The sequence below is a fragment of the Collinsella aerofaciens genome, from assembly GCF_015558785.1.
GTDB lineage: Bacteria > Actinomycetota > Coriobacteriia > Coriobacteriales > Coriobacteriaceae > Collinsella > Collinsella aerofaciens_P.
This window is the reverse complement of sequence record NZ_JADMOP010000009.1, coordinates 1-57671: the sequence shown is the minus strand read 5'-3', so window position 1 is coordinate 57671 and position 57671 is coordinate 1. Positions and strand designations below refer to the sequence as shown.

Here is a 57671-nt window from a genome sequence, read left to right as displayed (position 1 = left end):
AGCTGCGGACAGACGTTTTGTTTTACCTGAAACAAGCAGGGCGGACGCCGGTCTACAGCGCCCGCCCCTGTGGCTCAGATATTGAATAACGCGGCTAAAGCGCGAGCACGGGCTCTAGGCGCATGCCGCGTATGGCATTACGCGTCCAGAGCGGAAAGGTCGATGCCCAGGGCTTCGGCCATTTCGTCGTTCTTGACGACGACCAAGTCCTTGCTCGAGAGGTGCTTGATAGGCATGTCCTCGGGCTTGGCCTCGCCCTTCAGGATCTTAACGGCCATCTCGCCCGCGGCGTAGCCCAGGTCCTCATAGCTGATGGAGAGGGTAAACAGGCCGCCGGCCTTGCACATGCCCTCCTCGCCGGTCACAAAGGGAAGCTTGTTCTCTTTGCAGATCTGACCGACCAGCGAAGCGCCCGCGGCGATGGTGTTGTCAGTGGGGGAGTAGAGCGCGTCGACCTTGCCCACGGCAGATTCGACGACGGACTGGATCTCGTTAGAGCTCGAGACAGTGTAATCAGTGTACTCAAGGCCCAGCTTGTCGAGTTCCTTCTTGGCTGCCTTGATCTGGACGTCGGAGTTGGACTCGGCGGTGCAGTAGAGCAGGCCGACCTTCTTTACGTCGGGCAGGACCTTCTGCATCATCTCGAGCTGCTCGGCGACCGGGGTGAGGTCGGAGGCGCCCGTGACGTTGGTGCCGGGCTTGTCGTTGTCCTGGACCAGGCCGGAGGCGGCGTAGTCGGTGATGGCGCAGCCCACGATGGGGATATCGGCCGTGGCGCCGGCGGCAGCCTGCGCGGCGGGCGTGGCGATGGCGTAGATCAAGTCGACGTTGTCGCCCACAAACTTGTCGGCGATGGACTTGCACGTGGACTGGTCGTTCTGGGCGTTCTTCTTTTCGATCTTGACCTTAAGTCCGCTCTTCTTGATGGCCTTGACAAAGCCGTTATTGGCGGCATCGAGTGCGGAGTGCTCGGTGAGCTGCAGAACGCCGATGGTGTAGTCGGAACCGGCGGCAGCAGAGCCGGAACCAGAGTTGCCGCCGCATCCGGCGAGCGGGGCGAGCGCGAGCAGGCCGGCGGAGACCAGAAGGCTCCTGCGGCTGATGGTGATGTCCTTCATATCATTACCCCCAGTATAAAAATGGCTGGAAACACTGCACTGGGACAAAGTGCAAGTGGAACTATAGTAGCGCTGATGTCCATTTTTACAACAGCCTGGCGGGTTTTTTAATACAGAATCGGATGGGCGGTACGGGTAGTCGAATGGGCGGCGGAGGGTCTTATGCGGCGGAGGAGGCGTCGTCCTCGTCTAGGGCGGCGAAGAGCTTCTTGCCGTCGAGCAGGCGCGTGCTGACGTTTCTCATACGGGCGATCTCGACGGTGCGCAGCGTATCGTCGGTGCCTCGGGCGTCGTAGACCGTTCCCAGCAGATACGAGATGCCATCGCGCTGCCTGATGGCAAAGGGACGGAGTGTCATCCGTGCTGCTTCGGTTTCGCCGCGTGTCGTGACGCTCGAAATATCAAAACTCACCGTGGTTCCGTGGTCGATGGCCTGCTCGACGAGCTCGCACGTGTCGATGCGCTTGATGGGCGTGCGTGTTGCCTTGGTAGCCTTGCTGCCTGCGCTTGGAGCGGGTTCGGGTGTATCGAGGTAGCCGCGAACGTCGGCGCTCGCCATGGCAACTAAGTGCTGCGCCATGCTCTTGCGGATAGCGATAGGCGTGGAGCGGTTGCGCATGACCATACCGTGGAGCCGGATGATCTCTTCATCGGTGAGCGGGCGGGTAAGAAGTTTGTAGCCCACGCCGCGTTTGTACTCAATTTCGTATCCGGCATGGCGAAGCGCGGAGATGGCGGTGTAGATGCTGCGCCGCGCCGCCGAGATGGGCATGCGGGCGGGGTCGTCGGGATGGGAGAGGCGCCGGATCAGCTCATCGGAAAGTATGGCCTTGTCTTCGCCGGTGTTTTCGCTCAAGAGCTGCAGGATGCGAACGGCGCGATAGGCTGCCATCGAGGCGGCGCCTCTCGTCGTGGTGTCGTAGGTTTCAACAGCGGCTTCGGTCATCGTGCCCACGTCCTTTCCGTTTTGGGTGGCGACGGTATGGAGCCTAGGACGCGGGGCTTTCCCAGGGGCGCAGGGCGCTCTGGGCGGTCGGTAGTCGTCGGCAAACGGCGGGTTGAGTTTTCAACAGCCCTACTCAACTGACCAAAAACTTGCCAAAAGCTTGACGGATGCTGTTGAAAAAAGCGTCTCTCGACCGATGTCGAGAGACGCTTGTGCGATGAGCGTTGGCGTGTGGCGACGCGAGCTAGCGTCCGACGATTAGAAGTCGGCGTTGCCCACGGTGCGCGGGTGCGGCAGGACGTCGCGGATGTTGCCCACGCCGGTCAGATACATGACCAAGCGCTCGAAGCCCAGACCGTAGCCGGCGTGCTTGCAGGAACCGTAGCGGCGCAGGTCAAGGTAGTACTTGTACTGCTCGGGATTCATGCCCAGGTCCTTGATGCGGGCCTCGAGCAGATCCAGGCGCTCCTCGCGCTGGGAGCCGCCGATAATCTCGCCGATACCGGGAACCAGGCAGTCGGCGGCGGCGACGGTCTTGCCGTCCTCGTTCATGCGCATGTAGAATGCCTTGATCTCGGCCGGGTAGTCGGTCACGAAGGTCGGGCGCTTAAAGTGCTCCTCGGTCAGGAAGCGTTCGTGCTCGGTTTGCAGGTCGATGCCCCAGCTCACGGGGTAGTCGAACTTGTGGCCGTCGGCGACTGCCTGCTCCAGGATCTCGACGGCCTCGGTGTAGGTAACGCGGGCAAAGTCGGAGTTGGCGACATGGTCCAGGCGCTCGAGCAGACCCTTGTCCACAAACTTGTTGAGCATATTGAGCTCGTCGGGGCAGGTGGCCATAACGTCCTTAAGGACGTACTTGAGCATGGCCTCGGCGTTGTCCATGTAGTCGTTGAGGTCGGCGAAGGCCATCTCGGGCTCGATCATCCAAAACTCGGCGGCGTGGCGCGTGGTGTTGGAGTTTTCGGCGCGGAAGGTGGGGCCAAAGGTGTACACGTCGCCAAAGGCCATGGCAAAGTTCTCGGCATTGAGCTGGCCGGACACGGTGAGGCTTGCATGCTTGCCAAAGAAGTCCTGGCTCCAGTCGACCTCGCCGGACTCGGTGAGGGGCGGATTTTTGGGGTCGAGCGTGGTCACGCGGAACATCTCGCCGGCGCCCTCGCAGTCACTCGTGGTGATGATGGGGGTGTTGACGTAGACAAAGCCCTGCTCCTGGAAGAAGCGGTGGATGGCGGCAGCCGCGACAGAGCGGATGCGGAACACGGCGCGGAACAGGTTGGTGCGCGGGCGCAGGTGCTGCTGGGTGCGCAGGAACTCGACGGTTGCGCGCTTCTTCTGCAGCGGGTAATCCGGGGCGCTGACGCCCTCGACCTCGATGGAGGTGGCAGAAAGCTCGAAAGGCTGGGGCGCATCGGGGGTCAGCTTGACGGTGCCGGTGCAAATGAGTGCGGCCGAGACGTTTTGATGGGCGATCTCGTCGTAGTTGTCGAGTGCCTCGCGGTTCATGACGACCTGCAGGTCGCGGAAGCAGCTGCCGTCGTTGAGCGTAACGAAGCCAAAGTTCTTCATGTCGCGGACGGACTTGACCCAGCCGGCGACGGTGACGGTCTGGCCGCCGAGCGGCTCGGCATCGGCATAGAGCTGCGCGATTTTGGTGCGGTTCACGTATCCTCCCATAACGGTTGAATGATAGTTATCCATACAGTTCGATATTCTAGCAGCTCGGCTCATTTGGGCTATACAGATAAGGCATTGGCGGGATGGTTTTTCAAACGAAAAGCGCCCGCGGCCAAATGGTCGTGGGCGCTTGACGAGGTGCCTTTTGGCTGTGTGGCGTGGGGCCTGGCTACTTGGTCTTGGCAACCAGCAGCGGGTCGCCAAGCTTGACGAGCGGGTTGCCGCCGATAAGCGTTCCAGACTCGCCGACATGGTCGATGCTCTTAAGACGATCGAGCTCGGAGACGATGACGGTCACGATGTCCTCGTGACCAGCGGCCTTAATGGCCTCGCGGTCGAAGCTGATGAGCGGCTGGCCTGCCTTGACCACATCGCCCATCTCGACAAAGCGGGCAAAACCCTTGCCGTTCATTTCCACGGTGCCCAGGCCAACATGGATGAACACGCGCAGACCGTCCTCGGTGATCATGCCGATGGAGTGGTTGGTGACAGTGGTGGCACCGATGCGGCCGTTGGCGGGCGCATAGATGGTGCCGGTAATGGGCTCGATGCCATAGCCCTGGCCAAGCATGCCCGAGGCGATCGTCTCGTCGGGAACCTCGTTCAGGTTGACGAGCACGCCGTTGACGGGGGCATAGATGACGCCTTCGCGGGTAGCGAAGCTTGCTGCGGGCGGAACGGACGCCTCGCCGGTCGAGGTGAAGGTGGACTTAAGCGAATCGAGCAGACCCATAGTTGCCTCCAACTTAAATAGGCGCATATCGCGCGTTTGGTTTGCCGGAAACGTTTCACATGTGTTTCGCGGCTTAGTCAACGCCCCTATTCTACGCTGCTCAACGATACCTCTGAACTGGGATTATGTGATATATCAGTTGAAGGGAAACTTATTGCCGGAGTGTTTCTGCGCCACGGGTTCAAGTGGGGTACGCTTGAAGGCGAAAAACAAGGGCGCATAATTTGCGCGAAGGGAGCACATATGATTGTCGAGAACCATGCGCTGTGGGGCGAGGAGCCGACCGAGGATTATCCGGCGACGTTTACGTATTTGGGTGCCGAGCCGTTGCCCGATAAACCGAATGGCCGCCGCCCCGCGGTGATTATCTGTGGCGGAGGTGCGTTTACGCATATCGCTCCGCATGAGCAGGATCCTGTGGCGTTTGCGTTTTTGGATCACGGTTACCAGGCCTTTGTGCTCAACTATGTCACGAGTTCTACGGGTGACGTGAGCTTTCCGCATCCCCAGGCAGATCTTGCCAAGATGGTCGCCACGGTGCGCGCCAACGCCGACGAGTGGCATGTCGATCCTAAGCGCGTGTGCGTCGTGGGCTTTTCTGCTGGCGGCATGATTTGCGCCTCGCTGGCAACACAGTGGAAGACCGGCCCCTTTGCGGCACTTGCCGGGGCGCGTCCGGACGACATTCGTCCCGATGCCGTGGTGCTGGGCTATCCATTGCTCGACTTTGCCTATGTGCGCGACATGCAGACGCGCGATCCGCGCATTGACTTGCGTGTGCCCAAGACGGGTGGCAAGACGGGGCGCGATTTGCTCAACGACTACCTGTCGATGGTGACGGGCGGCGAGGCAACTGACGAGCATCTGGCCGACATCTGCCCCACCACGCATGTTTCGCGTCAGATGCCACCGACCTTTGTGTGGGGCGTGTCCGACGACAAGACGGCGCCGATCGCGCAGGTCTACCCGTTTGCGCAGCGCATGGCCGAGGAGGGCGTTGCATGCGAGATGCACGTCTTCGACCAGGGTGGTCATGGCCTTTCGCTCGGCAACGCCAACACCGCGGTTGACAACGAGGACAAGCAGGTTTCCGTCCGTCCCTGGATCCGCCTGGCCTTCCGCTTCCTCGAGCGCCATCTGTAAGAGTCCCGGCATCCAAGCTCTTCAATAACTTGCGGTGAAATAGTTCCTATCTGGGGCATCAACCAGCCCATCCAGGAACTATTCCACCGCAACTTCGTTTTTGATGCCCCGTCCGGAAACTGCGCCCCAGTTTTGCCTTTCAAGGTGGGACGCAGTTTCCCATAGGGCCTCGACTGGGAAAGCGCGTCCCGTTTCGAGCGGGGATTCCGGGATGCATTTTCCGTAAGAGGCCTGTTTGGGAAACCATATCCCGTTTCGAGCCGGAATTCTGGGATGTAGTTTTCCCGAGAGGCCTCATCGGGAAACTATGGCCCTGAACTCTCCTGCCTGTCCCCATTGCGCCAATTTGCTGATTGAACATCGTTGTGTGTTCGCGCTATCATGCATGGTTAAATTGGTTAGCCGTGGCAAACGGTTAGCCAAGGTGAACATAAATGCAACGCCCTGTGGGCGCCGGGGGAGGAACACGGACGTGAAGCTCGATACGCTCGAGATTGGAAAGGACGCCGTTGTCGCATCGGTGGCATCGGACGACCAGGCACTCCGACAGCATATTTTGGACATGGGCCTAACGCCGGGCACCGAAGTCACCATGATGAAGTACGCCCCCATGGGCGACCCGCTCGAGATTTGTCTGCGTGGCTACGAGTTGACGCTGCGCAAGGATGATGCCGCACGCATTGAGCTCGTGGATGTGCACGACACCGATACCGGTCCGCGCGCCAACGCCGCAATCGGAACGACGGAGCATCCGGCACTCGGCGAGGGGATGTATTCGCCCCGTGCGGCAAAAACGGCCGTGCCCGAGGGCGCACCGCTGCATTTTGCCCTCGCCGGCAACCAAAACTGCGGTAAGACCACGCTGTTCAACCAGCTTACGGGCTCCAACCAGCACGTCGGTAACTTTCCTGGCGTGACGGTCGACCGCAAGGACGGCACCATCCGTAACCATCCCGAGGCAAGCGTTACCGATCTGCCCGGCATTTACTCCCTGTCGCCGTACACGGGCGAAGAGATCGTCAGCCGCCAATTCATCTTGGACGAAAACCCCGACGCCATCATCGACATCATCGACGCCACCAACATCGAACGTAACCTGTACCTGACGCTGCAGCTTATGGAGCTCGACCGCCCCATGGTCATCGCGCTCAACATGATGGACGAGGTGACGGCCAACGGCGGCGCCGTGGACGTCAATCTGCTCGAGAGCCTGTTGGGCGTGCCTGTTGTTCCCATTAGCGCTGCCCGCAACGAGGGTATCGGCGAGCTGGTGGATCATGCCTTGCACGTGGCGCGGTTCCGCGAGCGCCCCGGTCGCCTGGACTTCTGTGCGCCCGATGGATCGGACGGCGGCGCACTGCATCGCTGCATCCACGGCATTGCCAACCTGATCGAGGACCATGCCGTGACGGCGCACATCCCGGTGCGCTTTGCGGCGACCAAGCTGGTTGAGGGCGACGAGCTGGTGACCGAGGCGCTTCACCTGGATCGCAACGAGCTCGACGCTATCGAGCACATCATTACCCAGATGGAGGGCGAGGCCGGCACCGACCGCCTGTCCGCGCTGGCCGATATGCGCTTTAGCTTTATCGGCGACGTGTGCGGGCGCTGCGTCGTCAAACCGCACGAAAGCCGCGAGCACGTGCGCTCCGTCAAGATCGACCGCATCCTGACGGGTCGCTACACGGCCATTCCGGCGTTCCTGGTGATCATGGGCCTCGTCTTTTGGCTGACGTTTGGCGTGATCGGCGCGGCGTTGCAGGGACTCATGGAGGACGGTATCGCTGCTATCATCGCCTCGGCCGATGCGGGCCTCAAGGCGTTCGGCACCAACGACGTGGTGCGCTCGCTGGCTGTCGACGGCGTGCTTACGGGCGTGGGCAGTGTGCTGACCTTCCTGCCGATTATCGTCGTGCTCTTCTTGTTCCTCTCCATTCTGGAAGACTCGGGCTACATGGCGCGCGTCGCCTTTGTCATGGATAAGGTGCTGCGTCGTTTTGGCCTGTCGGGCCGCAGCTTTGTACCCATGCTCGTCGGGTTTGGCTGCACCGTGCCGGCTATCATGTCGACCCGTACGCTCCCATCCGAGCACGACCGCAAGATGACGGTCATGCTCACGCCGTTCATGAGCTGCTCGGCCAAGTTGCCGGTCTATGGTCTGCTGTGCGGGGCGTTTTTCCCACAGGCGACGGTTCCCGCCATGGTCTCGCTCTATCTGATCGGCATTGCGGTTGGCTGTATCGCGGCTTTGGTACTCAACCGCACGGCATTTAAGGGCGACCCGGTGCCGTTTATCATGGAGCTGCCCAATTACCGTCTGCCGAGCGTCAAGACGACGGTGATGCTGGCATGGGATAAGGCCAAAGACTTTATTACCAAGGCCTTTACCATTATCTTTGCCGCTACCGTGGTCATCTGGTTCCTTCAGACGTTCGACATCCGCTTTAATGTGGTCGCCGATCAGTCGCAGAGTCTGCTTGCGGGTCTCGGCAGCATCATTGCGCCGGCGCTGACGCCGCTTGGGTTTGGCGACTGGCGTGCATCCACGGCGCTCGTCACCGGACTTATCGCCAAGGAGAGTGTCATCTCGACCCTCACGGTGCTTTTGGGCGCGACCTCGCCCGCGGCACTGTCGACCATGTTTTCGCCGTTCACTGCCTATGTGTTCCTGGTCTTTACGCTGCTGTACCCGCCCTGTGTGGCAGCCATCGGCGCCGTCAAGAGCGAGCTGGGCGCGCGCTACGCCGTTGCCGTGTTCGCGTTTCAAGTGACGGTCGCCTGGATCGTGGCGTTTGTCGTGCATTCGGCGGGCATATTGCTGGGGCTGGCTTAGGGGCGCGTTGATGCTCCGCGCTTTTGGGCGAGCAACAATTAAACAAATATGAGCCAAAATACCGGTAATTGTCGGCCTGCGGGGACTGTCCTACGCTGCAGGTTGCCGTTCGCTGCCTATTTGCTGCCGTTTGCGGATTCGTAAATACTTGCAATCGTCGGTCGATTTAACCGCATTACGCGATGCCGATGCACATTTTTTGTGCCCCTTTCTACAATCACTTTGTGTCTATTGCCGAGCATGTCTTCCGTTTCGCCTGTGTGGGGACGTGGGGTGCAATAGTCGTTTGTAGAGGCTCATTGAGGAGGGAATTGATGAAAGAATAATTCCAATCGTTCGGAAAGGCAATGCTCGTTCCGATTACGCTCATTGCCATTTCCGGTCTCTTTTTGGGTATCGGTAGCGTTTTTACGACCGAACTGACCCTTGTGTCCCTTGGCGTTAATTGGGACTGGTATGCCGCTTCGCCGCTCTTTACGTTCTTCTCGGTATTTAAGGGTCTCGGCGAGGTAATCATTGGAAACCTCGGTGTTTTGTTTGCTGTCGGCTGCGCCTTCTCCTTGTCTCGCAAAGAGAAGGGCTGGGCTGCCTTTTCTGCCCTTGTCTGCTATCTCACCATGCTCAAGACGGTTGAGATTCTGCTTGGAGCAGCTGGCTTGGCTGCCGACAATACAACGGTGGAAGCTCTTCAGAAGGTCGGCCTTACGTCCATTCAGGCGAGTGAGCAGTCCGCACTCTACACTACCTCGCTCGGCTTTTTTGGCTACAGCTCTGGTGTCTTTGGCGGCATTATCGTGGGCTGCCTGGTCGCCTGGATCACCGGCCGCTTTTACAAGACCAAGCTTCCAACGGCGCTGGCGTTTTTTGCGGGCAGTCGAACGGTCCCCATTGTATCGCTGATCGCCGGTGGCATCCTGGGCGGCATTATGTACTTCGTCTGGCCCGTCATCGGTGGATGCTTCTCGGGTATTGCGACGTTCGTGAAAGGCTCCGGTCTGGTCGGTACGTTTGTCTATCGCTGGGTGCTCGAGAGCCTTGTGCCGTTTGGCTTGCATCCGTTGCTCGAGACGCCCATGTATTGGACTGAGCTTGGCGGCTCCATGGTCGTCGATGGAACGCGCGTGGTGGGCAATAGCGCCATTCAGCTTGCACAGCTCGCTTCTCCCAGCAGTGACAAGCTCTTGGTTAGGGCCTTCATGGCTGGCTATGGCATTAACGATTACGCGTTGTTCCCGGGCATCGCCCTTGCTATGTGGTCTTGTGCCAAGCCCCAGAACCGCAAGAAGGTTGCTGGTCTTTTAATCCCCGCAGTGATTTCGACTGTTTTCTTTGGCGTTACGGAGCCTATTCTCTTTACGTTCCTGTTTGCCGCCCCCTGGCTCTACTTTGGCGTTTACGCTCCGCTTTCCGGACTGGGTGAAGTTCTCTCGGAGGCAATGGGCGTTTCGGTGTACCAGGGAAATATCAAGGACCTGATCCCATTCTTATTCCGCCCCGAGAAGCTTAATCTGCTTCCATACCTTATCCTGCTCCCCGCCTTTTTCCTGGCAGCTTTCTTCCTCTTCCGGTTCTTTATTACTAAGTTCGATATCAAGACGCCCGGTCGAGACGATGGTGACGATATTGAGTTGATCAACAGCAGAGCCGAGTTCGAGGCAGAGGCCGCTGAGGCAAAGGGCGAGTCTGATAGCACTCCCGAGAAGGCAGTCCAGGGCCGTGCGGCCAAGGACAGCGCGCTTGCTGTTGGCATTGTCGAAGCGCTTGGTGGAGCCGACAACATTGATGATCTTGATAACTGCATCTCACGTCTTCGCGTGATTGTCAAGGATGGTTCTAAGGTTGCAGACGACGAGGTGTTCACCAAGAATCTTGAAGCTATGGGCGTTATCCGCCTGAGCGACAAGGCAATCCAGGTCATTTACGGTCCTCGTGTCGGCGAAGTCGCTTCTGAGGTGCACGAAGTTCTCGGTGACGAGTAAAACGCGCAAGTGGCTTTCAATTGCATAGCGCAATTCCAGGGCTTGGCTTCCTATCGCATGATTTAGGGGGCCAGGCCTTCTTGTTTTAGATTGTCAAGGCAGATACTCAATAGTTCTTCGAATGCGAGAATACAACTTCCGGTAAAGCAGTTAGGCTTAACGTTCTTAAGATCCATTGGGTGATCGTCATGTATCGTAAAGATCGCGTCTGCCGTCTTGGCGAGCTCGCTGTCTTCGTTGCCGGTAAACGCGAGGGTCGTAATGCCCGCGTCGTGGCATGCCCTTGCGGTTTCCAGGATGGCTTCTGTCTGGCCCGATTTGGATATGAGCATCATGCAGCTGAGCGTATTTCGGTTGGATTCGACAAACTGATCGGTCTCTAGGAAGTCCTGTATGACGGCCAAAAAGCCAAGTCCAACGAGCTTAGTCGCCATGTACTGCGCAACGATGCGTGAGAAGCCCTCTCCGTTTACTCCGATCATTCTGTTGCGATGCAGTGCGGCGATGAATACGTCTACATCTCCGGTGTGACATACGAAGTGGACGCTACTGTCTTTGAGTGATTGATTCATTTCGCGGGAGACATGCTGAAGGTGCTTGAGATCGTACATCATTTCGCGGTAGCCACGGTAGCCGAGCTTTTTCGAAAGCCTGATGACTGTCGTCATGCTGGTAAAGCATGCCATGGCGACGGGTTTTATGCCAATATCATCGAGGGTGTCGATATTGTTGAGTAGGTATTCGAGTACGCTTTGCTCGGTTTCGGATAGCTTTGCGGCTGAGTAGAGCTTGGAAATCTGCTTTTTATCAACCATCGGTGCTTCCTTCCCGCCGGACGTGTGTGGCCGCTTCCGTTGCGTAAATAATAACTCCTTGGGGAATTCCTTTCCCGCCTTGCAACCGGGGCGGGAAGCGGCCCTCCATGCTGGATACAATATCCAAACACAGGCGAACCATGCAATATTGAATGTGCTAATTGGGGGTTTCGATATGAAACTTACGGTCATAGGTGGCGGTGGCGTCCGCTCCATGTTTTTGGCAAAGAGCATAGCCCAGCAGGCGTCATCGCTTGGAATCGACGAACTTGTGTTTATGGACAATGATCCCGAGAAGCTGCGCATCTACGGTGGCCTTGCCGCCCATGTCTCGGGCATGCTTTGCCCCACGCTTAATTTTTCACTGACGGGCGATGCAGTCGAGGCCGTTAAGGACGCCGATTACGTGATCACGACGATTCGCGTCGGTGGGGACCATATGCGCGTTCGCGATGAGCGCATTGCTCTTTCGCATGGGGTTCTTGGCCAAGAGACGACTGGCGCAGCCGGCGTGTCTTTTGCCATGCGCTCCGTCCCTGCGCTTGCTTCGTATTGCGAGTTAATCAAGAAGTACGCAAAGCCGGACGTCAAGGTGTTTAACTTTACTAATCCCGCTGGCGTCGTATCTCAGGCCCTACGCGATATGGGCTATGATTTTACTTATGGCATTTGCGATGCTCCCTCGGGCATGTTGCATCAGTTTGCCGAGTATAAAGGCGTTGATCCCGCATCGGTTCAGGGCGAGTGCTATGGACTCAACCACCTCTCGTTCTTCCGCAATGTGACGGTTGACGGCGAGGACATCATGTCCGACTTGATCCACGACGACGGGGCATATGCTCATACAGATCTTAGGTTCTTCGAGAAGGACCTCGTCCTAAATCGCGGATGCGTGCCAAATGAGTACCTATACTATTTCTACTATCGCGAGCGCGCCGTTGCCAACGTTCTCTCTTCGCCCCAGACGCGCGGTGAACTAATCGAAGAAATTAATCGAGAAATGACGAGCGAGCTTGCATCTATCGATATTGAGAACGACTTCGAAAAAGGCCTCGCGTGCTTTGAGAAGTGGTACGGAATGCGCGAAAACAACTACATGGCGGCCGAGACGGGTATTCATCGCGACAAGCCGTGGACGTTTGACGTGTACGGCAAAGATGCTGGCGGATACGCAGGTGTCGCGCTCCGCTTCATGGATATTGCTCGCTCTGGCAAGACGCAGCAGATGATCCTGTGCACCCCCAACAATGGCGCCATCCCCGGCCTTCTCGATACAGATGTCATTGAGTCAACGTGCGATATCTCCACCGATGGCTGCGTGCCGCATCGCGTCGAAGCCGATTCTGTGCCCGCGGGAAACCTCGAATTGATTCGTCGCGTCAAATACTACGAGCGCACCGTGGCGCGTGGCATCGTTAACCGATCGAAGCGCGACATTGTCGAGAGCCTCGCGATGCACCCGCTCGTTAATTCGTACTCCTTGGCGAAAGATATCGCCGCGCAGTACTTTGAGCTTAACCGCGACTACATCGACGGCTGGACAGACTAGTCTGGACGTTAAAACTAGAAATTATGGATGGGCGGACCGGCGTTTATATTGGCGCCCGTTCGCCCTGCTTAGTAAGAAAACGGGTATAGAGTGAACTTGCGAGAGAACTTCAATGTCTTTCTGGAATCGGGCGATCGGGCGAAGGAATGCCGGAGTGGCTGCACGATGGCGTTATATATCCCCTTGTTTGTTATGAGCGCGCTTCAAATTGGTGTATCAAACGTTGCAACTGAGCTCGCCTATATCAATCCGTCCATTACGCTTATTTGCACTGTGGTCGCGGCCTTTTTAAACCTGCTTCTATCGAATGTGGCTTTTTCATTATTTGCCGTCGACCGGTCCAAAGAGACGGTGCAACCTGCTCGAACCCCTCCGGTTTATCTCTTGGCCTCGACGGTTCCCCTCCAGATTTCTGGGGCGCTGCTAATTTATTTGGTTCACTTGATTTTATCGGCAATTGTAGTCTTTGCCTCGCTTGCGAGCAGTCAGCTCGGGGTGTTGTGCTCGCTTGTGGTGGCAGTAATCGTGACGCTTCTTTCCGCGTCGTTCGTATTCGTGTTAATTGAAGATGCGGACGTGGAGCAGAGGGGACTACGAGGCATTCGGTTTGCACCACGCTACATCATGCGTTCGGTCACGGTGCTTCGTTCCTCCTGGAGAGAAATCGCGCGTCCCGCAACGCTGCTGGTGGCATGGAACCTGGTTGCAAGTTGCGCTATCCAGGTTCTTGTTGGATGGGTAGTTTCGAGTGCGGCGCTGCCGTCGGCACTTTCAGTGACGGCGCTTGTGCATGAGGGACTTTATTATGGGGCGTTTGCTTATATGCTGCTTTTGCTAGTTCATTGTGCGGTTGCGAGTTGGCTCGAAATTGACGTGCTCATGGGGGTGTCCTTGTGCGTATCCGAGCAGGATCGATAGCCCGAAGATGAAGCCGCGTTTTCGACATTGAGTTCCTGCGTACCTTGCTTTCTAAGCAGAATTGGCGCGCCGTTTGTTAACAATCGTTTTCCAAGAATTCTTTTGTTGCTCATTTTATAGACTTCTCATTGCTATAATCGCCCACCGCTCAAGATAATCGGAGAGGTTTTCCTATATGGCTCAAACAAAGCAAGACGGCATCACGCTCAGGCAGTGGCTCCCGCTCATCGGGCTCACCTGCTGCGCGTTCGTGTTCAACACGTCGGAGTTCATGCCCATCGGCCTGCTGACCGACATCGCTGCATCGTTTTCGCTCACCGAGGCCCAAGCTGGCATCATGATCTCGGTCTATGCCTGGGGCGTCATGCTGCTGTCGTTGCCGCTCATGGTGTTTGCCTCGCGCTTCGAGTTCAAGCGGATGCTGCTGGGCGTGCTGGCCGTGTTCTCGCTCGGTCAGTTCCTGTCCGCTGTGGCGCCGACCTATCCCATCCTGGTCTGCGCGCGCCTGGTGGTCGCTTGCGCACATGCCGTGTTCTGGTCAGTCGCCTCGATTATGGCCTCGCGCCTGGTCGACACTCGCCACGGCGCGCTCGCCATCAGCATGATCGCCACGGGCTCGTCCATCGCGCAGATCTTTGGCCTGCCTCTCGGTCGCGCCATTGGCTTGGCCGTGGGCTGGCGCATGACGTTTGCCGTGGTCGGGGGCCTCTCAGCCATCGCGGTCGTCTACCAGGCAGCGGTGTTCCCGGCCATGCCGGCGGGTGAGCGCTTTACCGTCAAACAGCTGCCCGAGCTGCTCAAGAACCCGCTCCTCATCGCGCTCTACGCAGTCACGGTCTTCATGGCGACCGGCTATTACGCAAGCTACAGCTATATCGAGCCCTTCCTGGCGCAGGTCGCGCACGTCGATGCGGGCGCCATCACCATGACGCTGACGGCGTTTGGCTGTTCCGGCTTGGTGGGCAGCTGGCTGTTCAGCCGCCTGTTCGACGGGCACCGTTTTCCGTTCCTTGCTATTACGCTCTCCGGCGTGCCGGTGGCCCTGCTGCTCATGGGGCCGGCCGCATCGTCGCTCGTGACAGTGCTTGCCGTCTGCGCACTGTGGGGCTGCTGCGCCACGGCCTTCAATGTGGCGTTCCAGGCCGAGCTCATCAAGCACACGCCGGCAGATTCGTCAGCCGTCGCCATGTCGATCTTCTCGGGCCTGTTTAACCTCGGTATTGGCACGGGCACCGCAATCGGCGGCGCCGTGGTTTCGGGTCCCGGTATCGCTTGGATCGGCTTCGCGGGCGGGGCGATTGCCGTCGTGGGCGTTATCCTCGCCATCACGGTGATGTTCCCAGCCATCCGCCGCGCCAAGCCCGTCGCCTAGCCACGTCCCCTCATCAGTTGCGGTGGAATAGTTCCTGTTTAAGGCCTTTGAAGGCTCAAGCAGGAACTATTCCACCGCAACTTATTTTGGGGGAGGGGATGCACGGCAGGCATACAATGGATGTCGTTGTGTTGAGCTTACCGGGAGGTTGCTATGTGGGCATACGAGACGACGTTCTATCAGATCTATCCGCTGGGCTTTTGTGGAGCTCCGCGCGAAAACGCCGCCCCCGTTGCCGAGGATGAGCTCGCCCAGGCCGCCGATGCCACAGCTAGCCCCGATGCGCCCATCATGAAGATTGCCAAATGGGCCGACTACCTGCAGGAACTCGGCGTTGGCACTGTGCTCATCAACCCGCCGCTCGAGTCCGATAGCCACGGCTACGATACGCGCAGCCTGCGCCATATCGACCGCCGCCTGGGTGGGGATGTCGACTTTGCCGCCGTGTGCGACACACTGCATGCCCACGGTATCCGCGTGGTGCTCGATGCCGTCTTCAACCACGTCGGCCGCGGTTTTTGGGCCTTCCGCGATGTGCAGGAGCGCAAGTGGGATTCGCCGTACAAGGATTGGTTCCACATCAGCTTTGACGGTGACTCGTGCTACGGCGACGGCTTTTGGTATGAGGGCTGGGAGGGCCATTTTGAGCTTGTGAAGCTCAACCTGCAAAACCCCGCCGTGGTCAATTACCTGCTTGAGTCCGTGCGTCGCTGGGCCGAGGTCTTTGGCGTCGACGGCCTGCGCTTGGACGTTGCCTATATGCTCGACCGCGACTTCATGCGCCGCCTGCACGCTTTTACCCGTGAGCTCAAGCCCGACTTTGTGCTGATTGGCGAGACGCTCCACGGCGACTACAACCAAATCGTCAACGACGAGATGCTCGACTCCTGCACCAACTACGAGTGCTACAAGGGCCTGTACTCCAGCTTTAACTCGGTCAACATGTTCGAGATCGCCCATTCGCTGCATCGCCAGTTTGGCGGCGACCCCTGGTGCGTCTACCGCGGCAAACACCTGCTGTCGTTTGTCGACAACCACGACGTGCCGCGCCTGGCAAGCATCCTCACCGACAAGTCGTGCCTGCGTCCCGCCTATGGCATGCTCTTTGGCATGCCGGGCATTCCGTGCGTCTACTATGGCAGCGAGTGGGGAATTGCTGGTGAAAAGGGCGGCCCCGATGGCGACTGGGCGCTGCGCCCTGCGCTCGATGAGCCTGCGCCCAACGAGCTGACGGCCTTCATCACGCAGCTGGCGCACCTGCGCTCGGCAAACGACGCGGCGGCCCGTGCTCTCAACTACGGTGCCTATCGCAATGTGGTGATCCAGAACAAGCAGCTGCTGTTCGAGCGCGCCTGCGACGACGCGACGGTGCTCGTGGCGGTGAACGCCGTGGACGAGCCTTACACCTTTGGCGCCGGCGAGCTCAACGGCTCCTTTGTCGATTTGCTTGCCGACGGCGTGCCCACGGTCGAGCTGGCGGGCTCCCTTGAGCTTGCGCCCTACGAGGTGCGCTATCTGTTGAGGGCCTAGGCCATGGCAGCGTCTGACGAGGGCTATCAACATATTGAGCATGGGTTTGAGCCCGTGTTCGACCAGCACTCGCGCGTTTTGGTGCTCGGATCGTTTCCCTCGGTGCTGTCGCGCGCTAATGCCTTTTATTACGGCAACCCTCAGAATCGCTTTTGGCGTGTGATGGCCACGTGCCTCGGTATGCCTGTGCCGCCCAACGAGGGCGATCCTTTGGCAAGCGGTGAGCCCGCGACGCTCGATGCCTCCATTGCCGCCAAGCGGGCCATGCTGCTGAACGGCGGCGTGGCCCTGTGGGATGCAATCGAGAGCTGCGACATTAAGGGCTCGAGCGACGCGAGCATCCGCAACGTTGTGCCGGCACATATCGAGCGCATTACCGGCGCAGCTCCCATTGAGCAGGTGATATGCAACGGTGGTACAGCTGGCCGGCTCTACAAGCGCTATCTACAAGAGCGCACCGGGCTGCCGGCCATCGTTCTGCCGTCGACAAGTCCCGCCAATGCGGCGTGGCGTCTGGAACGCCTTGTCGAGCGCTGGAGTGAAGCCGTTGATTGGCAGGCTTTTTCGATTTAGCAGTTTGAGTGCTCGGCAAGATGCCTCATAACGGCGTGCCAGATCGGCGCGGGCACGGCTGGCTCGGCGCAAACCATGCCGTCGGCGTCGACGTTGGCGGCATTGCCGCCGCCAAGTCGCTGTGCATGCTCGACGGAGCAGCCCATGCGCACAGCGCCCACAAGCTTATCTATCGCTTCCGAAAATGGTCGGCGCAAGAGGCCCATGCGTGGGGAATGGCGAAGCGCTGCGATGCCGCTGCCGGCGCAGATGGCAACGCCGCCACACCACAATTGGTCATGGCGCTCACATGCCTTGTGCAGGCGAACGGCGGTCCCACGCGCCTGCTCAGCGCCCCGTTGTGCGGCTCGAATCACGGCATAGACACGCGCTCCCGTACTGCCAAAGCGCTCAAGCGCCTGCTCGATAGCTGTCAACGTCTCATCGTCAGCCACATCTTCAATGGCCAGCACGATGCCATCGGCAACGCTGCCGGCGTCATTTGCCTTCAAGTCGACTGGGCGGGGGAGCGCGGTGCCAGAAAGCTGAGCATAGGCGGCGATGGCATCCTGCAAGTCCCAGAGCAAAAACTCAAGATCGGCGCTCTTGGGAATACTGATATACGCAATGGTTTGTAGTGTTTTTGGTACGTCGCCACGCGCGATTGTCTCCATGCCATCTCCTTTCCGGCTCGTTTCCGTTTAGGTTACACCGTCTGGTGGCGCCCCGCCGCGCTATCCTAGTGCAACCCTTACGAAAGGAACGCCATGCGTCTGCCCATGAATACCTCGCTTGCCATGCTCAAGCCCTCCGGTATCCGCCGGATTAACGCGCTCGCCGCCCAGCACCCGGGGTGCATCGCGCTTGCGCTTGGCGAGCCCGATTTTCCCACGCCCGATGTGATTAGTGCCGAGGTGATCGCCGCACTGGACCGCGGTGACACGCACTATCCGCCCAACAACGGTCGCCCCGCCTTGCGTGAGGCGTTATCTGCCTACATGGGGGACGCGGGCCTTACGTTTTCGGCCGACGAGGTCATCCTAACCGACGGCGCGACCGAGGCCCTGTCGGCAACATTCATGGCTATGCTCAACCCCGGCGACGAGGTCATCATCCCCACGCCGGCCTTTGGCCTGTACGAGAGCATCGTCGTGGCCAATCACGCCAAAGCGGTCTTTTTGGATACGGAGCCTGCGCAATTTCAGATTGATGAGGAGGCGCTTCGTGCCTGCGTGACGCCGGCGACCAAGGCCATCGTCATCTGCTCGCCCAACAATCCCACGGGTTGCATCCTCAACGCGGCGTCGCTCGACGCCGTGGCGCGCGTGGCGGAGGAGGCGGGCATCTACGTGGTCTGCGACGACGTATACAACCGCCTGGTCTATGTGGATGGCTACGAGCGCTTTGCCCAGCGTCACCCGGAGCTGCGTGAGCAGACGGTCGTCATCGAGAGCTTCTCCAAGCCCTGGGCTATGACCGGCTGGCGCTTGGGCTGGCTTGCAGCGGCAGGGCCCGTCATCGCCGAGATCGCCAAGGCTCACCAATACCTAGTATCGAGCGCCGTCTCCTTCGAGATGGACGCCGCGGCCCGAGCCCTGACCGTCAACCCAACCCCCATGCTCGAAGTCTACCGAGCCCGTCGCGAGCGCGTACTCACAGCCCTAGACGCCATGGGCCTCGACGTAGTAGAGCCCGCAGGAGCCTTCTATACTTTCCCGAGCATCAAAAAGTTCGGCCTAACCAGCGAAGACTTCTGCATCAAAGCCATCAAAGAAGCAAACGTAGCCCTAGTCCCGGGCGACTGTTTCGGCACCGAAGGCCACATCCGCCTCAGCTACTGCGTAAGCGATGAAAACCTGGACGAAGGTCTCCGCCGCCTGTCCAACTTCGTTTCAACCCTGTAGCCATCAGGGACGCAACACATCAGCCCACCGACCCAAGCATTATGAGTGGGGCGCGCCGGCCAACGGCAACCCTGGCCTTCGGCGACGCGTGCCGGATGGTGGAATTGTGTGCAGCCAGGGTTTCCATTGACCGACGCCGGGGTCCCCGCCATAATACTTTCGGTTCACGCACGAATCCGCTGCCAGAGACAGCCGGTGCAAACGGGCATCGCCCGCGAGCTTAATGGGACATCCCGCCAGCCGAGGTGGTCGAGTAGATATGTCTTCTCGCCCCCGTCGCTCATGCAGCGCGGGGGCTTTCTTTTTGGACATGCCCCCGTCACGTCCTTGTGGCGGACCGTGCCCGGAAAGAATTCGAGGAGGTGTAATTCATGCCCCAGCAGTACAAAATCGACAAGGTTGCAGAGATCGAGTCCCGTATCGCCGAGAACGCCGGTCTGTTCGTCGTCAACTACAACGGTCTGACGGTTAAGCAGGCTCAGGAGCTGCGTCATCAGCTTCGCGAGTGCGGCGCCGAGATGAAGGTCTACAAGAACAACCTGGTCAAGATCGCCCTCAAGAACCAGGAGCAGCCCGAGCTCGACGAGATTCTCGCCGGTCCCGTCGCTTATGTGTTCTACGAGTCCGAGCCGGTCGAGGCCGCTAAGGCCCTTAAGGACTTCTCCGCTAAGTCCAAGGGCGTCCTTGAGATCAAGGGCGGTATCTCCGACGGCAAGGCCGTTTCCGCTGATGATGTTAAGGCTATCGCCGAGCTGCCCACCAAGGATCAGCTTCTCGGCCAGATCGCCGGTCTCATCTCCGGTTTCGCTCGCGACATCGCTGTCTGCGTCAACGGCGTTTCCTCTGGTCTCGCTCGTTCGATCCAGCAGGTCTCCGAGCAGAAGGCAGCCTAGTTGCTGTTTTCACCCGCGGCGGCAACGCCGCACCCCTGGCGCGTTCGCGTCGTGTTTTAACTGATCTCCGTGCACAGACACGGAAACCGAAAGGACTTAGAAATGGCTAAGCTTACCACCGATGAGATCATCGATGCTCTTAAGGAAATGACCCTTCTCGAGGCTTCCGAGCTCGTCAAGGCTATCGAGGACACCTTCGGCGTTTCCGCCGCTGCTCCTGCCGCTGTTGTCGCCGCTCCCGCTGCTGGCGCTGCTGAGGCCGAGGAGAAGACCGAGTTTGACGTCGTGCTCGAGGGCTTCGGCGACAACAAGATCCAGGTCATCAAGGCCGTCCGTGAGCTCACCAACCTTGGCCTGAAGGAGGCCAAGGAGGTCGTCGAGGGCGCTCCCAAGGCTGTTCTCGAGGGTGCCAAGAAGGAGGACGCCGAGGCTGCCAAGGAGAAGCTCGAGGCTGCTGGCGCTGCTGTCACCCTCAAGTAATCAGGCTTTCTCGCCAGATTTCTTTAAAGACGGGGTTCGCATTGCGAGCCCCGTCTTTTTTGTTTTTCGGTCCCTCGGCATCGGTTGCCCAAACTGCCATATTTTGTGATTTGCGTCGTATCGGGCGCCCTGCCGTTGGGCAATAAAATTGCACCATTCGAGCAATAATTTGCGTTGACCTGCTGAAGAATTGTCTCTGCCTTGTAGCGACATATAGTTCCAGCGGTAAGATGCTTAGGTATCGCAATTTGGTCTGCGGCTGTGTGCCGCACGCATGGGGCGCTTTTGCGCCTGCGAAAGGATCTTTGAATAACATGAAGGCAATCATCCCCGCCGCCGGTCTTGGCACGCGTTTTCTGCCTGGCACCAAGTGCACGCCCAAAGAGATGCTGCCGGTGCTCGACAAGCCCGTCATTCAGTACGTCGTCGAGGAGGCGCTCGACCCCGAGGAAGTCGACGATGCCATCATCGTTACTTCTCCCGGTAAGCCCGAGCTACTGAACTACTTCCAGCCCGATCGCTCGCTCGAGAACCTGCTGCGCGAGCGCGGCAAGAACGCCTATGCCGATGCCGTCGCCCACGCTGGCGGTATGCCGGTCGACTTCCGTTATCAGTACGAGCCCAAGGGCCTCGGCCATGCTATTCGCTCTGCTGCCGACGCCGTGGCAGGGGAGAACTTCCTGGTTCTTCTGGGCGACTACGTTGTGCCTAACCGCGACATCTGCGACAAGATGCTCGCCGTTTCCAAGGAGTACGGTGGCGCTTCGGTTATCGCCGTCGCTGCTTGCTCACCCGAGGAAGCCAGCCGCTACGGCGTTATCGCCGGCGAGCGCGTCGGTTCGCTCGAGGGTGCCGAGGACGTTGCCGATGCAGAGCCGGGCGCTGTCTGGCGCATCGGCGGCCTGGTTGAGAAGCCCGCTCCCGAGGCGGCTCCGTCCAACCTGTACATCGTCGGTCGCTACCTGCTGAGCCCGCTGGTCATGGGCCTGCTGGCCGATCAGCAGGCCGGTAAGGGCGGCGAGATCCAGCTGACCGACGCCATGGCCCGCTCGCTCGATCGCGAGGCTATGTACGCTGTCGTTATCGACCCGCTGTCGGGCTACGACACCGGCACCCCGTCTGGCTGGATGGCCACCAACGCCCTCATGGCCGCAAGCGATCCTCGCTTTGCCAGCGCCTTCTGGGACGCCATCGACGAGCGCGGCGGATTGATGCGCAAGTAAGCCTTCGGGCATCGACATTTACGGGCGCGGACCTCGGTTCGCGCCCGTTTTTTATAAGAGCTGCGATTGCCGGCTCTCTGTTCACAGAAAATATATGAACAGATGTTCGATACATATACATCTACCTGCGTGTTTTCTGTCGAAAAACTTTGCTACTCCAAAAACTCAATCGCGTCAAGGCTTTTCTTGCCCAACGGTCGGTACCTGATAAACTATTAGGTTGCGATAACTGGCGAAGCTATGCCTCGCCAACCCACCGAGCATTTCCGTGAAGGAGGAAAAACCTGGTGACCTACGCATACACTGCCACTGAGCGCAAGCGCGTCAGCTTCGGGAAAATCCCGGAGGCCATGGAGCTCCCCAACCTTATCTCTGTTCAAAGGGAATCCTTTGAGCGTTTTAAGGACGAGGGCCTTCGTGAGGCGTTCAAGGAATCCAGCCCCATCCAGAGCCAGAACCATGTTCTCGAGGTTACCTTCGGCGAGCATCAGTTCGGCGACCCCGCGCACACCGTCGAGGAGTGCCGCGAGAAGGATATGACCTATCAGGCCCCGCTTCTGACCGACGTTCGTCTCACCAACAAGGAGACCGGCGAGATCAAGGAGCAGCTCGTCTTCATGGGCGACTTCCCCATGATGACCGATCAGGGCACCTTCATCATCAACGGTACCGAGCGTATCGTCGTCTCGCAGCTCGTCCGCTCCCCGGGCGTGTACTACAGCTCCGAGATGGATTCGGGCAAGCAGATTTACAAGGCCCAGATCATCCCGTCCCGCGGTGCCTGGCTTGAGTTTGAGGTCGACAAGCGCGACCAGCTCATGGTTTCCATCGACCGTAAGCGTAAGCAGAGCGCCACGATGTTCCTGCGCGCCCTTGGCATCGCCGTCACCAATGACGACATCATCGAGCTGCTCGGCAACTCCGATGTGATTAAGCACACCCTGGAGCGCGACACCGCTCTCACTCGCGAGGACGCCCTTATCGAGATCTACCGTCGCCTGCGCCCGGGCGAGCCTCCCACCGTGGACGCTTCCCGCAGCCTGCTCGAGGGCCTGCTCTTTAACCCGCAGCGCTACGACTTGGCCCGCGTCGGTCGTTACAAGGTCAACAAGAAGCTCAACCTCACCACCGAGGAAGAGGTCACAGTGCTCACCGACGAGGATATCGTCGCGACGCTGCGCTACCTGCTGTCCCTCGCTGCCGGCGAGCAGGGCTTCAAGGTTGACGACATCGACCACTTTGGCAACCGCCGCATCCGCACCGTCGGCGAGCTCGTCGCCAACCAGTTCCGTATCGGCATGAGCCGTATGGAGCGCGTTGTCCGTGAGCGCATGAGCTCCCAGGACATCGACGAGATCACCCCGCAGTCGCTCATCAACATCCGCCCGATCGTGGCCTCCATCAAGGAGTTCTTCGGTTCCTCGCAGCTCTCGCAGTTCATGGACCAGGCGAACCCCCTGACCGGTCTGACCCACAAGCGCCGTCTGTCCGCACTCGGCCCTGGCGGTCTTGCCGGCCACAAGTCCGGCTCCAGCCGCCGCACCAACGTGCCGACGGCCGTCCGCGACGTTCACAACTCGCACTACAGCCGCATGTGCCCGATCGAGACCCCCGAAGGCCCCAACATCGGCCTGATCGGCTCGCTCGCCCTCTACGCCCGCGTCAACGAGTACGGCTTCATCGAGGCTCCGTTCCGCCGCGTCGAGAACGGCGTTGCCACCGACCAGATCGACTGGATGACCGCTGACGAGGAAGAGAAGCACGTCATTGCGCCGGCCAACACGCCGCTCGATCCCAAGACCAACGAGTTCATCACGACCGATGCCGAGGGCAAGCTTGTCCGCCCGCACACCGTGATCGCCCGTACCCGCGACTTCGACGGCTCCTTCGGCGCTCCCGCCGACGTGCCTGTCGAGGACGTCGACTACATGGACGTCTCGCCGCGTCAGATGCTCTCCGTCGCAGCCACGCTGATTCCGTTCCTTGAGCACGACGACGCCAAGCGTACGCTCATGGGCGCCAACATGCAGCGTCAGGCCGTGCCGCTGGTTCACCCTGCCGCTCCCTATGTCGGTACCGGCATGGAGCGTCGCGCCGCCCTGGACTCTGGCGAGGTTACCCTGGCCAAGAACGCCGGCGAGGTCATCTTTGCCGACGCTTCCAAGATTATCGTCAAGCATGCCGGCGGCATGGACGAGTATCACCTGGCCAAGTACCAGCGCTCCAACCAGTCCACCTGCATCAACCACCGTCCGCTCGTGCGCGTCGGTGACACCGTTGAGCAGGGCGAGCCTCTGGCCGACGGTCCTTCGACCGATCATGGCGAGCTCGCACTGGGCCAGAACCTCACCGTGGCATACATGCCGTGGGAAGGCTTTAACTACGAGGACGGTATCGTCGTGTCCGAGCGCCTGGTGGCCGAGGACCTGCTGACGACCATCAATATCACCCGTCACGAGATCGACGCCCGCGACACCAAGCTCGGCCCCGAGGAGATCACTCGCGAGATCCCGAACCTCTCCGAGGACATGCTTGCCAACCTCGACGAGGACGGCATCATCCGCATCGGCGCCGAGGTCGGCCCTGGCGACATCCTGGTCGGCAAGGTCACGCCTAAGGGCGAGAGCGCTCTGACCGCCGAGGAGCGCCTGCTGCGCGCCATCTTCGGTGCCAAGGCCCACGACGTCCGCGACACCTCCCTTAAGATGCCTCACGGCGCTTACGGCCGCGTCATCGACGTCGTCCGCTTTAGCCGCGAGAACGGCGACGACCTGGCCCCCGGCGTCAACGAGCAGGTGCGCGTCTACGTCGCCCAGCGTCGTAAGATCCAGCAGGGCGATAAGATCGCCGGCCGCCACGGCAACAAGGGTGTTATCTGTAACGTTCTGCCGGTCGAGGACATGCCCTACATGGCTGACGGTACCCCGATCGACGTTATCCTCAACCCGCTGGGCGTTCCTTCGCGTATGAACGTCGGCCAGCTGCTCGAGTGCCACCTTGGCTGGGCTGCTGCGTGCGGTTGGGATACCGAGCAGGCCGACTCCGACAAGTACGTCCCCGGTCCGTTCTTCACCGCGACGCCCGTCTTCGACGGCGCCAAGGAGGACGAGATCGCTGAGGTCATCCGTCGTGCCAACAAGAACATGCTCAACAAGGCCACCGCTGCCTTTGGCGATCACATGCGTCCCGAGTTCGTCACCCAGCTTGACGAGCGCGGCAAGACCCGTCTGTTCGACGGCCGCACCGGCGAGGAGTTCCGCGAGCCCATTACCGTGGGTACGTCCTACATCCTCAAGCTCGGCCACATGGTCGACGACAAGATCCACGCCCGTTCGACCGGCCCTTACAGCCTGGTTACCCAGCAGCCTCTGGGCGGCAAGGCCCAGTTCGGCGGCCAGCGCTTCGGCGAGATGGAAGTTTGGGCACTGTACGCTTACGGTGCTTCCAACGTCCTGCAGGAGATCCTGACCGTCAAGTCCGACGATACCGTGGGCCGCGTCAAGACCTACGAGTCCATCGTCAAGGGCGAGAACGTCCCGGTCCCGGGTATCCCCGAGTCCTTCAAGGTTCTCGTCAAGGAGATTCGCTCCCTCGCACTGGACATCGAGCCCATGCACGATGCCGACGAGGACGCCTCCGCCCCTGTGACCGCCGAGGAGACCTCTGCTCTCGACGACCTGGCTGCGCTCGCCGGTGTTGACGCCGACGTCGAGGCCGAGGATGCCGAGACCGCCGAGGCGGCCGAGGCTGTCGCCGCCACGACCACTGATAAGGAGTAGTTGACTGTGGCAGATTTCGAAGCTACTGATTTTGACTCGGTAAAGATCTCCCTTGCCTCCGCCGACCAGATCCGTTCCTGGTCGCACGGTGAGGTCAAGAAGCCGGAGACCATCAATTACCGTACCCTCAAGCCCGAGAAGGACGGCCTGTTCTGCGAGAAGATCTTCGGTCCCGCCAAGGACTGGGAGTGCTCCTGCGGCAAGTACAAGGGTATCCGCTTTAAGGGCATCGTCTGCGAGCGCTGCGGCGTCGAGGTCACCTCGGCCAAGGTGCGTCGCGACCGCATGGGCCACATCGAGCTCGCCGCTCCCGTGTCCCACATCTGGTACTTCAAGAGCCCCACGAGCTTCCCGATGAGCCGTATGCTCGACATCAAGTCCAAGGACCTCGAGAAGGTTCTGTACTTTGCCAGCTACATCATCACCGAGGTCGACTACGAGGCTCGCGAGGCCGACGCCGACGACCTGCGCGAGGAGCTCGCCGCCGATCTGGAAGAGATCGATGCCGAGTGCGCCCGCCAGATCGAGTCTCTCAAGGAGCAGGGCAACCCCGAGAACTTTGACGAGTTCTCCGACGAGGAGCCGCTGACCCCCGAGGAGATCTCCTCTGGCATCGTCGACATCGAGGAAGAGTGCAAGGACGAGAAGCAGCTTCGCACGGACGCCTTCAACGCCTTCATGAAGCTCAGCGAGCGCGACCTCATCTCCGATGAGCCGCTGTTCCGTGAGATGACCCGTTACTACTCCATGTACTTCAAGGGTGGTATGGGTGCCGAGGCTGTCCGCGACCTGCTTGCTGCCATCGACCTCCCCTCCGAGGCCGAGAAGCTCAAAGCCATCATCGCCGACGAGGATTCCCAGAAGCAGAAGCGCGAGAAGGCCGTCAAGCGCCTTGAGGTCGTTGACGCCTTCCTGACGGGCGGCAACAGCCCCGCGAACATGATCCTGGACGTCATCCCGGTCATTCCGCCCGATCTGCGCCCGATGGTTCAGCTCGACGGCGGCCGCTTCGCCGCGTCCGACCTCAACGACCTGTACCGTCGCGTGATCAACCGCAACAACCGACTCAAGCGCCTGCTCGACCTGGACGCCCCTGCGATCATCGTGAACAACGAGAAGCGCATGCTCCAGGAGTCCGTGGACGCCCTGTTCGACAACGGCCGTCGTGGTCGCCCGGTCTCTGGCCGTGGCGGTCGCCCGCTCAAGTCGCTCGCCGAGGCCCTCAAGGGCAAGCAGGGCCGTTTCCGTCAGAACCTGCTGGGTAAGCGTGTCGACTACTCCGGCCGTTCGGTTATCGTTACCGACCCCAAGCTGCTGCTGCACCAGTGCGGTCTGCCCAAGACCATGGCGCTGGAGCTCTTCAAGCCCTTCGTCATGAAGCGCCTGGTCGAGCTTGGCAAGGTCGAGAACATCAAGGGCGCCAAGCGCGCTATCGACCGCGGTGCCACCTTTGTGTGGGATATTCTCGAAGAGGTCATCGACGGCCGCGTCGTGCTGCTCAACCGTGCACCGACCCTGCACCGTCTGTCCATCCAGGCCTTTGAGCCAGTGCTGGTCGAGGGCAAGGCTATCCACCTGCATCCGCTGGTCTGCTCGCCCTTCAACGCCGACTTCGACGGCGACCAGATGTCTGTCCACGTGCCGCTGTCCAGCCAGGCTCAGGCCGAGGCCCGCGTGCTCATGCTCTCTGCGAACAACCTGCGCTCGCCGGCATCCGGCAAGCCGGTCAACATTCCTTCGCAGGACATGATCATCGGTGTGTACTACCTCACCCAGGTTCGCGAGGGTCTGCCGGGCGAGAACCACGTGTTCTCGAGCTTCGACGACGCGCTGCACGCCTATGACTGCCGCTCCGAGGTCGACATGCAGGCCAAGATCCAGGTCCGCGTGTCCGCTGCCGATGCCAACGTCATCAACGAGGACGGCACCCGTATCTTCCGCGTCAAGAACGGCAAGAACGAGTTTGTCGACTACGACGTCACCGGCAACAAGACCGCGCGCTTCGAGACCTCTATCGGCCGCATCATCTTCAACCGCCAGTGCCTGCCCGAAGATTACGAGTTCATGAACTACAAGATGGTCAAGGGCGACGTGGCCAAGCTGGTTGCGGACTGCTGCGATCGCTATCCCGAGGCCAAGGTCGGCCCGATCCTCGACGCCATCAAGTACTCCGGCTTCCACTACGCTACCCGCGCCGGCCTCACCATCTCGGTGTGGGACGCTCTCATCCCTGCCGAGAAGCAGGAGCTGCTCGACCGCGCCCAGGCCAACGTCGACCAGATCAACGAGTACTTCGAGGAGGGCTTCATCAACGAGACGGAGCGCCACATCGAAGTCGTTAACGAGTGGACCGCTTGTACCGATAAGGTTGCAGCGCTCATGCTCGACATGTTCGACGAGGAGAACCCGCTGTACATGATGGCCGACTCCGGCGCCCGTGGTTCTAAGACCCAGCTGCGTCAGCTCGGCGGTATGCGTGGCCTGATGGCAGACATGTCCGGCGAGACGATCGACCTTCCCATTAAGGCGAACTTCCGCGAGGGCCTGCTGCCGCTCGAGTACTTCATTTCGACCTACGGCGCCCGTAAGGGCCTGGTCGATACCGCATCCCACACCTCGGACTCTGGTTACCTGACCCGTCGTCTGGTCGACGTGGCCCAGGACGTCATCGTCCGCGAGGAGGACTGCGGTACGCACGAGGGCGTCACCTACAACCTCATCATCCCCGGCACCACCGACCTCAACACCGACCTCGTCGGCCGTTGCTTCATTGAGGACGTCGTGGCTCCCGATGGCACCGTGCTCTTTGAGCAGGACGGCTACATCGAGAAGGTCGCCGACATCCAGAAGATGGTCGATGCGGGCCTTAAGAAGGTCAAGCTTCGCGCGCTGCTCACCTGCCGCTCCAAGTACGGCGTGTGCCAGAAGTGCTACGGCTGGGATCTTTCCACCCGTCGTCCGGTCGCCATCGGTACCGCGGTCGGCATTATTGCCGCCCAGTCCATCGGCGAGCCCGGTACGCAGCTTACGATGCGTACCATTCACTCCGGCGGCGTCGCTGGCGTCGACGATATTACGCAGGGTCTGCCTACGGTCAGCCGTATGTTCGATATCGTCGGCAACGTCAACGAGAAGATTCTGGGTCGCGAGGCCGAGCTGGCCCCGTACTCCGGCCACCTCTCGATTAAGCCCGAGAAGTCCGAGTACGTGCTGACGCTCACCGACTCCGAGGATCACACCCGTGTCCTCGACGAGCGTCGCGTTCCCGCTTCGGTGCGCTTCATGCCCGAGATCGAGGACGGCTGCGAGGTTCGCGCCGGCGACCAGATCACCAAGGGCTTCGTCAACTTCCGCAACCTGCGCAAGCTGACCGACATCGAGTCGACGATGCACACCTTCGTCGAGAGCGTCAAGGACGTCTACACCAGCCAGGGCGTCGACCTGAACGACAAGCACATCGAGGTGCTCGCACGTCAGATGCTGCGTCGCGTTCAGATCACCAACCCCGGCGACTCCAAGTACCTGCTTGGTCAGTACGTCGACCGCTACGAGTTCGCCGACGAGGTCGAGCGCGTTGCCCGTCTGGGCGGTCAGGCTCCCGTGGCCGAGCCCGTCATCCTGGGTACGCTCAAGGTCGCGTCCAACATCGACTCCTGGCTGTCGAGCGCTTCGTTCATCCGTACTGCCGGCGTCCTTACCGAGGCTGCCATTGAGGGCAAGGTCGACCACCTGCTCGACCTTAAGTCCAACGTCATCGTCGGTAAGAAGATCCCGGCTGGTACCGGCCTCAAGCCGTACGCCAACGCCAAGCTGACGTATCGCACGGCCGACGGCTATGTCGACATCGACGGTCCGGCTTCGCCCAATGCCAAGTCGCTGCCTGAGTGGGCTCCTGTGGAGCTCAAGGACCTGGACGAGCAGCTCCCGCAGCAGCTCGACTGGGCCGGCTACGACGAGTTCGGCGGTGCTGACGGTTCGTTCACCCGCAACGGCCACACCATCTCCGCCGAGAAGGCTCGCCTGTACCTGTTCGACGACCTGGGCGTGTCGCAGCGCTGGACCAACAAGTTCAGCGAGGTCGGCATCGAGACGGTCGGCGACCTGGTCGGCAAGTCCGAGGAGGATCTGCTGCGCATCGATGGCATCGGTGCCAAGGCGATCGAGGAGCTCCGTGACGGCCTGGAGGCCCACGACCTGCTCTACATCCTCGAGAACAACGACGACGTTGCCGACGAGGAAGACCTCTCGCAGCTGTTGCAGATGGTCTTTAGCCCCGACGGTCCGGACGATATCCTGCTGGGTACCTCCGCTCCGACGCATCACGCCGACGCCGACGAGGAGCTCCTGGGCGCCCCGATCGACGACAAGAAGGCTCCCGCCAACGGCGCGATCAACGAGGACATGGCTTCCCTCGACGAGCTGCTCAACCAGCTCGTGGACACCGACGACGCCGAAGAGGCCAAGGACAACGACGAGGAGTAATTTCCTAGTACGTTAACCGTCCTTCCAAAGACCCGCTTCCCAACAGGGGAGCGGGTCTTTTTTGTTGAAGAAAACCTACCAAAAAGGGACAGGTTTATTTTGGTAGGTTATTCCTGCTTGAATTTGAAACATTTCGTTCGGTCAAAGCGTATCTATGGTGAGGGCCTCAGCAAGAAACATCAGCATCACCGGGAGGTGATTATGGAAGAACAAGCATTTAGACAGGCGGTCGAAGATTACCGGGATGTCGTGTTTCGGATCGCATTGACGTACCTACGCGATCGTGCCGATGCCGACGATGTTGCCCAAGATGTCTTTCTTAAGTTGCTCAAAAGCGATGGACACTTTGAAAGTTGGGAGCATCTTCGTCGCTGGCTTATTCGGGTCACGATCAATGAATGCAAATCGCTCTTTCGAAAGCCATGGAGGCGCATAGAGGATATTGAGAACTTGGCCGATTCACTCTCGGCAGCGCAGGATGAGACCAAGGTGGTCCTGTCAGACGTTATGCGACTTCCGGAACGATTCCGTGTTCCCATCGTGCTCTATTACTATCTAGGCTTTTCGACCTCAGAGATTGCCGAGTTGTTGCATGTACCAGCCGCGACCGTTCGAACGCGTTTAGCTCGCGGTCGATCGAAGCTCAAATTCATCCTAGAGGAGGGCGACCGTGAAATCCAATCAAATCAAGCAGGCCTTCGAGTCCATCCAAGCCGATAGCAATCTTGCAGATCGCGTTCTTAATGCAGCTGAAGGCGAGCCGCTTCGCAAAAGGGGTCATGCTAAGCCCCTCTATGTTGCGGTTATCGGATGTCTTGCCGGAGTGTTGGCGACCGGAGGGGTCGCCTACGCCGTTGTCAATTCCAGCTATTTTGCCTCAGCCTGGGGAAACCACGGCAACGGGGATTCCATTACCTGGACCAACGGCGGCTCATCGGGAACTAAATATACCTACACCAGAGAGTTTGGCGATGGCATCGCGCCCCAAAGCCTGGAGGGCACAGTCCAGAAGGTTAATCTGTCCGTCGAGGGTAACGGCTATACGCTTGATATCCATGAGATGGCAATCGACCAAAACGGCTGCGGAGCCGTGACGTTTACGTTGTCCAATCCAAATGGAGTTAACTACTACAAGCCAGCAGCAGAGATTGGCGAACTTGTTCTCTATGGTGAAGAAGAACAGGGCATCGGCACGCCCGATATGAAGTTCGGCGAGGAATGGCCTGACACACGCAGCACAATTGATAAGGACACAGCAAGCGATACTGTCATTAATGGCACGATGTACTTTGCCGCTATGGATCGCGAGCGAGATTTGCAACATGCGGTCACCTGGAATATCCACTGGACCGAGGGTGAAGGTGAGAGTGCGAGGCGGTTTGAGGCGTCGACACCCGAGTTCAATATTGGAGCGTACGTCGATACAAAGGAACTCCGCTCCGGTGACTCGCCTCTTGAGATTAGCCCGTTTTCCATCCAGACGCACATCGATGATTTGGGCTATGAAGCAGTTGATAATAAGCTGACCGTCAGCTACAAGGATGGATCGGAGCAGATTATCGAAGATGACGACGCAGGGGTGTTCAACTTATATTTTTCTTATGGGCGCAATAGCGGAGAGAACATCTGGGTGCCAACGAAGTTGATTGATGTCGAACAAGTGGTCTCAGTAACGCTTGAGGGCACGAGGTGCACGTCAACAGGGGAGACCGAAACAAAAGTACCCTTTACCATCGTCTATTCGTAAGGTCTGAGGCCGCTTCCTACTAGGGGAAGCGGCCTCTTTTGCGTTAAATGGAAACGCCGCCGATTTCCATGCGTCAGATGAGAGCAGATTACCGCTGGAGCGCGACGTTTCACCAGATAAAACCGAACAAAATAAACCTGTCCCTTTTTGGCGGGTAGCGTTGCCCCGCCGAGCACGTCGGATTCCCGGCCCGGGCGGCCGGCGGCTTAAGTTTGTCGCGAGTTCCGCACGAGCCGGAGAGCACTTAATGTGCTCTCCGTGCGAGTCAGGACTGTAGAGCAGCAAACTTAACCCCCGCGCCGCCCGGTCCGGGAATCCACCCCCGCGCACAGAAAGGGATTCCTTTTGTGTAGGCTTTGCGGAAATGTGCTAATTTTGGGATACGCCCGGCGGCGTGGTCTGTTGACGGCACAGCTAACGCCACGTATCCTATCGAACTGCGTGTTTCGTAGGGGGATGCTGACCCCTCGATTCAAGCCGTTGCACTTTACAGAAAGCTGGAATCATTCGAGAAGGAGTACGCTTTGCCTACTATTAACCAGCTGGTTCGCCAGGGCCGTCGTTCCGTGCCCAAGAAGTCCAAGAACGCTGCTCTGCAGCACAACTCCCAGAAGCGCGGCGTGTGCACCCGCGTCTTCACCACGAGCCCCAAGAAGCCGAACTCGGCTCTTCGTAAGGTTGCCCGTGTTCGCCTTGTCAACGGCATCGAAGTTACTGCTTACATCCCGGGTGAGGGCCACAACCTGCAGGAGCACTCCATCGTGCTCGTCCGCGGCGGTCGTGTCCGTGACCTCCCTGGTGTCCGTTATCACGTCATCCGTGGCGCCTACGACGCTGCTCCGGTCCAGAACCGTATGCAGGCCCGTTCCAAGTACGGTGCTAAGCGCCCCAAGGCCAAATAAGCCAGATAACGTTTTGATACTTTCGCCGTGTGCCGCCTAAGCGCCGCACGGTAGACACTTAAGGAGATTTCACATGCCGCGTCGTGCAGCAGCTAATCGTCGTGAGGTTCAGCCTGACGCCGTTTACAACAACCGCCTGGTGACTCAGCTCATCAACAAGGTCCTTCTTGACGGCAAGAAGGCCACCGCTGAGCGCATCGTTTACACCGCTTTCGAGATCGTTGCCGAGAAGTCTGAGGGTGGCGACGCTCTCGCTACCTTCAAGAAGGCTATGGACAACGTCAAGCCCACGCTCGAGGTTAAGCCCAAGCGTGTCGGTGGCGCTACCTATCAGGTCCCGATGGAGGTCAACTCCCGTCGTTCCACCGCTCTGGGTATCCGCTGGATCGTCAACTTCTCCCGCGCTCGCAAGGAGAAGACCATGGCCGAGCGTCTCGCCAACGAGATCCTCGACGCTTCCAACGGCCTGGGCGCTTCCGTTAAGAAGCGTGAGGACGTCTTCAAGATGGCCGAGGCCAACCGCGCGTTCTCTCACTATCGTTGGTAAGTTAAGGTAAGGAACTAACATGGCTAAGCCTAAGTACAAGCTTTCCGATACCCGTAACATCGGCATCATGGCCCACATCGATGCCGGTAAGACCACCACGACCGAGCGTATTCTTTACTACACCGGTAAGACCCACAAGATCGGTGAGGTCCATGAGGGCGCTGCCACCATGGACTGGATGGTTCAGGAGCAGGAGCGCGGCGTAACCATTACCTCCGCTGCTACCACGTGCTTCTGGAACAAGGACGGTAAGGACTACCGCATCCAGATCATCGACACCCCGGGCCACGTTGACTTCACCGCCGAGGTCGAGCGCTGCCTGCGCGTCCTCGATGGCGCTGTCGCCGTCTTCGACGCCGTTGCCGGCGTTCAGCCCCAGTCTGAGACCGTTTGGCGTCAGGCTTCTACCTTCAACGTCCCCCGCATCGCCTTCATCAATAAGTATGACCGCGTGGGCGCTGACTTCTTCAACGCTATCGAGACCATGAAGGATCGTCTCGACGCTAACGCCGTGGCCGCTCAGGTCCCGATGGGCGCCGAGGACAACTTCTGGGGCGTCATCGACCTGGTCACCATGACTGCATGGGACTTCAAGGCCGACGAGAAGGGTATGACCTACCCCGAGCCGATGGACGAGATCCCGGCTGAGTTCGCCGACATCGCTGCCACCAAGCGCGAGGAGCTCCTTGACGCTGCTGCCAGCTTTGACGACGAGCTCATGGAGAAGATCCTCATGGAGGAGGACTTCACCGTCGAGGAGCTTAAGGCCGCTCTGCGCAAGGGCGTTCTGGCCAACGAGCTCAACCTCGTCTTCGTGGGCTCCGCCTACAAGAACAAGGGCGTTCAGGAGCTGCTCGACGCTGTCGTCGACTACCTGCCCAGCCCGCTCGACGTTGAGGCCGTCACCGGTACCGATCCGGACACCGGCGAGGAGATCCAGCGTCATCCTTCCTTCGACGAGCCCTTCTCCGGCCTGGTCTTCAAGATCATGACCGACCCGTTCGTCGGTAAGCTCACCTACGTCCGCGTTTACTCCGGCCGCGCCGAGTCCGGCTCCTACGTTGTCAACGCTTCCAACGGTCAGCGCGAGCGCCTCGGCCGCATCCTCGAGATGAACGCCGCCGAGCGTATCGACCGTGACGACGCTGCCGCCGGCGACATCGTCGCTTGCGTCGGCTTCAAGAACTCCACCACCGGCGACACCCTGTGCGCCGAGGGCAAGGAGATCGTCCTCGAGAAGATCGAGTTCGCTAAGCCCGTTATCGACGTTGCCATCGAGCCCAAGACCAAGGCCGAGCAGGACAAGATGTCCCTGGCTCTGACCAAGCTCGCCGAGGAGGACCCGACCTTCCAGGTGTCCACCAACCACGAGACCGGCCAGACCATCATCGCCGGCATGGGCGAGCTGCACCTCGAGATCATCGTCGACCGTCTGCTCCGTGAGTTCAAGGTTGACGCTAACGTTGGTAAGCCCCAGGTTGCCTACCGCGAGACCGCTGGTCACGACGTCGAGAAGGCTGAGGGCAAGTTCGTCCGTCAGTCCGGCGGTCGCGGTCAGTACGGCCATGCCGTCATCAAGCTCGAGAAGATGGAGGAGGGCTTCGGCTACGAGTTCGTCAACGCTATCGTCGGCGGCGTCGTGCCCAAGGAGTACATCCCGTCCATCGACAAGGGCATCCAGGAGGCCCTGAACACCGGTGTTATCGCCGGCTTCCCGGTCCTCGACGTTAAGGTCACCCTGTTCGACGGTTCTTACCACGAGGTCGACTCCTCCGAGGCCGCCTTCAAGATCGCCGGTTCCATGGCTATCAAGGACGCCCTCAAGAAGTCCGATCCGCAGCTGCTCGAGCCGATCATGGCTGTCGAGGTCGAGACCCCCGAGCAGTACATGGGCGACGTTATGGGCAACCTCTCCGGTCGCCGCGGCAAGATCGAGGGCATGGAGGATCGCAAGAACACCAAGCTCATCCGTGCCAAGGTGCCGCTGGGCGAGATGTTCGGTTACGCTACCGACCTTCGCTCCCAGACCCAGGGCCGTGCATCCTACACGATGCAGTTCGACTCTTATGAGCCCGCGCCCAAGTCCATCGTGGACGAGGTCATGAGCAAGAACGCCTAAGTTCGAGCTCCCTGTTACGTAATCCGCGAGAACATCTCTCGCACTCTTTGGAGGTTTAAGTTGGCTACCCAGAAGATCCGCATTCGCCTCAAGGGCTATGATCACGAGGTCGTCGATCAGTCCGCGAAGCTCATCGTCGAGACCGCTCAGAAGACCGGCGCTCGCGTTTCCGGTCCTGTCCCCCTGCCCACCGAGCGCAACCTGTACACGGTTATCCGCTCGCCGCACGTGAACAAGGACTCCCGTGAGCAGTTCGAGATGCGCACTCACAAGCGCCTCATCGACATCCTCGACCCCACCTCGGGCACCGTTGATTCGCTCATGCGTCTCGACCTCCCCGCTGGCGTCGACATCGACATCAAGCTCTAAGCGATATCGCTCATAGCTTAAAGGGCCCCGCTGCCGTTACGGTAGCGGGGCCCTTTTGTTTAGCATGATGGGATTGGACCGCCGGATAAGGCTGCCGAGCGGCTGGCTGTGGCGCCCTATTCGCTCGCGGGACGCAGCGATGCCTCCTCAAAATGGAAGGATCGCAAACCGCCTTCCGTTTCGATACACGCGCGACCAAAGCCATCGACGGTTTTAAAGATGCCGCGTGCCAGCTCGTCGCCGGCAGGGGAACGGGCGATAACGTGCTCCCCAATCCAATTGAGGTGGGCGATATATTCGTCGTGGACGGGCGCGAGCGGACCGGCATCTTCTTCCTTGGCGTTGAGGCGCTCTGCCCAGGCATCTGCAGCGTCTATAACTGCGTGATAGACCTCATCGAGGAGCATGTCGACGGCAGGTACGCTCTCGTTGAGATCCGAGAGACCGATTGCCGGCAGGCCGCCATCGGGCACCTCTTGGGGCGCATAGTTCACATTGACGCCAATGCCGCAGACGGCGAAAGGTTTGCCTTCGTTATCGCGTGCGGCCTCGACCAGAATGCCGCCGAGCTTGCGTCCTCGCGCGACAAGGTCGTTGGGCCATTTAAGGCGAATCTCGTTTGCAAGACCCTGCTTTTCGAGTGCTTCAAGCACCGCTAGGCCGCTGACGGCGGCAAGACCAGAGAACTTTGCAGGATTAACGCATGGGCGCAGGACAATCGAAAGCAATAAGTTGCCGACGGTTGAGTCCCACTTGTGCCCGCGCCGGCCGCGTCCTGCTGTTTGAGCCCGGGCGGCAAGTCCTGTGCCGTGCGGCGCTCCCTGTTTTCCTGCTTCGAGCAGGTCATCGTTGGTCGATCCGGTTACGTCGACTATCGTTAATTTGGCATCCATAACGGTTGCTACCTCCTAAGTTAATAAGGCAATCGCGTAATGGTGTCGAGAGATAGACACAATGTGAAGCCTTTGTCGCATTTGGACAATTTAATGTTAACACGTCAACAACGACTAAAATGCGCTATCCTCTCTTGGTCGATGTAAACACGTCAACAACTCAAAGGAGGCTAGTGATGGGTTTCACGATTCTTGGAACAGGCTCGGCGCTTCCTGAGCGCAGTGTTTCCAATGACGAGCTGTCTGAGTTCCTCGATACCTCGGATGAGTGGATTTTTACCCGCACAGGTATCAAGAGCCGCCACGTCTGTACCACCGAGTCACTTGACGACCTTGCCGTAGCGGCGAGCGAGCGGGCACTCCAGGTGTCCGGAATCGACGCGAGCCAGCTGGATCTGATCGTCTGCTCGACGACGACGGGTGACCACCTTGTTCCCGCTGAGGCGTGTGCCGTTGCTGAGCGACTAGGAGCGGCGTGCCCTGCCTTCGATGTCTCGGCGGCCTGTGCCGGCTTCGTGTTTGCGCTCGATGTCGCCGAGGGCTATATCGAGCGCGGTCGTGCCGAGCGCGTGCTTATCGTTGCTGCTGAGCAGATGACGCGCGCGCTCGACTGGACCGACCGCGCCACCTGCGTGCTCTTTGGCGATGGGGCAGGCGCCGCAGTGATTGGGGCTGGGGGAGACAGTCCCCTTGCCGTTGAGCTTTCGACGGCGCCCGACGTCGAGACGTTACACGTTCCCGGTCTGGTCGGCACCTCGCCGTTTAAGGCTTCCGCAGATAGCAAGAGCGTGCTGTCCATGAATGGCCGCCGCGTGTTCAAGTTCGGCGTCAACGCCATCTGCGACACGGTCCATAAGCTTGCGGGCGATGCGGGCATTTCGGTCGAAGACATCGACCATTTTGTATTCCATCAGGCTAACGAACGAATCCTGAGTCAGGCGGTCAAGCGCCTCGGCGTGCCAGATGAGCGCGTGGTTCGAACGCTGCGCGAGACCGGCAACATTTCGAGCGCCTGCATTCCCTTTGCGTTTGACCGTCTGGCACGCACCGACGCACTGAATGCGGGCGACACCATCGCCCTCGTTGGATTTGGCGCCGGCCTGGATATAGGTGGCTATCTGCTTCGTTGGAAGTAGTTGCACATAGGAAAAAACGCCCCTAGGGCACAAACAAAGGAGAACTACCATGGCAGATCAGAAGACCTTCGAGCGCGTTTGCGACGTTATCCGCGAGACCGCCGGTCTTGACGATGTCGAGATGAAGCCCGAGTCCACGCTCGAGGAGATTGGTCTCGACAGCCTGGGCACCGTCGAGATCCTCGTCGCCGTCGAGGACGAGTTTGGCATCCAGCTCGATACCGAGGAGAACCCCAAGACGGTCGGCGAGTTCGCCGATACGGTCGAGGCGGCATTGGAGAAGTAGAGATGCTCAAGACTCCTCTCTGCGATCTGCTCGGCATCGAAAAGCCCGTGTTCCAGGGCGGTATGGCCTGGATTGCCGATGCCTCGCTGGCGTCCGCAGTGTCCGAGGCGGGTGGCTTAGGCATCATCGCGGCCATGAACGCCGACGCCAACTGGCTTCGCGACCAGATTCATGAGCTGCGCGCCAAGACGGATAAGCCCTTTGGCGTCAACGTCATGCTCATGAGCCCGTTTGCCGACGAGGTCGCGCAGGTCGTGATTGACGAGCGAGTGCCGGTCGTCGTGACGGGCGCCGGCAATCCCGCCAAGTACATGAAGGCGTGGAACGAGGCGGGCATCAAGGTCATCCCGGTCGTTGCCTCGGTGGCGCTGGCGCGTCTCGTGGCGCGTCGCGGGGCCACGGCGGTTGTTGCCGAGGGTACCGAATCGGGCGGCCATATTGGCGAGACCTCGACGATGGCACTGGTGCCGCAGGTCGTCGATGCGGTCGACATTCCCGTTGTGGCCGCCGGCGGTATTGCCGACGGCCGCGGCGTGGCGGCCGCCTTTATGCTGGGCGCCGAAGGCGTGCAAGTGGGTACGCGCTTTCTGGTCGCAGACGAGTGCACCGTCTCGGAGCAGTACAAAGAGATGGTCCTGAAGGCCAACGACACTTCGACGCGTGCGACCGGTCGCTCGACGGGACATCCAGTGCGCGCCCTCAAGAGCCCCTTCACCAACGCCTATGCCAAGAGCGAGGGTTCCGGCGCGAGTGCCGAGGAGCTCGGTGCTATGGGAACCGGTGCGCTGCGTAAGGCCGCCAAGGACGGCAACTACGAAGAGGGTTCGTTTTTGTGTGGACAGATTGCCGGCATGGTCAACGAGCGCCAGAGCGCACGCGAAATCGTTGACGACCTGGTCGATGGCGCCGAGCACGTCCTGAAGGGTGCGTGCGCATGGGTGGCGTAGCGTTTTTGTTTGCCGGCCAGGGTGCCCAGCACCCCGCGATGGGCGTCGACTTGATCGAGACATCGCCGGCGGCTGCCGAGGTGTTCGCCATTGCCGATGAGGTGCGCCCGGGGACGAGCGAGCAGTGCCGGAGCGCCTCCAAGGAGGAGCTCTCGCAGACCGAGAACACGCAGCCTTGCGTGTTCGTGCACGACCTGGCAGCGGCTGCCGCCCTGCGTGAGCGCGGCGTGGTACCTGCCGCCTGTGCGGGATTCTCGCTGGGCGAGGTCGCCGCGCTCACCTTTGCGGGGGCGTTCGATACGCGAGCGGGCTTTGAGCTCGTGTGCGAGCGCGCGGCGCTGATGGCCGCGGCTGCCGAGCGCCATCCGGGCGGCATGCGCGCCGTCATCAAGCTCGATGCGGCGCAAGTCGAGGGCCTGGCAAAACAGGCCGGCGAGGACTGCTGGCCAGTCAACTACAACAGCCCACAGCAGACGGTTGTGGCCGGAGCGCCCGAGGCGCTGCAGGAGCTCGACGTCCTAGTAAAAGAGGCTGGCGGCCGCGCCATGAAGGTCGCGGTGTCGGGTGCATTTCATAGCCCCTATATGGCCGAGGCGACCTGTGGCCTTGCCGCATATATTGAGGCCGGTCACGCGCCGTCCCCGTTGCTCATTCCTGTTTTGGCAAATATGACAGCGGCGCCCTATCCGGCGGATCCCCAGACGGCATCGGATGTCTTGGCCAATCAGGTGAGCCATGCCGTACGCTGGGTCGATACGCTGCATGCTCTGCAGGATCAAGGCATCGACACATTTATTGAGGTCGGCCCCGGCAAAACGCTGTCCGGCCTGGTCAAGCGTACGCTGAGCGACGTTCGTGTGTATTCGTGCGAGACGGCCGAGCAGGTCGCAGCTATTGCCGACGAGCTCGCATAGTCCACAGGGCTGTAACCCGAAAGGAATGACATGGGCAACTTGAACAATGGCGCGCTCGAGCGCAACGACTCACGTCGCGTGGCACTGGTCACGGGCGGCTCGCGGGGTATCGGCCGCGCCTGCGCTATCGGTCTGGCGGAGGATGGCTACGATATCGCCGTCGTCTATGCCGGCAGCGTCGATGCGGCGCGCGAGACGTGCGACGCCTGCGAGGCGGCTGGCGCCACGGCGCGCTCATATCAATGCGACGTGGCCGACCCCGCTGCCGTCAACGCGTGCGTGGAAGCGGTCCTCAACGACTTTGACTCCATTTGGGCGCTCGTCAACAACGCTGGCATCACCCGCGATGGCCTGCTCATGCGCATGGGCGATGACGCCTTCGATCGCGTGCTCGATGTCAACCTTAAAGGAACGTTTAACACGACGCGCGCGCTCACCAAGACCTTTATGCGCCAGCGCGGCGGCTGCGTCGTCAACATGAGCTCGGTTGTGGGCCTGATGGGCAATGCCGGGCAGGCCAACTACGCTGCCTCCAAGGCGGGCCTGATCGGCCTGACCAAGGCGGTGGCGCGCGAGCTTGCGCCCCGCGGTGTACGAGTGAACGCGGTCGCCCCCGGGTTTGTCGAGACAGATATGACGGCAAAGCTTTCGGAAAAGGTTCGTGCGGCAACCGAGGAGCAGATTCCCCTTAAGCGCATGGCGCGCCCCGAGGAAGTGGCCGGCGTGGTGCGCTTTTTGGCGAGCGATGCGGCTTCCTACATTACGGGCGAGGTTGTACGCGTTGACGGCGGAATGGCGATGTAGAAATCAGGGCCGAAGAACGGCTTGGATGAGGAGACCATGATGGAACAGAGAGTTGCAATCACCGGCATAGGTGCCGTATCGCCGCTCGGCAACACCGCGCTTGCCACCTGGGCGGCAATGTGCGCTGGCACGTGCGGCATCGGCCCGATTACGCACTTCGATACCGATGCATTTGCCGTCAAGGTGGCGGCCGAGGTCAAGGGCTTTGACGGCAACGAGTACTTTGGCAAGCGTGACGCCAAGCATCTGGACCCCTGCGTTCAGTTTGCGATGGCGGCTTCGGACGAGGCAATGCACGATGCGGGCTTTGATGTCGAAGGCGCCATCGATCGCGAGCGCCTGGGCGTCTACGTGGGCTCGGGCGTGGGCGGCATGACGACGCTCGTCGATAACGTCCATACGATTGCCGACCGTGGGCCCCGCCGCGCATCGCCTTACATGATCGCGATGATGATCCCCAACATGGCATCGGGCAACATCGCAATCCGTCACAAAGCAAAGGGGCCGACCCTGCCCGTGGTGACCGCGTGCGCCACCTCGGCCCATGCGGTGGGCGAGGCGTTCCGCGCCATCAAGCACGGCTATGCCGACGCGATCCTCGCGGGCGGCGCCGAGGCTGCAATTATCCCCGATGCCGTTGCGGGCTTTACGTCCTGCCGCGCATTGACCACCAACCCCGATCCCGCGACGGCCTGCCGTCCGTTCGATGCAGACCGCGACGGCTTTGTGATGGGCGAGGGCGCCTGCGTGCTCGTGCTCGAGAGCATGGAACATGCGCAGACGCGCGGTGCGCACATTTATGCCGAGGTCGTGGGCTACGGCAACACCGATGATGCCTATCACATCACGAGCCCTGATCCCGAGGCTGCCGGCATTGCCCGCGCGATATCGCTGGCGGTGACCGAGGGCGACGTCAAGCCATCCGAGGGTCTCTACATCAATGCCCACGGCACATCGACCAAGCTCAACGATTCGTCCGAGACGGCGGGCATTAAGCGTGCGCTCGGCGAGGACGCGGCGCGCGCCGCGCACGTCTCGTCGACTAAGTCGATGACCGGCCACATGATCGGTGCCACGGGCGCCATCGAGGTCATGGCCTGCGCCATGGCGCTCGAGCAGGGCGTGGTGCCGCCGACCATTAACTACCGCACGCCCGATCCCGCCTGCGATCTTGACTACACGCCCAATCGCGCAGTTCGCGCCGACCTTACCTGGGCGCTTTCGACCAACCTAGGCTTTGGCGGGCACAACGCCGCCATCGCGCTGCGTAGATATACGAGGAGCTAGAGCATGGATTCCAAAAGACTTGCCGAGATAGCCGATGTTATGGAGGACCGCGGCCTCACGCGCGTACGCGTTGAGGAGCCCGATGGCACCGCGGTCGAACTCGAGCGCGCGAGCGCCGCACAGCCGGTTGCCGTGCCCATGCCCATGCCGAGCGCTATGGCCGCTCCAGTTGCAGCTCCCACAGTCGCGCCTGCCGCACCGGAGCCCGCCGCGCAGACACCTGCCGCCGCACCGGAGCCCAAGGGCACCGAGGTGACCGCTCCCATGGTCGGTGTTTTCTATGCTGCCCCGGCGCCGGGCGACGAGCCGTTTGTGCACGTGGGCTCTAAGGTCAAGGCCGGCGAGACCCTCTGCATCATCGAGGCCATGAAGGTTCTCAACGAGGTGACGGCCGAGGCAGACGGCGAGGTGCTCGAGATCTGCGTGGCCGACGGCGACCTCGTGGAGTTTGGCAGCTGCCTCATGAGAATCGGATAGGTGATATCCATGAACAAAGAAGAGCTCAAGAAGCTGTTGCCGCATCGCGAGCCGATGCTTTTGCTCGACGAAGCCGAGCTGGTGGGCGACGAGGCCCACGGCAAGATCACGATTACGGGTGACGAGTACTTTTTGCAGGGGCATTTTCCGGGAAACCCGGTGGTCCCCGGCGTGATTCAGTGCGAGATGCTCGCCCAAAACTGTTGCGTGCTGCTGATGGGCGATGAGGAAGCGCGCGGCGCGACGCCGTTCTACACGAGTCTGGACAAGGTGCGCTTTAAGCGTCCGGTGCGCCCGGGCGACACGGTTGATCTGGTGTGCACCATCACGCGTGCGCGCGGGCCGTTCCGCTTTGCGACGGGTACTGCGAGCGTCAACGGTGAGGTTTGCTGCCGCGCCGATATGTCTTTTGCACTCATGCACGAAAGTTAAGGAAGGCTTCATGTTCGACAAAGTGCTCATCGCCAACCGCGGCGAAGTCGCGGTCCGTGTTATCCGCGCGTGCCGCGATATGGGCATCAAGACCGTCGCCGTCTACTCCACGGCCGATGCGGACGCGCTGCACGTGCAGCTTGCCGACGAGGCGTATTGCATCGGCGGCCCGCGTCTTGCCGAGAGCTACCTCAACGACGATGCTGTGCTCACCTGTGCCGTGAAGTCGGGAGCTAAGGCAATTCATCCCGGCTATGGCTTTTTCTCCGAGAAGGCGAGCTTCGTGCGCGACTGCGACAAGTATGGCCTGGCGTTTGTTGGTCCTTCGGCCAAGGTGATCGACAGCATGGGCGACAAGGACGCCGCACGTCGAACGGCTGCCGCGGCGGGCGTGCCCATCGTGCCGGGCTGCGATTTGCTCAAAAGTCCCGAGGAGGCAACGGCCGAGGCTGAGCGCATTGGCTGCCCCGTGCTTATTAAGGCGCGTGCGGGCGGCGGCGGTCGCGGTATTCGTAAGGTCGAGCGCGTGGAAGATGCGGCAAAGGCCTTTATTGAAGCACGAGCCGAGGGCGAGGCCGTTTTTGGCGACGGCGAGTGCTACATGGAGAAGTTCGTCGCGCCGGCGCATCACGTTGAGGTACAGATTATGGCCGATAAGCAGGGCCATGTGTTTTCGCTCGGCGAGCGCGAGTGCTCGGTGCAGCGGCGCAACCAAAAGCTAATCGAGGAGAGCCCCGCGCCGTGCCTCGACGGACACGACGACATTCGTGCTCGCATGCACAAGGCAGCGCGTGACCTGGCTCGTGCCGTCGGCTACGAAGGAGCCGGTACCATCGAGTTCCTGTATTCGGACGACGGCAATTTCTACTTTATGGAAATGAACACGCGCTTACAGGTGGAGCATCCGGTTACGGAGTTTGTGACCGATACCGACTTGGTCAAGTGGCAGCTGCGCGTGGCGGCCGGCCAGCCTCTGCCCTTTGAGCAGGAGGACATGCCGGTCCGCAACCATGCTATGGAGTGCCGCATCAATGCCGAAACGCCGGACTTTCTGCCGTCATGCGGAACGGTCACCGCGTTGCGTGTGCCGGGTGGTCCGCGCGTGCGCTGGGATTCCGCCATGTTTGCCGGTGCGAAAGTTCCGCCGTACTACGACTCCATGCTCGGCAAGCTCATCGTGTGTGCGCCCACGCGTGACGGCGCCATTCGCAAGATGCGCTCGGCCCTGGGCGAGCTCGTGATTGAGGGCGTGAGCGAAAACAGCGAGCTTCAGCTCGACGTGCTGGCAAACGACGAGTTCTTGTCGGGCATGTATCACACCGATCTAATGGGGCATCTCTATGCTGATGAATAGAAAAGCGAAGACGGTCAACGTCCTCGAGGGACCGATGACCGAATCGTGCGCCGAGTTTCCCGCGCGCCACGTGTTTATCAAGTGCCCGGAGTGCCGCCGCGTGATCGATGAGGCGCGCCTGCACGACAACCTCGAGGTCTGCCCTCGTTGCGGCAAACACTTTCGCGTGAGCGGGCGCGACCGCATGCGCATGACGATTGACGAGGGCACGTTTGAGGAATGGGATGCCAGTCTGGCGCCGGAGGACTTCCTTTCGTTTCCCGGCTATGCCGACAAGCTCAAGAGCGTGAGCGAACGTTCGGGCGAGCGCGATGCCGTTGTGTGCGGCAAGGGCAAAATCTGCGGTTGCGATACGGCGCTCTTCTTTATGGACGCCAACTTTATGATGGGCTCGATGGGTTCCGTGGTGGGCGAGAAGATCTGCCGCACATTTGAGCGTGCGACCGAGCTGGGACTGCCGGTCGTTGGCTTTACCGTATCGGGTGGCGCCCGCATGCAGGAGGGCGTGACCTCGCTCATGCAGATGGCCAAAATCTCTGCGGCGGTTAGGCGCCATAGCGAGGCGGGCGGCCTGTATATCACGGTGCTCACTGACCCCACGACCGGAGGCGTAACCGCGAGCTTTGCCATGGAGGGCGATATTATCCTGGCCGAGCCCGATGCCCTGACGGCATTTGCCGGCCCGCGCGTGATCGAGCAGAACATGCACAAGCGCCTGCCCAAGGGATTCCAGCGCTCCGAGTTTTTGCTGGAGCACGGCTTTTGCGATGCCGTTGTTCCGCGTGGCGAGATTGCGCTCACGGTAGGCGAGCTGCTGGCGCTGCACGAAGGGCACGCGCCCGGCCTGGGGGCACCGCATGAGATCGTGCATACGGGTCGCCGCGGCAAAAAGCTGGGACACTTGTTCAAGCGCTCGGCCGCACCAAAAACCGCGCTCGAGATTGTCAAACAGACCCGCTCGGCAGATCGCGCCACGGCAGGCGAGATGATCTCGCTGGGCCTGGATGGATTTGTGGAGCTGCACGGCGACCGCTACTTTGGCGACGACGCTGCTGTGGTGGCTGGCATTGGCTGGAAAGACGGACGCCCCGTAACGGTCATCGCCATCGAGCGCGGCACCACGACCAAAGAGCGCATGCGTCGCAACTTTGGTATGGCACATCCCGAGGGCTACCGCAAAGCGCGTCGCCTGATGCGCCAGGCCGAAAAGTTTGGTCGACCGGTTCTGTGCCTGGTCGATACTTCGGGCGCGTTTTGCGGCATCGGTGCCGAGGAACGCGGCCAGGGTGAGGCGATTGCTCAGAACCTCATGGAGATGAGCGGCCTTAAGACGCCGATTGTCTCGGTGGTGACAGGCGAGGGCGGCTCTGGTGGCGCGCTGGCGCTGTCCGTGGCCGACCGCATCCTGATGCTCTCGAGCTCGGCCTATTCGGTCGTGAGCCCCGAGGCCTGTGCGTCGATCCTGTGGAAGGATACCGAGCGCGCGAATGAGGCCGCCGAGGCGCTTAAGCTCACGGCCCCCGATCTGCTGGCGCTCGGCATCATTGACGGCATTGTTGACGATAAGGGCCTGTCGCATGAGGAGATCGCCGGTGCCGTCATGTCCTCGGCATTTGATGCCTTCGATGCGCTTGGGCAGCTCGACGACGCGACCCTCACAAACCTCCGCTACGAAAAGTACCGCGCAATCGGTCAGTACCGCACGATGTGACAAAGGGGCAGCCCGCATGTCACATTGGGAAAGGCGTTCCATGTCACAAGTTTCTAACACCACGTTTGCAACGACGGTTTCATCAAACGCCATGGCCGTGGTGGACTATCTGTCCAAAAGCATGATGTCGGCGTTGCCGTTTATTGTCTGCGCGGCGTTGTTCCGCACCGTCGCCGTCATTATGGGCGAAGGCATGCTGGGCCTGTGGTCTGCCGATTCCGAAATCTATCGCCTGTTCTACAGTTGGCTCTATAACGCCGGCTACTACTTTTTGCCCATCTATCTTGGTTGGGCGGCCGCCCGCCAGCTCGGTTGCTCGGAGCAGCTGGGTATGATGCTGGGCGGCGTATTGATTGCGCCCGATCTGCTCAAGCTCGTCGATGCCGCATCGACGACGGGGGCATCGATGACTTCCGTGTATGGTCTGCTTCCCGCGCCGGTCAACGATTACACGACGACTGTTATTCCGGTTCTCATCTCGGTGCCCGTGCTATGGCGAGTGGAGTGTTTCTTTAAGCGCGTTATCCCTAAGGCCGTGGCGTTTTCGTTCGTTCCGTTTGCAACCATGCTTGTCATGGTTCCGGTTTCGCTGTGCATTACGGCGCCGGCGGGCAGCTATCTGGGCATGCTGTTGGGCCAGCTTATGTTTATGCTTGGCAATTCCGGTGGCATCGTGTCGCTGCTCACGCTCATGGGGCTTGCCGCGGGTTGGGAGTTTCTTAAGATTGCAGGCGTCAGCAACGTTGTCCTATCGCTTGCCTATGCTCAGTTTATGAGTGTGGGAACGGATTCGTGCATCCTGATCGCCGCGACGATGGCGACGTTCGCCGTTTGGGGCATGCCCTTTGGCGCGTCGCTCCGCGTTGCGGATAAGGACGAGAAGGCACTCATGCTGGGCTATTCAATCTCGGGTATTCTTGGCGGCGTAAGCGAGCCGGCGCTGTACGGTTGCGGCTTTAAATATGGCAGGTGCCTGACGTACATGGCCATTGGCGGCGCCGTCGGAGGCCTTGTTGCGGCCGTGGGCCACGTTACGGCCTATACCATCGGCATGACGAATGTCCTTATGGTCATTGGCTTTGCCACGGGCGGCATCTCGAACCTGCTGTGGTGCTGCGTTGCCGGCGGTGTGGCATTTGCGGTGTCTGCGGCGCTGAGCTACTGCTTTGGCGTGGTGCCGGCGCAGGGACAGGCGGCAGAAGACGGGGCCGATTCACCCGAAACAGTGGCGAGCGCTGCTGAAGTAAGCGCATAAACCTGTGCGACAAAAGGACGATTCTTTTGTCATGCTCCAAGGCCGTGGCCCGTGCGGGCTGCGGCCTCTTTGTATCTGGGAGACAAAGTGGCTACACTACAATCCGTTTGAGCAATAGATATATAGGTAGTACCGTGGGGGCGGATGCAGATGGTCGAGTGGATAGTTAAGCGCGCGCAGGGCGATCGTGCGCGTGTGGGCACGTTAGCGGGCATGGTGTGTATTGTCGCCAATGTGGCGCTTTGTGCTGCGAAGGGCGCAATCGGTGTGGTTTCGGGATCGGTTTCGATTGTGGCGGATGCCATGAACAACCTGTCCGATGCCAGCTCGAATATCGTGAGCGTGCTGGGCTTTAAGCTGGCGAGCAAGCCCGCCGACCCCGAGCATCCATACGGCCATGGTCGCTACGAGTACCTCTCGGGTCTTGTCGTGGCGGCGCTCGTGCTTCTCATTGGCCTTGAACTGGTGAAGTCCTCGTTTGAGCGTATCATCCACCCCGAACCTGTCGAGTTCTCGCTTGCCCTGGTGGCAGTCCTGGCGCTTTCGATGGTTGTTAAGCTGTGGATGGCGGCGCTCAACCAAAAGCTCGGCGACCGTATCGAGTCCGAGACACTGCATGCGACTGCCCAGGATTCCAAGAACGATGTTCTTGCCACAGGCGCCGTGCTGGCATGTGCAATTGTTTCGCAGGTGACGCACATCAATCTTGACGCATGGGTTGGCCTTGCCGTTGGCGCCTATATTGGCTGGAGCGGCTTTGAACTTATTCAAGATACGGTGAGCCCGCTTTTGGGTCAGTCGCCCGATCCTAAGCTGGTCAAGCACATTCGAGACAAGATCATGAGCTATCCCGGCGTTTTGGGAGTTCACGATTTGATGGTTCACGACTACGGCCCGGGCAGGAAGTTCGCAAGCGCTCACGCCGAGATGGCAGCCGAGGCCAGCCCGCTGGAAAGTCACGACACGCTCGATAACATCGAGCAGTCGTTTAGGAACGAAGACGGCATGATTGTCACACTTCACTACGACCCCATCGTGACCGACGATCCAAAGGTGGCGAGCATGCGCTTGCGCATCAACGCTATGGCTCAAGAGATCGATAGCCGCCTTTCGATTCATGATTTGCGCTGTGTGCCGGGCCCCACGCACACCAACGTGATCTTTGACTGCGTGCGTCCCTCGGATCTGCAGATGAGTGCCGAAGACTTAAAGCACGCGCTGGCGAAACGTGTCGAATCCGAATATCCCAAGTCGATTGCCAAGATCACGATCGACGAAGACTATGTAGGCCATACCCACGAGTAGAGCCGCGCCGATAAAGCTAGTTATATAGAAGGGGAGAGCATGAAGCGTCTATATCTACTCCGCCACGGCCAGACAGAATTCAACGTTAAAAAGCTCGTCCAGGGTCGCTGCGATTCACCGCTCACCGATCTGGGCCGTCATCAGGCACAGACAGCAGCCGCATGGCTAAAGGCCCACGGCGTTGTCCCCGACAAAGTAGTCTCGTCGCCTTTGGGTCGAGCCATGGACACAGCTCAGCTCGTCGCAACCGAACTCCTCGGCGCAGACGCAGCAGCCGAGCCCTGCAAAGGCATCATCGAGCGCTGCTACGGCACCTTCGAGGAAGGCCCGCACGACGCGCTGCCCACCGACGTCTGGGATCCGGGCGAGGACCTGGTCCCCTTCGGAGTAGAAGGAAGCCGCGCGCTGCAAGAGCGCATGGTAGACACCCTCACCAATATCATGGGCGCCGAGGGCATAGAAACCCTCCTAGCAGTAAGCCACGGCAGCGCCAGTCGCCAATTCATCAAGGCTGCAGCCCCAGAGGGCTTCGAGCTCCCAGCAAAACTCCCCAACTGCGCCATCATGGTCTTCGATTTTGACGATACGCGAGAAGAGGACGATACGCCCCAATGCAAGTTCACCTTGCAACAAATTGTGGATCCCCAACAAAGTAATTAGCTGAGCGAGCAGAGTTAAGCAGACATCAACGTGTCGTCTCCCGAGCTTGGCAGAGGGGCGGCGAAATATATTAAGTTTGTCGCGAGTTCCGCACGCAAAGGAAAGCACTTAATGTGCTTTCCGTCTTGCGCAGGACTGTAGAGCAGCAAACTTAATATATTTCGCCGCCCCTCTGCCAAGCCCAGGCGACTCCACGCACTTTACCTGCGTAAACAATGTGAGTGAAATATGAATCTCGATGGATACGCCCGCAGCCGTGTATACTAAACAGCTGTGTGAAACCAGGGGAGTATTCTGGCTGGACAAAATGCCTGCTTAATAGGGTTGTCAGGTAGTCCGGACGCAATACAAGGCTGGGGAGCACGTCGTATAAGTAGTGGTCCTCTAGGGGCGTACGCTCGGTGGTGTACGCATTGTCCCAAGACCACGCGAGAGTTGGGATCATATCTTGATCAGCATGATTCTCGGCCGCAAGATTGGCATGACCCAGGTTTGGGACGAGGACGACAACGTCGTTCCCGTCACGGTCATCCAGGCTGGCCCCTGCGCTGTCTCGCAGGTTAAAACTCAGGCAACCGACGGCTATGACGCCGTCCAGATCGGTTTCGGCGACATCAAGGCCAAGAACGTGAACAAGCCCATGGCTGGTCACTTCGCCAAGGCTGGCGTCGAGCCTGTTCGCTTCCTTCGTGAGGTCCGCGTCGAGAACGGCGAGGAGCACAAGGTCGGCGAGGTCGTCACCGTCGCTGATTTCGCTGATGTCGAGAAGGTCGACGTCATCGGTACCTCCAAGGGTAAGGGCTTCCAGGGTCGCATCAAGCGCTGGGGTCAGCGCCGCGGTCCTATGACGCATGGTTCTCACTTCCAGCGTCACCCCGGTTCTATCGGTCAGTGCGCCTATCCTGCGCGCGTCCTCAAGGGCGTCAAGATGGCCGGTCACATGGGTAACGAGCGCGTTACCGTCAAGAACCTTTCCGTTGTCCGCATCGATGCCGAGCAGAACCTCATCTTGGTCAAGGGCGCTGTCCCGGGTGCCAAGAATGGTCTCGTCGCCATCCGTATGGCCTAAGGGCCCAGCCCATTTAGCCCAGCGTCATACCAAGGAGAACACTTAAATGGCAAAGTTTGAAGTAAAGAACAGCGAGGGCAAGAAGGTCGCCGAGGCCGAGCTCGCCGCTGAGGTGTACGGCATCGAGCCGAACATCCACGTTATGCACCACATCGTCAAGTGCCAGATGGCCTCTTGGCGTCAGGGCACCCAGTCCGCTAAGGGCCGCTCTGAGGTTTCCGGTGGCGGCAAGAAGCCTTGGCGTCAGAAGGGCACCGGCCGTGCCCGCCAGGGTTCCATCCGTGCTGCCCAGTGGCGTCACGGTGGCGTTGTCTTCGCCCCCAAGCCCCGTTCCTACGCTAAGCGTATGAACAACAAGGAGGTCAAGCTGGCTATGCGCTCCGCGCTGTCCGCCAAGCTGGCCGATGGCGAGCTCGTGCTCGTCGACGACTACGGCTTCGAGAAGCCTTCCACCAAGGCTGCCGTCGCCATGCTCAAGGCTCTCGGCCTTGAGGGCAAGCGTCTGACCATCATCGTTCGCGATGAGGACGTCAACGCCTACCTGTCGTTCCGCAACATTCCCAAGACGTTCATCATCACCGCTGACGAGGCCAACACCTACGATCTCGTCAACAACAACGCCGTGCTGATGCCCGCCGACATCGCCGCTCACTTCGGGGAGGTGCTTGCATAAATGACCGCCCACGAGATCATCATCCGTCCGATCGTGTCCGAGCGTTCCTTCTCCGGCATGGAGCTGAACAAGTACACGTTCGAGGTCGCCAAGGATGCTAACAAGTATCAGATCAAGGACGCTGTCGAGGAGATCTTCGGCGTCAAGGTCGTTCGCGTGAACACCCTGACGGTCAAGCCCAAGACCAAGCGCGTGCGCTATGTCGCCGGCAAGACCCGTTCTTGGAAGAAGGCCATCGTCACGCTGGCCGAGGGCGACACCATCGAGGTCTTTGGCAACCAGGCCTAAGACTCGCTGCTGTTTAGTGAGCTCATGCCTCCCAAAAAGGGGAGGCGAGAGCTCAAGGTTTTGGGCGTATAAAATGGACACGCCCGGAACCGTGTATACGTCCGGTGTCATCGCACCCGAGGCAGAACCTCGAATCCCTGTCTGCGATGGCTAACGGATTCCTATTGAAAGGGATTGTAATGGCTGTAAAGCACCTTAAGCCGACCTCCGCTGGTAGGCGTTGGCAGACGATCTCCGACTTCTCCGAGATCACCTGCACCAAGCCCGAGAAGTCTCTTCTCGAGCCCCTGCCCAAGAAGGCCGGTCGTAACAACAACGGCCGCATCACCACCCGCCACCAGGGCGGCGGCGTGAAGCGTCGTTACCGCGTGATCGACTTCAAGCGCAACAAGGACGGCGTGCCCGCCAAGGTTGCCACGATCGAGTACGATCCGAACCGTTCCGCTCGCATCGCTCTGCTGCACTACGCTGACGGTGAGAAGCGCTACATCCTGGCCCCCAAGGGCCTCGAGGTCGGTCAGACCATCATGTCCGGTTCTGACGCCGACATCAAGCCGGGCAACGCTCTGCCCCTCGCCGACATCCCCGTCGGTACGCTCATCCACGCCGTCGAGTTCCAGCCGGGCAAGGGCGCTGCTATCGCCCGTTCCGCCGGTAACTCCTGCCAGCTGATGGGTAAGGAGGGCAAGTACGCTATCGTCCGTATGCCTTCCTCCGAGATGCGCCGCATCCTCGTTACCTGCCGCGCCACCGTCGGTGAGGTCGGCAACGCCGATCACTCCAACATCGTCATCGGCAAGGCCGGCCGTAAGCGTCACATGAACGTGCGCCCGACCGTCCGCGGTACCGTCATGAACCCTGTCGACCACCCGCACGGCGGTGGCGAGGGCAAGAACCACACCTCTGGTCGTCCCTCCGTTACCCCCTGGGGTAAGCCGACGAAGGGCCTTCGTACGCGCAAGAAGAAGAAGGTCTCGAACCAGCACATCATTCGTCGCCGTAAGAAGTAATTTCGGATACCGAGTTTTAGGAGAAAGCACTTATGAGCAGAAGTCTCAAAAAGGGCCCGTTCGTGGAGACTCGCCTTCTCTCGCGTATCACCGCGATGAACGAGGCTGGCAAGAAGGACGTCGTGAAGACCTGGTCCCGCGCGTCCACCATCTTCCCCGAGATGGTTGGTCACACCATCGCCGTCCACGACGGCCGCAAGCATGTGCCCGTGTATGTTACCGAGTCCATGGTTGGTCACAAGCTCGGCGAGTTCGCGCCGACTCGTACGTTCCGTGGCCACAAGGCCAAATAGGGGGTTAACCGTAAATGGCAACTAAGTCTATTGAAACTGAGGCCACCGAGGTTCGCGCTGTCGCTAAGTACGTGCGTGTTTCCCCCAGCAAGGCCCGCCTGGTGGTCGATCTGATCCGCCGCAAGCCTGTCGCTCAGGCCTTCGACATCCTCCACTTCTGCGACCGCGCCGTCGCCGTGGATGTCGAGAAGGTTCTCCGTTCCGCCGTTGCGAACGCCGAGAACAACAACGGTCTGCGTGCCGACAACCTGGTTGTCGCCGCTGCCTATGTTGACGAGGGTCCGACGCTTAAGCGCATCCGTCCCCGCGCCAAGGGTTCCGCTTCTCGCATTCTGAAGCGTACTTCCCACATCACCGTCGTCGTTGCTCCTCGAAAGGAGGCGTAAAGCTGTATGGGTCAGAAAGTCTACCCCACCGGCTTCCGTCTTGGCATCACCGAGAACTGGCGCTCCCGCTGGTTCGCAGAGAAGGATTACGCTAAGACCCTCGGTAACGATCTCGAGATCCGCAGGTACCTCGAGAAGCGTCTTTCCCGCGCAGCTGTCTCCCGCGTCGAGATCGAGCGCGCTGGCGACAAGGTGAAGGTCATCATCCTCACCGCTCGCCCCGGCGTTGTCATCGGTAAGAAGGGTGCCGAGATCGATACCCTCCGCACCGAGCTCGAGAAGGTCGCTGGCGTCTCCAAGGGCCAGCTCTCCGTCGACGTTGTCGAGATCAAGCGCCCCGAGCTCGACGCCAACCTCGTTGCTCAGTCTATCGCCGAGCAGCTCGAGGGCCGCGTTGCCTTCCGTCGCGCTATGCGCAAGGCTGTCCAGTCCGCCCGCAAGGCCGGCGCTAAGGGCATCCGTATCCAGTGCTCCGGTCGTCTCGGCGGCGCCGAGATGGGCCGTCGTGAGTGGTACCGCGAGGGTCGCGTGCCTCTGCACACCCTCCGTGCCAAGATCGACTACGGCACGGCTGTCGCCAGCACCACCATGGGCGCTTGCGGCGTGAAGGTCTGGATCTACCTGGGCGAGAAGCTCCCGGGCCAGCCTGTTCCCAACCCTGCACTCGAGGGCTCTTCCCGTCCTCGTCGTCGTAACTCCGAGAGGAGGGGTCAGTAGTGCTTGCCCCTAAGCGTATTCTTCACCGCAAGGTGCAGCGTGGCTCCATGAAGGGCCAGGCCAAGGGTAATACCGAGCTGCATTTCGGCGAGTTTGGTATCCAGGCTCTCGAGGCCCATTGGATCACCAACCGTCAGATCGAGGCCGCTCGTATTGCCATGACCCGCTACATGAAGCGTGGCGGTCGTGTCTACATCACGATTTTCCCCGATAAGCCCATCACCAAGAAGCCTGCCGAGACTCGCATGGGTTCTGGTAAGGGTAACCCCGAGGAGTGGGTGGCCGTCGTCAAGCCCGGCCGCATCATGTTCGAGGTCAAGGGCGTGCCCGAGGAGGTCGCTCGCGAGGCTCTGCGTCTTGCACAGCACAAGCTTCCCATCAAGACCAAGATTGTTGCTGCTAAGAACGCTGAGCAGCGCATCGAGAAGGAGATGGCTGAGGAGGCCGCTCTCGAGGCCAAGTGGGCTGCTGAGGACGCCGCCGCCGCCAAGGAGGAGAACTAATGAAGCCCGCAGAGATTCGTGAGCTCTCGGACGCTCAGCTCGTTGAGAAGCTGAAGGAAATGCGCGCCGAGCTCTTTAACCTTCGTTTCCAGATGGCCACCAGCCAGCTGGACAACACCGCTCGCGTCAACACCGTGAAGAAGGACATCGCTCGCGTCCTCACGGAGCAGCGCGCCCGCGAGATCGCAGCGGAGAAGTCCGCTGTCGCCGAGTAGGACCTAAGGAGAGAACATGACTGATTCGCGTAACTCGCGTAAGGTCCGTACGGGTGTCGTTACCTCCGTCTCCGGTGCCAAGACCATTGTTGTCACCATCACCGAGCGCAAGCGTCACCCCAAGTACGGCAAGATGATGACCAGCTCCAAGAAGCTGCACGCTCACGACGAGGAGTGCACGGCTGGCGTGGGCGACACCGTCCGCGTTATGGAGACCCGTCCTATGTCCAAGATGAAGCGTTGGCGCCTCATCGAGGTCGTCGAGCGCGCTAAATAAGCAGTCGCTCATACGACTTGTACGTTTCCGAAGATGTGCGTATGCCTGGCTTGCATACCACGGGCCGTATAAAGGCTGCGCACCTCTCTTCGGTTCTTAGTTCGGAGGAACATCTACCATGATTCAGATGCAAACCATGCTGAACGTCGCCGACAACTCCGGCGCTCGCAAGATTCGCTGCATCAAGGTGCTTGGCGGTTCCAAGCGTCGTTATGCAGGCATCGGCGATGTGTTCATCGGTGCTGTCCAGGAGGCTACCCCTGGCGCCAACGTCAAGAAGAAGGACGTTGTCCGTTGCGTCGTCGTTCGCACCGTTAAGGAGATCCGCCGCAAGGATGGCTCCTACATTCGCTTTGATGAGAACGCCTGCGTTGTCATCAACAACGATGGTTCGCCCGTCGGCACCCGTATCTTCGGGCCTGTCGCTCGCGAGCTTCGTGACAAGAAGTACATGAAGATCGTCTCGCTCGCTCCCGAGACCCTGTAGTTAGGGGAGATATATGTATATCAAGAAGGGCGATAAGGTCCAGGTTCTCTCTGGTAAGGATCGCGGCAAGCAGGGCGTTGTCCTGCGTGCTCTCCCTGCAGAGAACAAGGTCGTTGTCGAGGGCGTTTCGGTCGTCAAGAAGGCCGTCAAGCCCAACGCTGCCAACCAGCAGGGCGGCATCGTTTCGCAGGAGGCCCCCATCGACGCCTCCAACGTCAATCTCGTTTGCCCCGAGTGCGGTAAGGTTACCCGCGTCGGTCACGAGAAGGACGGCAAGAACAAGCTGCGCGTCTGCAAGAAGTGCGGCTACAAGTTCTAAGCTGCCCGCAACATCAAGTTGCTAGCAAAGGCCCGGATGCCCCACGGCACCCGGGCCTTTTTCTATTCCTACTCATTGGGGACAGACTTAAATGAGTACCCTAACTGGGTAAGCATAAATGAGCGGGTCGTGCTGTATAAATTGCTTGTGTGCGCGTTTATGCGCGTTAGATTGCGTTTAATTACGCACCTATGCGTATATATGCGCGGTTTACGGGGCAATAATGACCGTTTAGCGGTGAGATACGCAAAAACGCGCACAGACGCGCGTGTTTGTGCGAATATAGAGCTGTCAGAAATGCAAGACGTTCTATGACACAGGAGACACATAATGGCAGATTCCAAGCAGGCTCCACTCGACGCCGCGGCAGCCGCCAAAGCAGCATTTGCTTCGGTCCAGGACAAGCCGTTCCCTAACGACATCTTTACGGCTCCCGAGCTCCGTTGGGCTGTGATCGGTTGCGGCGTTATTGCCAACCAGATGGCTCAGTCCCTTGCCCTGGCCGGCCGCAAGCTTACGGGCGTTGCCAACCGCACGCTCACCAAGGCTCAGACTTTTGCCGACCAGTACGGCGTCGAGAAGGTCTATGACACGGTTGAGGATCTCTACGCCGATCCTGACATCGACGCCGTCTACATCACCACCCCGCACAACACCCATATCACCTATCTGCGCGCCGCCCTGGCGGCCGGCAAGCACGTTCTCTGCGAGAAGGCCATCACGCTCAACTCCGCCGAGCTCGATGAGGCCCGCGCCATTGCCGCCGAACACAACGTGGTCCTTATGGACGCTACCACGGTGCTCCACATGCCCTTGTATCAAGAGCTGCGCCGCCGCATGGATGCCGGCGAGTTTGGCCGCATGAACCTCGCTCAGCTCAACTTTGGTAGCTACAAGGAGTACGGCGACCTGACCAACCGTTTCTACAATCGCAACCTCGCCGGCGGTGCCATGCTCGATATTGGCGTATACGCCCTGTCCGTCATGCGCCTGTTTATGGCGAGCCAGCCCGTCGAGGTCGTGTCTCTGGGTAACACCTGCGAGACCGGCGTGGACGTTGCAGGCGGCATCGTCTGCCGCAATGCCGAGCAGCAGCTGGGCGTCGTGAGCCTTACGCTCCACTCCAAGCAGCCAAAGCGCTCGGTTATCAGCTTTGACAATTGCTATGTCGAGGTCAACGAGTATCCGCGCGCCGATCACGCGACGATCGTGTGGACCGCGGACGGTCATCGCGAGGAGGTCGCCGCGGGCACCGAGGCTTATGCCCTGTGCTACGAGATGGCTGACCTCGAGCAGGCCGTCGCCGGCGACGATTCCAAGCGTGAGCTTCTGGATTATGCTTCTGATGTGATGGAGCTCATGACCAAGCTCCGCGCCGATTGGGGAGTCGTCTACCCCGAGGAGGAGTAAGCGATGCTTGCGGAAGATAGGCTCAATACGATCGTGTCGATGGTGCAGCAGGCTGGCTCGGTAACGGTGCCCGAGCTTGCCGATGCCCTGGGCGTGACGGCCTCTACCATTCGACGCGACCTACAGACGCTCGACCGAGCGCACCGCATCGCCAAGGTGCACGGTGGCGCGACAAGTCTTGAGCGCGCGCACGTGACGCGCGACCTAACGATCAGTGAGCGCAGTGATCTCCATAACGACGACAAGGAGCGTATCTGCGCCCGCGCCGCGGCGCTCGTGGAGCCCGAGAGCTTTGTGTACATCGATTCGGGTTCGACAACGCTCAGACTCATCGAGCATCTTCCGCATCTCGAATCGGTCACCTATGTGACTGATTCCGTGCTCCATGCTCAGCATCTCGCTGTGCGCGGCATGCGCACCGTGGTGCTGGGCGGCGAGCTTAAACCCGAGACCGAGGCGCTCGTTGGCCCCGATGCTCTGGCAACCCTAGACCGCTACAACTTTAACTGCGGCTTTTGGGGTTCTAACGGCATTGCCGCCGAGCAGGGCTTTACGACGCCCGATATCGAGGAAGCGCAGGTCAAGCGTATCTCGATGCGCCATACAGCCAAACGCTTCGTAATCTCGGACGCCAGTAAGTTTGGCATGGTGGCTCCCGTAAAATTCGCGGACTTCCGTGACGCAACGGTTATCACCGCGGGCGAGGTGCCCGCCAAGTACCAGACGATGGAAAACGTCATCACGGTTTAGCAACGGGGCGAAGTAAGGCCAAAACCACCACAAAGGTGCCTGTCCCCATTGTGGTGGTTAGCAACGGAAACCGAGTAGTTTTCTCAATAGAAAAGCGACAACGTCCATCACGGGCGTTGCCGCTTTCGTTTCAAGACTTTAGTCCGCTGGCCGCGCAGCGGCCAGCTTTAAACCACCCGCTACGCGGGTGGAGACAAACGGCTTTA

53 protein-coding genes and 1 pseudogene are annotated in these 57671 nt (G+C 60.1%); 47 read left to right on the top strand and 7 right to left on the bottom strand.

Annotated features, from left to right (window positions below):
* Window positions 1-137 precede the first annotated feature (137 nt).
* From I2G40_RS05735 to I2G40_RS05720, 4 genes are all read right to left on the bottom strand, one after another.
* Window positions 138-1118, bottom strand: a complete 981-nt coding sequence (locus tag I2G40_RS05735) for an ABC transporter substrate-binding protein (RefSeq protein ID WP_195544451.1) — start codon at window positions 1116-1118, stop codon at window positions 138-140.
* Between the two features lie 160 nt (window positions 1119-1278).
* Entirely contained in the window at window positions 1279-2064 is a 786-nt protein-coding gene (locus I2G40_RS05730) for a hypothetical protein (protein WP_195544450.1), read from the bottom strand.
* Window positions 2065-2322: 258 nt separating this feature from the next.
* A complete protein-coding gene (gene asnS / locus I2G40_RS05725) occupies window positions 2323-3726 on the bottom strand; it encodes an asparagine--tRNA ligase (protein WP_324252574.1) in 1404 nt (467 codons plus the stop codon).
* 181 nt (window positions 3727-3907) lie between these two features.
* Window positions 3908-4471, bottom strand: a complete 564-nt coding sequence (locus tag I2G40_RS05720; RefSeq protein WP_040359007.1) for a PTS sugar transporter subunit IIA — start codon at window positions 4469-4471, stop codon at window positions 3908-3910.
* A 243-nt stretch (window positions 4472-4714) separates the two neighbouring features.
* On the opposite strand from I2G40_RS05720, the gene I2G40_RS05715 reads away from it, so the two are divergent.
* The 3 genes from I2G40_RS05715 to I2G40_RS05705 all read left to right on the top strand — a co-directional run bounded on the left by I2G40_RS05715 (window position 4715) and on the right by I2G40_RS05705 (window position 10426).
* Window positions 4715-5614 carry an alpha/beta hydrolase gene (locus tag I2G40_RS05715; protein ID WP_195544449.1) on the top strand — a complete coding sequence of 300 codons (900 nt, stop codon included), beginning with the start codon at window positions 4715-4717 and terminating at the stop codon, window positions 5612-5614.
* A gap of 472 nt (window positions 5615-6086) precedes the next feature.
* On the top strand, window positions 6087-8447 hold the full coding sequence (gene feoB / locus I2G40_RS05710; protein ID WP_195544448.1) for a ferrous iron transport protein B: 2361 nt from the start codon (window positions 6087-6089) through the stop codon (window positions 8445-8447).
* Between the two features lie 347 nt (window positions 8448-8794).
* A complete protein-coding gene (locus tag I2G40_RS05705; protein WP_195544447.1) occupies window positions 8795-10426 on the top strand; it encodes a PTS transporter subunit EIIC in 1632 nt (543 codons plus the stop codon).
* Window positions 10427-10488: 62 nt separating this feature from the next.
* Here I2G40_RS05705 and I2G40_RS05700 read toward each other — a convergent pair whose 3' ends face one another.
* Window positions 10489-11241, bottom strand: a complete 753-nt coding sequence (locus tag I2G40_RS05700; protein WP_158550125.1) for a MurR/RpiR family transcriptional regulator — start codon at window positions 11239-11241, stop codon at window positions 10489-10491.
* Between the two features lie 175 nt (window positions 11242-11416).
* Here I2G40_RS05700 and I2G40_RS05695 point away from each other — a divergent pair, with 175 nt between their 5' ends.
* The 5 genes from I2G40_RS05695 to I2G40_RS05675 all read left to right on the top strand — a co-directional run bounded on the left by I2G40_RS05695 (window position 11417) and on the right by I2G40_RS05675 (window position 17183).
* Window positions 11417-12790: a family 4 glycosyl hydrolase gene (locus I2G40_RS05695; RefSeq protein WP_117646072.1), complete on the top strand. Its 1374-nt coding sequence runs from the start codon at window positions 11417-11419 to the stop codon at window positions 12788-12790.
* Between the two features lie 96 nt (window positions 12791-12886).
* On the top strand, window positions 12887-13708 hold the full coding sequence (locus tag I2G40_RS05690) for a hypothetical protein (RefSeq protein ID WP_138113115.1): 822 nt from the start codon (window positions 12887-12889) through the stop codon (window positions 13706-13708).
* A 175-nt stretch (window positions 13709-13883) separates the two neighbouring features.
* Window positions 13884-15080: an MFS transporter gene (locus tag I2G40_RS05685; protein ID WP_117646074.1), complete on the top strand. Its 1197-nt coding sequence runs from the start codon at window positions 13884-13886 to the stop codon at window positions 15078-15080.
* A 153-nt stretch (window positions 15081-15233) separates the two neighbouring features.
* The gene (locus I2G40_RS05680; protein WP_195544446.1) at window positions 15234-16610 is read left to right on the top strand and encodes an alpha-amylase family glycosyl hydrolase; all 1377 of its coding nucleotides are present in this window, start codon (window positions 15234-15236) and stop codon (window positions 16608-16610) included.
* A 3-nt stretch (window positions 16611-16613) separates the two neighbouring features.
* Entirely contained in the window at window positions 16614-17183 is a 570-nt protein-coding gene (locus I2G40_RS05675; RefSeq protein WP_195544445.1) for a uracil-DNA glycosylase family protein, read from the top strand.
* On the opposite strand, the gene I2G40_RS05670 is transcribed toward I2G40_RS05675, so the two are convergent.
* Window positions 17180-17836 (bottom strand): hypothetical protein, encoded by a 657-nt coding sequence (locus tag I2G40_RS05670; protein ID WP_195544444.1) that lies wholly within the window; start codon window positions 17834-17836, stop codon window positions 17180-17182. The genes I2G40_RS05675 and I2G40_RS05670 overlap by 4 nt on opposite strands.
* Window positions 17837-17929: 93 nt before the next feature.
* On the opposite strand from I2G40_RS05670, the gene I2G40_RS05665 reads away from it, so the two are divergent.
* The 12 genes from I2G40_RS05665 to rpsJ all read left to right on the top strand — a co-directional run bounded on the left by I2G40_RS05665 (window position 17930) and on the right by rpsJ (window position 35607).
* On the top strand, window positions 17930-19066 hold the full coding sequence (locus I2G40_RS05665; protein WP_195544443.1) for a pyridoxal phosphate-dependent aminotransferase: 1137 nt from the start codon (window positions 17930-17932) through the stop codon (window positions 19064-19066).
* 371 nt (window positions 19067-19437) lie between these two features.
* Window positions 19438-19959, top strand: a complete 522-nt coding sequence (gene rplJ / locus I2G40_RS05660; protein ID WP_006235004.1) for a 50S ribosomal protein L10 — start codon at window positions 19438-19440, stop codon at window positions 19957-19959.
* Window positions 19960-20061: 102 nt separating this feature from the next.
* Window positions 20062-20439 (top strand): 50S ribosomal protein L7/L12, encoded by a 378-nt coding sequence (rplL, locus tag I2G40_RS05655; protein ID WP_006235005.1) that lies wholly within the window; start codon window positions 20062-20064, stop codon window positions 20437-20439.
* A 314-nt stretch (window positions 20440-20753) separates the two neighbouring features.
* On the top strand, window positions 20754-21662 hold the full coding sequence (locus I2G40_RS05650; RefSeq protein WP_195544442.1) for a UTP--glucose-1-phosphate uridylyltransferase: 909 nt from the start codon (window positions 20754-20756) through the stop codon (window positions 21660-21662).
* Between the two features lie 287 nt (window positions 21663-21949).
* Window positions 21950-25441 (top strand): DNA-directed RNA polymerase subunit beta, encoded by a 3492-nt coding sequence (rpoB, locus tag I2G40_RS05645; protein WP_324252573.1) that lies wholly within the window; start codon window positions 21950-21952, stop codon window positions 25439-25441.
* A 6-nt stretch (window positions 25442-25447) separates the two neighbouring features.
* Window positions 25448-29923, top strand: a complete 4476-nt coding sequence (locus I2G40_RS05640) for a DNA-directed RNA polymerase subunit beta' (protein ID WP_195544441.1) — start codon at window positions 25448-25450, stop codon at window positions 29921-29923.
* 201 nt (window positions 29924-30124) lie between these two features.
* Complete coding sequence (locus tag I2G40_RS05635; protein ID WP_138113103.1) at window positions 30125-30643, top strand: RNA polymerase sigma factor; 519 nt, start codon at window positions 30125-30127, stop codon at window positions 30641-30643.
* Entirely contained in the window at window positions 30594-31670 is a 1077-nt protein-coding gene (locus tag I2G40_RS05630) for a DUF4179 domain-containing protein (RefSeq protein WP_195544440.1), read from the top strand. The genes I2G40_RS05635 and I2G40_RS05630 overlap by 50 nt, the downstream gene beginning before the upstream one ends.
* A 524-nt stretch (window positions 31671-32194) precedes the next feature.
* On the top strand, window positions 32195-32572 hold the full coding sequence (gene rpsL / locus I2G40_RS05625; RefSeq protein WP_006235012.1) for a 30S ribosomal protein S12: 378 nt from the start codon (window positions 32195-32197) through the stop codon (window positions 32570-32572).
* A gap of 73 nt (window positions 32573-32645) precedes the next feature.
* A complete protein-coding gene (rpsG, locus tag I2G40_RS05620; protein ID WP_006235013.1) occupies window positions 32646-33119 on the top strand; it encodes a 30S ribosomal protein S7 in 474 nt (157 codons plus the stop codon).
* Window positions 33120-33138: 19 nt separating this feature from the next.
* Window positions 33139-35238, top strand: a complete 2100-nt coding sequence (fusA, locus tag I2G40_RS05615; RefSeq protein WP_138113099.1) for an elongation factor G — start codon at window positions 33139-33141, stop codon at window positions 35236-35238.
* A gap of 60 nt (window positions 35239-35298) precedes the next feature.
* Complete coding sequence (rpsJ, locus tag I2G40_RS05610) at window positions 35299-35607, top strand: 30S ribosomal protein S10 (RefSeq protein ID WP_022094184.1); 309 nt, start codon at window positions 35299-35301, stop codon at window positions 35605-35607.
* 116 nt (window positions 35608-35723) lie between these two features.
* On the opposite strand, the gene I2G40_RS05605 is transcribed toward rpsJ, so the two are convergent.
* Complete coding sequence (locus tag I2G40_RS05605; RefSeq protein WP_138113097.1) at window positions 35724-36500, bottom strand: biotin--[acetyl-CoA-carboxylase] ligase; 777 nt, start codon at window positions 36498-36500, stop codon at window positions 35724-35726.
* Between the two features lie 176 nt (window positions 36501-36676).
* Between I2G40_RS05605 and I2G40_RS05600 the strand changes: the two genes are divergently transcribed.
* The 27 genes and pseudogenes from I2G40_RS05600 to I2G40_RS05470 all read left to right on the top strand — a co-directional run bounded on the left by I2G40_RS05600 (window position 36677) and on the right by I2G40_RS05470 (window position 57465).
* Window positions 36677-37636, top strand: a complete 960-nt coding sequence (locus tag I2G40_RS05600; protein ID WP_138113095.1) for a 3-oxoacyl-ACP synthase III family protein — start codon at window positions 36677-36679, stop codon at window positions 37634-37636.
* Window positions 37637-37685: 49 nt separating this feature from the next.
* Window positions 37686-37922 (top strand): acyl carrier protein, encoded by a 237-nt coding sequence (locus I2G40_RS05595; RefSeq protein WP_006235019.1) that lies wholly within the window; start codon window positions 37686-37688, stop codon window positions 37920-37922.
* Between the two features lie 2 nt (window positions 37923-37924).
* Window positions 37925-38869 (top strand): enoyl-[acyl-carrier-protein] reductase FabK, encoded by a 945-nt coding sequence (fabK, locus tag I2G40_RS05590; RefSeq protein ID WP_006235020.1) that lies wholly within the window; start codon window positions 37925-37927, stop codon window positions 38867-38869.
* Window positions 38857-39783: an ACP S-malonyltransferase gene (locus tag I2G40_RS05585; protein ID WP_138113093.1), complete on the top strand. Its 927-nt coding sequence runs from the start codon at window positions 38857-38859 to the stop codon at window positions 39781-39783. The genes fabK and I2G40_RS05585 overlap by 13 nt, the downstream gene beginning before the upstream one ends.
* Before the next feature lie 30 nt (window positions 39784-39813).
* Window positions 39814-40587: a 3-oxoacyl-[acyl-carrier-protein] reductase gene (gene fabG / locus I2G40_RS05580; protein ID WP_195544439.1), complete on the top strand. Its 774-nt coding sequence runs from the start codon at window positions 39814-39816 to the stop codon at window positions 40585-40587.
* 39 nt (window positions 40588-40626) lie between these two features.
* Window positions 40627-41874 (top strand): beta-ketoacyl-ACP synthase II, encoded by a 1248-nt coding sequence (gene fabF / locus I2G40_RS05575; protein WP_055309395.1) that lies wholly within the window; start codon window positions 40627-40629, stop codon window positions 41872-41874.
* Between the two features lie 3 nt (window positions 41875-41877).
* On the top strand, window positions 41878-42351 hold the full coding sequence (gene accB / locus I2G40_RS05570) for an acetyl-CoA carboxylase biotin carboxyl carrier protein (RefSeq protein WP_022094191.1): 474 nt from the start codon (window positions 41878-41880) through the stop codon (window positions 42349-42351).
* A 9-nt stretch (window positions 42352-42360) separates the two neighbouring features.
* Window positions 42361-42783: a 3-hydroxyacyl-ACP dehydratase FabZ gene (gene fabZ / locus I2G40_RS05565; RefSeq protein ID WP_022094192.1), complete on the top strand. Its 423-nt coding sequence runs from the start codon at window positions 42361-42363 to the stop codon at window positions 42781-42783.
* Between the two features lie 10 nt (window positions 42784-42793).
* Window positions 42794-44137, top strand: coding sequence for an acetyl-CoA carboxylase biotin carboxylase subunit (locus I2G40_RS05560; protein ID WP_195232309.1), 1344 nt, complete (start codon window positions 42794-42796; stop codon window positions 44135-44137).
* Complete coding sequence (gene accD / locus I2G40_RS05555) at window positions 44124-45848, top strand: acetyl-CoA carboxylase, carboxyltransferase subunit beta (RefSeq protein ID WP_195544438.1); 1725 nt, start codon at window positions 44124-44126, stop codon at window positions 45846-45848. The genes I2G40_RS05560 and accD overlap by 14 nt, the downstream gene beginning before the upstream one ends.
* Before the next feature lie 40 nt (window positions 45849-45888).
* Window positions 45889-47103: a PTS transporter subunit EIIC gene (locus I2G40_RS05550; RefSeq protein ID WP_195544437.1), complete on the top strand. Its 1215-nt coding sequence runs from the start codon at window positions 45889-45891 to the stop codon at window positions 47101-47103.
* Window positions 47104-47253: 150 nt separating this feature from the next.
* Window positions 47254-48408: a cation diffusion facilitator family transporter gene (locus I2G40_RS05545; RefSeq protein WP_229090674.1), complete on the top strand. Its 1155-nt coding sequence runs from the start codon at window positions 47254-47256 to the stop codon at window positions 48406-48408.
* Window positions 48409-48447: 39 nt separating this feature from the next.
* Entirely contained in the window at window positions 48448-49068 is a 621-nt protein-coding gene (locus I2G40_RS05540; protein WP_195544435.1) for a histidine phosphatase family protein, read from the top strand.
* 448 nt (window positions 49069-49516) lie between these two features.
* Complete coding sequence (rplC, locus tag I2G40_RS05535; protein ID WP_035137484.1) at window positions 49517-50137, top strand: 50S ribosomal protein L3; 621 nt, start codon at window positions 49517-49519, stop codon at window positions 50135-50137.
* 46 nt (window positions 50138-50183) lie between these two features.
* Window positions 50184-50810, top strand: coding sequence for a 50S ribosomal protein L4 (gene rplD, locus I2G40_RS05530; protein ID WP_006235032.1), 627 nt, complete (start codon window positions 50184-50186; stop codon window positions 50808-50810).
* Window positions 50811-51098: a 50S ribosomal protein L23 gene (gene rplW, locus I2G40_RS05525; RefSeq protein WP_022094197.1), complete on the top strand. Its 288-nt coding sequence runs from the start codon at window positions 50811-50813 to the stop codon at window positions 51096-51098.
* A 179-nt stretch (window positions 51099-51277) separates the two neighbouring features.
* Entirely contained in the window at window positions 51278-52108 is an 831-nt protein-coding gene (gene rplB / locus I2G40_RS05520) for a 50S ribosomal protein L2 (protein WP_022094198.1), read from the top strand.
* Between the two features lie 32 nt (window positions 52109-52140).
* Window positions 52141-52401: a 30S ribosomal protein S19 gene (rpsS, locus tag I2G40_RS05515; protein WP_006235035.1), complete on the top strand. Its 261-nt coding sequence runs from the start codon at window positions 52141-52143 to the stop codon at window positions 52399-52401.
* A 14-nt stretch (window positions 52402-52415) separates the two neighbouring features.
* On the top strand, window positions 52416-52787 hold the full coding sequence (gene rplV / locus I2G40_RS05510; protein ID WP_006235036.1) for a 50S ribosomal protein L22: 372 nt from the start codon (window positions 52416-52418) through the stop codon (window positions 52785-52787).
* A 6-nt stretch (window positions 52788-52793) separates the two neighbouring features.
* Complete coding sequence (rpsC, locus tag I2G40_RS05505; RefSeq protein ID WP_195544434.1) at window positions 52794-53504, top strand: 30S ribosomal protein S3; 711 nt, start codon at window positions 52794-52796, stop codon at window positions 53502-53504.
* A pseudogene (rplP, locus tag I2G40_RS05500) lies at window positions 53504-53920 on the top strand (50S ribosomal protein L16); the annotation flags it as partial. The gene rpsC and the pseudogene rplP, both read left to right, overlap by 1 nt.
* An 86-nt stretch (window positions 53921-54006) precedes the next feature.
* The gene (gene rpmC, locus I2G40_RS05495; RefSeq protein ID WP_006235039.1) at window positions 54007-54222 is read left to right on the top strand and encodes a 50S ribosomal protein L29; all 216 of its coding nucleotides are present in this window, start codon (window positions 54007-54009) and stop codon (window positions 54220-54222) included.
* Window positions 54223-54238: 16 nt separating this feature from the next.
* Window positions 54239-54499 (top strand): 30S ribosomal protein S17, encoded by a 261-nt coding sequence (gene rpsQ, locus I2G40_RS05490; RefSeq protein WP_006235040.1) that lies wholly within the window; start codon window positions 54239-54241, stop codon window positions 54497-54499.
* Window positions 54500-54617: 118 nt separating this feature from the next.
* A complete protein-coding gene (rplN, locus tag I2G40_RS05485) occupies window positions 54618-54986 on the top strand; it encodes a 50S ribosomal protein L14 (protein WP_006235041.1) in 369 nt (122 codons plus the stop codon).
* 13 nt (window positions 54987-54999) lie between these two features.
* Window positions 55000-55305: a 50S ribosomal protein L24 gene (gene rplX / locus I2G40_RS05480; protein WP_195544433.1), complete on the top strand. Its 306-nt coding sequence runs from the start codon at window positions 55000-55002 to the stop codon at window positions 55303-55305.
* 330 nt (window positions 55306-55635) lie between these two features.
* Complete coding sequence (locus tag I2G40_RS05475; RefSeq protein ID WP_195544432.1) at window positions 55636-56715, top strand: Gfo/Idh/MocA family protein; 1080 nt, start codon at window positions 55636-55638, stop codon at window positions 56713-56715.
* Window positions 56716-56718: 3 nt separating this feature from the next.
* Entirely contained in the window at window positions 56719-57465 is a 747-nt protein-coding gene (locus I2G40_RS05470) for a DeoR/GlpR family DNA-binding transcription regulator (protein WP_117743067.1), read from the top strand.
* Window positions 57466-57671: the final 206 nt, after the last annotated feature.

Excerpts from the sequence above, each read along its gene's own strand:
- rplX (WP_195544433.1), top strand. The coding sequence starts at position 55,000 with ATGTATATCAAGAAGGGCGATAAGGTCCAGGTTCTCTCTGGTAAGGAT.
- I2G40_RS05475 (WP_195544432.1), top strand. The coding sequence starts at position 55,636 with ATGGCAGATTCCAAGCAGGCTCCACTCGACGCCGCGGCAGCCGCCAAA.
- fabG (WP_195544439.1), top strand. The coding sequence starts at position 39,814 with ATGGGCAACTTGAACAATGGCGCGCTCGAGCGCAACGACTCACGTCGC.
- rplB (WP_022094198.1), top strand. The coding sequence starts at position 51,278 with ATGGCTGTAAAGCACCTTAAGCCGACCTCCGCTGGTAGGCGTTGGCAG.
- rplL (WP_006235005.1), top strand. The coding sequence starts at position 20,062 with ATGGCTAAGCTTACCACCGATGAGATCATCGATGCTCTTAAGGAAATG.
- rpsQ (WP_006235040.1), top strand. The coding sequence starts at position 54,239 with ATGACTGATTCGCGTAACTCGCGTAAGGTCCGTACGGGTGTCGTTACC.
- I2G40_RS05715 (WP_195544449.1), top strand. The coding sequence starts at position 4,715 with ATGATTGTCGAGAACCATGCGCTGTGGGGCGAGGAGCCGACCGAGGAT.
- I2G40_RS05720 (WP_040359007.1), bottom strand. The coding sequence starts at position 4,471 with ATGGGTCTGCTCGATTCGCTTAAGTCCACCTTCACCTCGACCGGCGAG.
- I2G40_RS05545 (WP_229090674.1), top strand. The coding sequence starts at position 47,254 with ATGGTCGAGTGGATAGTTAAGCGCGCGCAGGGCGATCGTGCGCGTGTG.
- I2G40_RS05735 (WP_195544451.1), bottom strand. The coding sequence starts at position 1,118 with ATGAAGGACATCACCATCAGCCGCAGGAGCCTTCTGGTCTCCGCCGGC.
- fabZ (WP_022094192.1), top strand. The coding sequence starts at position 42,361 with ATGAACAAAGAAGAGCTCAAGAAGCTGTTGCCGCATCGCGAGCCGATG.
- I2G40_RS05680 (WP_195544446.1), top strand. The coding sequence starts at position 15,234 with ATGTGGGCATACGAGACGACGTTCTATCAGATCTATCCGCTGGGCTTT.
- rplD (WP_006235032.1), top strand. The coding sequence starts at position 50,184 with ATGGCAAAGTTTGAAGTAAAGAACAGCGAGGGCAAGAAGGTCGCCGAG.
- I2G40_RS05605 (WP_138113097.1), bottom strand. The coding sequence starts at position 36,500 with ATGGATGCCAAATTAACGATAGTCGACGTAACCGGATCGACCAACGAT.
- fusA (WP_138113099.1), top strand. The coding sequence starts at position 33,139 with ATGGCTAAGCCTAAGTACAAGCTTTCCGATACCCGTAACATCGGCATC.
- I2G40_RS05540 (WP_195544435.1), top strand. The coding sequence starts at position 48,448 with ATGAAGCGTCTATATCTACTCCGCCACGGCCAGACAGAATTCAACGTT.
- I2G40_RS05700 (WP_158550125.1), bottom strand. The coding sequence starts at position 11,241 with ATGGTTGATAAAAAGCAGATTTCCAAGCTCTACTCAGCCGCAAAGCTA.
- I2G40_RS05600 (WP_138113095.1), top strand. The coding sequence starts at position 36,677 with ATGGGTTTCACGATTCTTGGAACAGGCTCGGCGCTTCCTGAGCGCAGT.
- rpmC (WP_006235039.1), top strand. The coding sequence starts at position 54,007 with ATGAAGCCCGCAGAGATTCGTGAGCTCTCGGACGCTCAGCTCGTTGAG.
- rplJ (WP_006235004.1), top strand. The coding sequence starts at position 19,438 with ATGCCCCAGCAGTACAAAATCGACAAGGTTGCAGAGATCGAGTCCCGT.
- fabF (WP_055309395.1), top strand. The coding sequence starts at position 40,627 with ATGGAACAGAGAGTTGCAATCACCGGCATAGGTGCCGTATCGCCGCTC.
- accB (WP_022094191.1), top strand. The coding sequence starts at position 41,878 with ATGGATTCCAAAAGACTTGCCGAGATAGCCGATGTTATGGAGGACCGC.
- I2G40_RS05675 (WP_195544445.1), top strand. The coding sequence starts at position 16,614 with ATGGCAGCGTCTGACGAGGGCTATCAACATATTGAGCATGGGTTTGAG.
- I2G40_RS05470 (WP_117743067.1), top strand. The coding sequence starts at position 56,719 with ATGCTTGCGGAAGATAGGCTCAATACGATCGTGTCGATGGTGCAGCAG.
- I2G40_RS05560 (WP_195232309.1), top strand. The coding sequence starts at position 42,794 with ATGTTCGACAAAGTGCTCATCGCCAACCGCGGCGAAGTCGCGGTCCGT.
- rpsS (WP_006235035.1), top strand. The coding sequence starts at position 52,141 with ATGAGCAGAAGTCTCAAAAAGGGCCCGTTCGTGGAGACTCGCCTTCTC.
- rplW (WP_022094197.1), top strand. The coding sequence starts at position 50,811 with ATGACCGCCCACGAGATCATCATCCGTCCGATCGTGTCCGAGCGTTCC.
- rplN (WP_006235041.1), top strand. The coding sequence starts at position 54,618 with ATGATTCAGATGCAAACCATGCTGAACGTCGCCGACAACTCCGGCGCT.
- I2G40_RS05730 (WP_195544450.1), bottom strand. The coding sequence starts at position 2,064 with ATGACCGAAGCCGCTGTTGAAACCTACGACACCACGACGAGAGGCGCC.
- I2G40_RS05685 (WP_117646074.1), top strand. The coding sequence starts at position 13,884 with ATGGCTCAAACAAAGCAAGACGGCATCACGCTCAGGCAGTGGCTCCCG.
- I2G40_RS05705 (WP_195544447.1), top strand. The coding sequence starts at position 8,795 with ATGCTCGTTCCGATTACGCTCATTGCCATTTCCGGTCTCTTTTTGGGT.
- I2G40_RS05595 (WP_006235019.1), top strand. The coding sequence starts at position 37,686 with ATGGCAGATCAGAAGACCTTCGAGCGCGTTTGCGACGTTATCCGCGAG.
- rpsG (WP_006235013.1), top strand. The coding sequence starts at position 32,646 with ATGCCGCGTCGTGCAGCAGCTAATCGTCGTGAGGTTCAGCCTGACGCC.
- accD (WP_195544438.1), top strand. The coding sequence starts at position 44,124 with ATGCTGATGAATAGAAAAGCGAAGACGGTCAACGTCCTCGAGGGACCG.
- I2G40_RS05665 (WP_195544443.1), top strand. The coding sequence starts at position 17,930 with ATGCGTCTGCCCATGAATACCTCGCTTGCCATGCTCAAGCCCTCCGGT.
- rpsC (WP_195544434.1), top strand. The coding sequence starts at position 52,794 with ATGGGTCAGAAAGTCTACCCCACCGGCTTCCGTCTTGGCATCACCGAG.
- fabK (WP_006235020.1), top strand. The coding sequence starts at position 37,925 with ATGCTCAAGACTCCTCTCTGCGATCTGCTCGGCATCGAAAAGCCCGTG.
- I2G40_RS05635 (WP_138113103.1), top strand. The coding sequence starts at position 30,125 with ATGGAAGAACAAGCATTTAGACAGGCGGTCGAAGATTACCGGGATGTC.
- I2G40_RS05550 (WP_195544437.1), top strand. The coding sequence starts at position 45,889 with ATGTCACAAGTTTCTAACACCACGTTTGCAACGACGGTTTCATCAAAC.
- rplV (WP_006235036.1), top strand. The coding sequence starts at position 52,416 with ATGGCAACTAAGTCTATTGAAACTGAGGCCACCGAGGTTCGCGCTGTC.
- I2G40_RS05650 (WP_195544442.1), top strand. The coding sequence starts at position 20,754 with ATGAAGGCAATCATCCCCGCCGCCGGTCTTGGCACGCGTTTTCTGCCT.
- I2G40_RS05670 (WP_195544444.1), bottom strand. The coding sequence starts at position 17,836 with ATGGAGACAATCGCGCGTGGCGACGTACCAAAAACACTACAAACCATT.
- I2G40_RS05695 (WP_117646072.1), top strand. The coding sequence starts at position 11,417 with ATGAAACTTACGGTCATAGGTGGCGGTGGCGTCCGCTCCATGTTTTTG.
- I2G40_RS05585 (WP_138113093.1), top strand. The coding sequence starts at position 38,857 with ATGGGTGGCGTAGCGTTTTTGTTTGCCGGCCAGGGTGCCCAGCACCCC.